Genomic DNA, 51,147 nt, shown 5'->3' with positions numbered 1-51,147 from the left:
CTGTATGCTGCTGTGCGGTTTTCCTGCGCTACATCTTCGCGCAGCGGACCGCGGGTGCGAGGTCAGCACCCGGCCTTCCCTGCGCCCTCTTGGACAAGAGGGTGGCAAGAAACTGAAGAGACGAAGCAAAACTCGGGCGAAGCAAGCAGCGAGAGCGCACAGGCGCGTCTGCCCTCTGAAGCCTTCGCCTGCACCTCCCCTGAACCGATCGCTGCAACCAGCACGAACCTCCTGAGCCGCGCCTCCTCGGTCGCGACTGCGTCGAGGCGCTCGATCGACGAATCCGCCAACGCCGCTTGCAATGTTTAGTAAATGGTGGTTCACTAAACAAATCGGGCCTGCCGGGCCTCTAGAATCCGGGTGGCGCGAGGAAACGCTAGTTTAGTTGTTCAGCTCGTCAAGGACTGTGTCGCTCTGCTCGAGGCATTCGGGCGGACAGGAAAGCCGCGCGCCATGTCGATGGCCGGCCCACTCGGAGGGAACGTGCAATGAAACGAACGATGAAGACGCTTGTTGTGGCATGCGGGGCTGTTGCCGCCGCATTCGGCGTCGGAGCGGGGACCACGCCCGCACAGGCGCAAGGCAAGACCATCACGCTGTGCTGGGCCGCATGGGATCCCGCCAACGCGCTGGTCGAACTGTCGAAGGACTTCACCGCCAAGTCGGGCATCGGCATGAAGTTCGAATTCGTGCCGTGGACCAATTACGCCGATCGATTCCTCAACGAACTCAATTCCCACGGCTCGCTATGCGATCTCATCATCGGCGATTCCCAATGGATCGGCGGCGCCGCGGAGAACGGCCAGTACGTCAAGCTCAACGATTTCTTCAAGAAGGAAGGAATCAGCATGGACGACTACATGCCGGCGACGGTGGTCGGCTATTCCGAGTGGCCGAAGAACACGCCGAACTACTGGGCGCTGCCAGCAATGGGCGATGCGGTGGGCTGGACCTATCGCAAGGACTGGTTCGCGCGGCCGGACGTGCAGAAGGACTTCAAGGCCAAATACGGCCGCGACATCGGCGTGCCGAAGACGCTCGATGAGCTGCGCGACGTCGCGCAATTCTTCCAGGGCCGCGAGATCGACGGCAAGAAGGTCTATGGCGCCTCGATCTATACCGAGCGTGGCTCGGAAGGCATCACCATGGGCGTCTCGAACTACCTCTACGACTACGGCCTTAAATACGACGATCCGAAGAAGCCCTATGCGATGGACGGGTTCGTGAATTCGCCCGGCGCGGTGAAGGGGCTCGAGGCCTACAAGGAGCTCTACAAGTGCTGCACGCCGCCCGGCGCCTCCAACTCCTACATGTCGGAGGGGCTTGACGCCTTCAAGTCCGGCCAGGTTGCGCTGCAGATGAACTTCTTCGCCTTCTTCCCGGGCCTGTACAAGGACCCGAATGTCGGCGGCGACAAGATCGGCTTCTTCGTCAATCCGGCCGGTCCTGCCGGGCAGGCGACGCAGCTCGGCGGCCAGGGCATCTCGGTGGTTTCCTACTCCAAGAACCAGGCCGAAGCGCTGCAATACATCAAGTGGTTCTCCGGCGGCGACGTCCAGAAGAAGTGGTGGGCGCTCGGCGGCTATTCCTGCGCCAAGTCCGTGCTGAACGATCCGAGCTTCCCGACCAGCGCGCCCTTCGCCAAGGAGTTCCTGCAGTCGATGGGCATGGTCGTCGACTTCTGGGCCGAACCTTCCTATGCCCAGCTGCTGCAGGCCGAGCAGAAGCGCGTGCATGACTATGTGGTGGCCGACAAGGGCACCGCGCAGGAAGCACTCGACGGTCTGGTGAAGGACTGGAAGGCGATCTTCAAGGAAGAAGGCAAGAAGTTCTGAGGCAAACGGCCCGGAGCGCGTGCGCTCGCGCTCCGGGTTTCCTTCGATGACCGGAACCGTCGCATCGTCGACGCCCGGTGCCAGGATCGGTCGATGCAATGAATGAATTGAGTGCCTCTTCGCGGATCACCTATCGGGCTGTCATGGTCCGGCCAGGCGTGGCGCGTCGTATCCGGGGCCTGTCGGACAGGACTCTCGCCTGGCTCTTCATCACGCCGACGATCGTGCTGCTGCTGGCGATCAACATCTTCCCGTTGCTCTGGACGATCTATCTGTCGTTCACGAACTACCGTGCCAATCGCGCCAACGTGCCGACGATCTGGCTGGGGGCCGACTGGTATCAGTCGATCCTGACCGATCCCGACATCTGGGCGGCGATGCAGGTGACGGCGCATTTCGTGATCTGGACGGTGGTGATCGAGACCGTCCTCGGATTTGGCCTGGCCTACCTCATCGACAAGAAGTTCCGCGGCCACGGGATGTGGACCACGATCATCCTGCTGCCGATGATGCTGTCGCCCGCCGTCGTCGGCAACTTCTGGACGTTCCTCTATCAACCCCAGATCGGATTGTTCAATTACGTGGTCGCCTTCTTCACCGGCCGCGCGGCCTCGTCATTCCAGATGCTGGGCGACGTCACGCTGAGCCCCTGGGCCATCGTCATCGTCGATGCCTGGATGTGGACGCCCTATGTGATGCTGATCTGTCTCGCAGGCCTGCGGTCGATCCCGGACTACATCTACGAGGCGGCCGAGGTCGATCGCGCGTCGAAATGGCGGCAGTTCTGGTCGATCACGCTGCCGATGGCGCTGCCGTTCATCATGCTGGCGGTGCTGTTCCGCGGCATCGAGAATTTCAAGATGTTCGACATGGTCAATCTGCTCACCGGCGGTGGACCAGGATCGACCACGGAAGTTGCCTCGATCACGCTCAAGCGTGCGGCGTTCGAGAGCTGGCGTACGGGCTATTCCTCGGCCTTCGCGATCATCCTGTTCGTGACGGTCTTCGGCCTCGCCAACATCTACGTGAAGGCGCTGAACAAGGTGAAGAGCCGATGACCTCAGCCACCACAGCCCATTCGGTCGTCGAGCCGTCGGCAACGACGCGGCGCTTTGCCGGCTCGCTCGTCGTGCTCTACGCCATCATCACGATGATCCCGCTGGTGTGGATCATGCTCACCGCCTTCAAATCGCCAGACGACGCGATCTCCTATCCGCCAAAGGTGATGTTCAAGCCGTCGCTCGAAGGCTTCTGCAATCTGTTCACGACGCGCTCGCGCCAGACGCCGGAGTTCATCCGTTCGCTGGGACCGCCGCAGGGGCTGTGCGACAGCATCGCGCGCAGCCGCAACATGGTGGTCGCCGGTCCCTCGAATTATGTGCCGCGCTTCGTCAATTCCTTGATCATTGCGTTCGGCTCGACGGTGCTCGCCGTCGCGCTCGGCACCTTGTCGGCCTATGGCTTCTCGCGCTTCCGCGTGCCGCTGAAGGACGACCTGCTGTTCTTCATCCTATCGACCCGGATGATGCCGCCGATCGCGGTCGCGATTCCGATCTATCTGATGTACCGCACCATCGGATTGTCGGATACGCGACTCGGAATGATCCTGCTCTACACTTCGGTCAACGTCTCGCTCGCAGTCTGGCTGCTCAAGGGTTTCATCGACGAAATCCCGCGCGAGTACGAGGAGGCGGCGATGATCGATGGATATACACGCTTCCAGGCGTTCGTGAAGGTGGTGCTGCCGCAGGCCACGACGGGGATCGCGGCAACCGCGATCTTCTGCCTGATCTTTGCCTGGAACGAATACGCCTTTGCGGTGCTTCTCACCTCGGGCAACGCGCAGACGGCGCCGCCCTTCATTCCGATCATCATCGGCGAAGGCGGGCAGGACTGGCCCGCAGTGGCCGCCGGAACCACGCTGTTCCTGGTGCCAATCGTGGTGTTCACGGTGCTTCTGCGCAAGCATCTGCTGCGCGGCATCACCTTTGGAGCCGTCCGCAAATGAGTGTCAATGCCACCCCATCCATCGTGCGTCGCGGTCTTGCCGACCGCGTTCTGCGCCGCGGCCCGCTCGAAGCTGCAGCGACCACGATCATCGCCGCCGGCGTCGTGATGCTGATGCAGCCATTCTCCCTGACACTGTATTCCTGGTCGTTGGCGACGACCCTGTTCGGCACGGTGATGTTCACCATCGTGTCCAAGGTCCGGGAGTAGGGCGCGATGGCACAGATCAAGGTCGAGGCGCTCGACAAATCCTTCGGGTCGTTCCATGCGGTCAAGGCTGCCAGCTTCACGGTGGAGGACGGCCAGTTCCTCTGCCTGCTCGGACCTTCCGGCTGCGGCAAGACCACGACGCTCCGCATGATCGCCGGTCTGGAGCTGCCGACATCGGGGACCATCCGGCTCGACGGAGAGGACGTGACGATGAATCGCGCATCGGCGCGCGACATCGCCTTCGTGTTCCAGCTCTTCGCGCTCTATCCGCACATGAATGTCCGGCGCAACATCGGCTTTCCCCTGAAATGCGAGGGCATCAGCGCGGCCGAGCGCGACCGGCGGGTCGTCGAGGCCGCGCGCATCCTGCGGATCTCCCATCTCCTCGATCGATCGGTATCGGGCCTCGCCGGCGGCGACCGGCAGCGCGTCGCGCTGGGGCGGGCGATCGTGCGCAAACCGAAGTGTTTTCTGATGGACGAGCCGCTTGGCGCGCTCGATACCGAGATGCGCGAGGCCATGATTCACGAACTGCGGGCCCTGCATGACCGCCTGGGAGCGACGACCGTCTATGTCACCCATGACCAGCTCGAGGCCATGGCGATGGCCGACCGGATCGCGGTGATGAACAATGGCGTTGTCGAGCAGGTCGCAAGCCCGCGCGACATCTATGACCGGCCGGCTTCGCTGTTCGTCGCAGACTTCATTGGCTCGCCGCCCATGAACTTTCTGCCGTTCCGTAGCGGCCTGCAGACCGGCGCAGAGGCGATCCGGCTCGGCGAGCGTGACGTTACAATTCCTGCCGCGCGCGAGGCGATGGCAGAGAGCGAGCTAGTGCTCGGCGTGCGGCCCGAGCATGTGCGGTTCACCGATCGCGGCATGGTGCGCGGCGAGGTCTATGGCACGGAATATCTGGGCACGACGCAGATCGTGACCGTGACGACGCACTATGGCGCACTCAAGGCTCGCTCACCCAGCAGCAGGTCCTTTCGGACTGGCGAGACTGTCGGGCTCGACTTCCGGCCCGATACGCTGTCGATCTTCGACAAGGCGTCGGGCCGGGCCATACGCACCGCGCTATACGAAGGAGGTGCGCATGGCTGAGGTCGAGATCAACGCCGTCTCCAAGGCATTCGGCAAGACGCAAGCGGTGAGTGATCTGTCTCTGACAATTGGCGACGGCGAGTTCGTTGCATTGCTCGGGCCGACCGGCGCCGGCAAGACCACGGCATTGCGTTTGATCGCCGGATTGGAGCGGCCGGACAGCGGCTCGATCCGGATCGACGGGTGCGACGTGACCAGCGATGCACCGGCAGACCGAGACGTCGCCTTTGTCTTCCAGCAATATTCGCTGTATCCGCACCTGACCGTGTTCGAGAACATGGCCTTCGCGTTGCGCGCGCCAACGCGCCGCGTGCCCGAAGCCGACATCCGCACGAAGGTGCAGGAAGTTGCGCGTCTTCTTCATATCGAATCCAAGCTTGACAACAAGGCGACGCAACTGTCGGGCGGACAGATGCAGCGCGTCGCGATCGGTCGCGCCCTCGTTCGCTCGCCCTCGATCTATCTCATGGACGAGCCGCTCTCCTCGCTGGATGCCAAGCTGCGCGGCGAGCTCCGCCTCGAGCTCAAGCGGATCCAGGTCGATCTCGGCGCGACGATTCTCTATGTCACCCACGATCAAACCGAGGCGATGACCATGGCGTCGCGCATCGGCGTGATCGAAGGCGGCCGACTGATGCAGATCGGCTCGCCGCGCGAAATCTACGAGAACCCGATCAACGCGCATGTCGCGGCGCGCCTGGGCCAGCCGACGATCAATTTGCTGCCGGCCGCCCTGTTCGGCGGCGCGCCAGCCGGCGCCGAGACGATCGGTGCGCGGACCGAGCACCTGACGATCGCGCGTGGCGGAGGCGACGTGTCGGCGACCGTCAAGCGGGTCGAACACCTCGGCGACCAGAGCCATCTCCATCTCGATCTCGCCGGCAGGCCGGTTGTGACCCTGGCGGATCCCGAGGCGGGCTTTGGCGCCGGGGATGTGGTGTCGCTGCGGCTGAACAGGCCGCTGTTTTTCGATGCGAAGGGCGGGAGAGTGGCGGCATGAGCCTTGATCGGGTAGCCAGGGAAAGACTGGTGCGAGCGCTGGCGGGGTCGGTGATCGAGCACGCCGACGAGTTGACGAGCCTCGACCAGGCGATTGGCGATGGAGATCATGGACTGAACATGAAGCGCGGTTTCGAAGCCGTGCTCGCGGCATTGCCGGGCCTGGCCGACAAGTCGCTCCCGGAGATGTTGAAGGCGATTGGAATGACCCTGGTGATGAAGGTCGGCGGCGCTTCAGGGCCGCTGGTCGGAACCTTCTTCATGGAACTGGGCAAGGCACTTCCGGAGCAGCCGAGCCGGGCTGATCTCGTCGCAGCGACAGAGAAGGCGATCGAGGCCGTCAAGGCGCGCGGCCGTTCGGAGGCAGGGCAAAAGACGCTGCTGGATGTCCTGGTGCCGGTGCACGCCTTACTTGCGGGCGGCGGCGATGCCAAGGCGATCGCGGCTGAGGCTGTGCAAGCGGCCGATCGCACCACGCCGATGCAGGCGCTTCGAGGCCGCGCGTCGTTTCTTGGCGAACGTTCCATCGGTCACATGGACCCCGGCTCGCGCTCGGCGTCCCTTCTGATCGGCGCAGCAGTTGAGACACTGGAGTTCGAGGTCAATACATGAGCAATGTCGGAATTGTCATCGTATCGCATTCGCCGAAGATAGCGGAAGGCGCGGCCGATATGGTGCGCCAGATGGTCGGAGACGCGGTGCCGCTGGCCTGGACCGGTGGCGATGTCGATGGCGGGCTCGGTACGAACGTTGCAGGGATACTCGAAGCGATCGAGACGGCCTGGTCACCGGCAGGCGTCGCGATCCTCGTCGATCTCGGCGGCGCCGAGACCAATTCGGAGATGGCGGTGGAGATGCTCCCTGAGGATCGGCGCGCGCGCGTCCTGGTTTGCAATGCCCCGGTGGTCGAGGGGGCCGTGATCGCTGCGACCGAGTCTTCGGGCGGCTCGCCACTCGCCGCCGTCAAGCGCAGCGCGGAGGAATTCTATGCATGATGCCAACGCCAACCGGGCGGCTCAGACGTTTGCGCTGCTGACCGCCTCCGCGGTCCTCGTCAATCCGGTCGGCCTGCACGCGCGGCCTTCGGTGAAGCTCACGCAATGCGCGAAAGGCTTTGCCGCAAAGATCGAAATTGCGCTTGCTGCCGACGGACCATGGACGGACGCCAAGAGCCCGGTGAAGGTGATGCGTGTGAAGGCGCCGCAGGGCGCAACGCTGCATTTTCGCATCGCTGGTCCTGATGGCGAGGCGGCACTCGCGGCCATGCTGGCGCTGGTGCATGACGGTTTCGGCGAGGCCTGAGATCGTGGGCGAGATCCATCTCACCGGCCATCCCGCCTCGCCAGGCCTCGCCATCGGCCCGGTCGCCGTGCTGACGCGTGCAGTGGTGAACAGAGCGGCGAAGGACGATCCCGCTCAGGAGGCCGCCGCACTGAAGGCGGCGATCGAGGGGGCAGCAGTGGAGCTCGCCGAACTGATTGCGACGGTTCACGGCGAGGCCGCGGAGATCCTGGAATTCCAGGTCGCGATGCTCGGTGACGATGCGCTTGCGGAGAGTGCGTACGAAGCCGTCGCGGCCGGTGCGACCGCCGATGACGCCTGGCGCGCGGCGCTCGACGCGGAGATCGCCGGCTATCGCGCGGCCGAGGAGGAATATTTCCGGGCTCGTGCCGCAGATCTGGTCGATATCCGCGACCGCGTGCTCGCCGGTCTGAACGGCGCCGCTCCGATCGCAAAGATCTCCGGCGATTCCGTCGTCATGGGTGATGACATTTCGCCGTCGACATTCCTCGCCGTCGACTGGACCCGGGGCGGCGCCATCGCGCTGGCCGCCGGATCGCCGTCGTCACATGTCGCGATGCTCGCGCGGGCGCGCGGCGCACCGATGGTGGTCGGACTGGGCCCGTTGCCATGGAACGGACAGCCGCCGTCAATAGCGCTGGTCGACGGTGACACCGGCACCGTGATCTTTGATCCCAAGCCCGAAACGCGCCGCCTGTTCGAGCACCGCATGGCAGTGGCGAACGCCGCGCAAATCGCTGCCGACGCAGGCCGCCTCAAACCGGCGGTGACGGCCGATGGCCGGCGCATCGCCGTTCTTCTTAACGTCGCCGCGCCCGAAGAGCTCGCGAGCCTCGATCCCGCAATCTGTGACGGCATCGGCCTCGTGCGAACGGAGTTTCTGTTCGAGGGATCGAGGGGGCTGCCGGGCGAGGATGCGCAATACGCCGTCTATCGGCGCATTCTCGACTGGTCCGCAGGACGGCCGGTGACGATCCGCACCCTCGATGCCGGCGGCGACAAGCCAATCGCCGGCTTGACGATCGATAGTGAACGCAATCCATTCCTGGGCCTGCGCGGGATCCGGCTCTCGCTTGCGCGGCCGGAGGTGTTTCGCGTGCAGTTGCGGGCGCTGTGCCGTGCGGCCGTTCATGGGACGCTGAAGGTGATGCTGCCGATGATCGCGATTCCCGCAGAGCTCGATCGTGCCAATGCCATGCTGGACGCGGAATTCGCGGCACTCAGCGCAGAGGGCATCGCCTGCGCCCGGCCGCTGCTCGGCATCATGGTCGAGGTGCCGGCGGCAGCGCTATGCGCGGAAGATTTCGGCGCGGCGTTCTATTCCATCGGGTCGAACGACCTGACCCAATACACAATGGCTGCGGCGCGCGATATCGGCGCTGTCGCCGACCTCAACGATGCCGGCCATCCGGCGGTGCAGGCGCTGATCGCGCGAACGGTCGAGGCCGGGCGCAAGCGCGGCGTCGAGGTCTCGCTCTGTGGCGATGCCGCGGCCGATACGCGCTTGACGAAAGCGCTGCTGGCGACGGGCCTGACGACCCTCTCGGTCTCGCCGATTGCGGTGGCACGGCTCAAGGCGACCATCGCCAGGGTGACCACATGAGCGACGATGCTGGCGAGGACACAAGCCGCCCGGGCGACAGCAATGTCGCGGATTACAAGCTCATTCTGCGGCGGGCCCTCGACAACCGGCCATCCGGGACGCGATTGAAGCTCGCTGCGGCGCTCGGCAAGAACCGCTCCTTCGTCAGCCAGATCACCAATCCGGCCTATCTGGTGCCGATCCCGGCGAAGCATGTCCCGATCATCTTCGAGGTCTGCCATCTCGCAGGTGCCGAGCGGGCGGCGTTCCTCGAGGCCTACGGGCGCGCACATCCGGGACGGCTGCGCGGAGCCCACCGCGAGGCGCGCACCCGCATTGTCACAGTGACGGTGCCCGATCTCGGCGACGACAAGAAGAATCGGGCGCTCGAGCAGCTCATCGTCGACTTTGCTGCCCAGCTCGCGCGCTACGCCGAAAGCATCGGCTGACGAATTCGGACCGCAGAAAAGATAACCGGGAGGACGCCATGAAGAAGCTGATCAACAGCGCCGATACGGTGCTCGAAGAGAGTCTCGACGGATTGGCGGCAGCCCATGCCGATATTCTGCTGCTCGGCGCCGAGCGGAAGTTCGTACGCCGCCGTACCCTGAAGCCGGGCAAGGTTGCGCTCATCTCGGGCGGCGGCTCGGGACATGAACCGCTCCACGCCGGCTTTGTCGGCGTCGGCATGCTCGATGCCGCGTGTCCGGGCCAGGTCTTCACGTCGCCGACGCCGGATCAGATGATCGAGGCGGCGGAGGCGGTCGACACCGGGGCAGGCGTGCTCTTCATCGTCAAGAATTACGAAGGCGATGTGATGAATTTCACCATGGCCGCCGAGATGGCCGGGCGCGAGATCGCAAGCGTAGTGACCAATGACGATGTCGCGGTCGAGAAATCGACCTACACGACCGGCCGTCGCGGCGTCGCAGGCACGCTGATCGTGGAAAAGATGGTCGGCGCTGCGGCTGAAAAGGGAATGCCGCTCGCCGCGCTCAAGGCGCTCGGCGATGACGTCAATCGGCGCACCCGCTCGATGGGCGTGGCACTGTTGCCGTGCACCGTTCCGGCGGCGGGCCGGCCGAATTTCACCCTGGCTGACAACGAAATGGAAATGGGCGTCGGCATTCATGGCGAGCCGGGGCGTCGCAGGGTGCCGTTGGCATCTGCCGATGCGATTGCCGCCGAGATGCTCAACGCGATCCTGGGCGATCTCGCACCGAGCAAGGGCAGCGAAGTCCTGCTTCTCATCAACGGGTTCGGCGCAACGCCGCTGATCGAACTCTATCTGATGGCCAACAGCGCCAAGCGGATTCTCGATGGGGCGGGGATTACCGCGACACGCTTCCTGACCGGGTCCTATGTGACGTCCCTCGACATGGCCGGTGCCTCCATCACCGTCTCCGTGCTGGACAGCCAGTCAAAGGAATTGTGGGACGCACCGGTGCATACCGCGGCGCTACGCTGGGGCATCTGATCGCCTCGGTTCACGTGCGGATCGCAAAGCCCTTGGCGAGGTGATCCCGCACGAAATAGATCATCGCGATTCCCGGCACGAGCGCGAGCACGGTCATGGCGATGACGAGACCGAAATCGGTTCTGAAGCCGAACAGCGCGTTGATGGCCATGGTGATCGCATCCTGACGACGACCGGCGGCAAGCCGCGATCATGTGTCGTCAGCGCGGGCCGCGTCCATCGTCCGGGCCGCTCTCAGGTTCGGGGATCAGCACCACGGGTGCTCAAGCGCCGGCCGTCAGCTCCGATACCAGCTCGCCAGATTCCACGTCGTGACGTCCCACCCCGAGATGTCGGTCATCAGGTTGTTGACGGCGCCGCCGACGATGTAGCGCGACAGCAGCGGCAGGAAGATGTTGGCCTCGCAGAAGATCTCGTTGACCTTGATCAGCAGCGCGGCGCGCTTGACCGGGTCGAGTTCCTGCTGCGCCGCCTTGTAGGCCTTGTCGGCTTCGGGATCGGACCAGCGCGAGACGTTGCGGCCGAGCCATTTGTTGTCCTTGTTGGCGATCTCCCAGGAGACGCACTGGTTCAGGAAGCGCTCCGGATCCGGCTGCGGCATCGTCGTGTTGTACATCTCCATGTCGCAGTAGAATTTGGAGTAGGTGTCGGGATTGCCGACGTCTGACGAGAAGAACACCGATGCAGTGACCGACTTGAGCTCGATCTCGATGCCGGCTTTCTGGCAGGCCTGCTTGATGATCGCCTGCGTCTTCTGGCGCGGCGAGTTGATCGAGGTCTGGAATACGTATTTGAGCTTGTTGCCGTCCTTCTCGCGGATGCCGTCCGCGCCCATCTTCCAGCCGGCCTCGTCGAGGATCTTGTTGGCCTTGTCGACATTGAACTCGTAGGTCAGCTTGCGCGACTTGAACTGCGGGGGCTGGTTGACGAAGCTCGCGGTTGCGACGGCGGCGCGGCCGTAGATGAATTTCTGGATCCCGTCGCGGTCGATCAGCAGGTTGAGCGCCCGGCGCACCGCCGGATCGGACAGCGTCGGATGTCTGGTCCTGGCGTTGGAGCGTTCGCCATCGACCTCGGTCCACGGGTTCGTGGTGTTGAGGATGATGAACTCGACGCCGCCGGAGGTCGTGAACTCGACCTTGCCTTTGCCGCCGGCTTCCATGCGCTTGAGTATCTCGTCCTCCACCAGCAGGTTCCAGGCATAGTCGTATTCGCCGGTCTGCAGCACGGCCCGCGCCGCGGAGACCGCGTCGCCGCCGCCCTTGATCTCGAACGTGTCGAAATAGGGCTGGTTCTTGACGTGATAGTCGGGGTTGCGTTCGGCCCGGACCAGATCGCCCGGCTTGAACTCGACGAACTTGTAGGGGCCGGTGCCGATCGGTTTGAGATTGCCCGGCGCATCACGCGATTTCGCGCCGGCATAGTCGCCGAAATGATGTTTCGGCAGGATCTGGCCAATCGCGCCGACGAAGGGGTCGGCCCAGAACGGCGTCGGGGCCTTGAAGGTCACCTTGACGGCGTGGTCGTCGATCTTCTCGACCGTGATGTTCTGATAGGACCCCGTGGTGTAGGCGGCGGTGGCGAGATCCGCGGCGTATTGCCAGGTGAAGACGACATCGTCGGCGGTGAACGGCTTGCCGTCATGCCACCTTACGCCCTGCTTCAGCTTCCAGATCACGCTGGTGCCGTCGGCGGAGAGGCCGCCATTCGCCTTGGTCGGGATCTCGGCGGCGAGGCAGGGGATGAGGTTGCCCTCCTTGTCCCAGCCGGCGAGCGGTTCGAAAAAAACACGCGAGGCGATCTGGTCCTTGGTGCCGAGCGCGAAATGCGGATTGAGCAGCGTCGGCGCCTGCCAGACCAGGATCTTGAGCGGACCGCCGCCACCGGCCTTGGTGGGCTTGTAGGCCAACGTGGCGTCCGCCATCGCCACGTCGTTCCAGAGCAGGATCTGGCTCGCGACTGGCGCCGTGATCCCGGCCGCGGCCATGGTCTGGATGAACGAGCGTCGCGAGAGCGTGCCTTGCTTCACCTCGGCCACCAAGCCTCGGATGTCGTTTTCGTCCATCAGATGACCTCCACCTGCCACAAGAACAGTCGTCACCGGCACCCCCATCATGTTGCATCGGGGGCGAGGCGGCAATGACGACGAGGCGGTTCCAGACATCGGTAATCCGTTGCCTTCCACGCGCGCGCCTCACTATATTGGCTCCGTAATTGCGACCGGAGCTGCCTGCGCGGCGCTTCCTGCGATGAGGGCCACGCGATGGACGATACGATCGGCTTCCCCGACCCCGGCCTGGATTTGTCGGACGGCTTCAAGCCGCACACCTCGCATTGGGGCGTGTTTTCCGCACGCAACAGCGCAGCCGGGCTGGAGGTGCGGGCCTATGCGGGCGATCCGGATCCGAATGGCATCATCGACAATTTTCCTGGCGCTCTGCGCCACCAGGCGCGGATCGCCCAGCCCGCCATCCGCCGCGGCTGGCTCGAGCGCGGGCCCGGTCCCGATAACAGGCGCGGCCGCGACGAATTCGTCTCCGTCAGCTGGGAGAAGGCGCTCGATCTGCTCGGCGACGAGCTCGCGCGCATCCGCGACACGCGCGGCCCCGGCGCGGTGTTCGGCGGCTCCTATGGCTGGTCGAGCGCGGGCCGGCTGCATCACGCGCAGAGCCAGGTGCATCGCTTCCTCAACATCGCGATGGGCGGCTATGTCCGCTCGGTGAATTCCTATTCCTCGGGCGCGTCCTCGGTGCTGCTGCCGCAGATCATGGCGGGTTACGAGGACATCACCAAGCGCAATGTCACCTGGGAGCAGATCGCGGCCGAAACCGAGATCGTGCTCGCGTTCGGCGGCATGGCGCTGAAGAACTCGATGGTGGCCGGCGGCTCGATCAGCAAGCATGTCGAGCGCGGTGCCATGGAAGCGGCACGCCGGCGCGGCTGCGAGTTCATCCTGATGAGCCCGTTGCGCGAGGATCTGCCAGTGGAAGCCGGCGCCGAATGGATGACATGCATTCCCGGCACCGACACCGCGCTGATGCTCGGCATCGTCCACACGCTGGTCAGCGAAGATCTGCACGATCAGGCCTTCCTCGATCGCTACACCGAAGGCTGGCCGGTCTTCCTGCGCTATCTCACCGGCGAGAGCGACGGGCACGCCAAGGACGCCGCATGGGCCGCCGCGATCTGCGGCGTCGATGCGGACACGATCCGGACGCTCGCGCGGCGCCTTGCCGGCAAACGCGCGCTGATCACCGTCTCGCATTCGCTCCAGCGCGCCGAACATGGCGAGCAGCCGGTGTGGATGGGCATGGTGCTGGCGGCAGCCCTCGGCCAGATCGGTCTTCCCGGCGGTGGCTATGCCTATTCGCTCGGCGCGATCGGTTATTACGGCCGTCGCGTGAACGACGTGCCGGGGCCGACGCTGGGGCAGGGCCGCAATGGCGTCCGCGATTTCATTCCGGTGGCGCGCATCGCCGACATGCTGCTCAATCCCGGCAGCACCTATCGCTACAATGGCGAGACGCGCACCTATCCGGACATCCGCCTGGTCTATTGGGCCGGCGGCAATCCCTTCCATCACCACCAGGACATCAACCGCCTGCGCAAGGCATTTGCGAAAGTCGATACGCTGGTCGTGCACGAGCTCGCCTGGACCGCGACCGCACGCCACGCCGACATTGTGCTGCCCTCGACCATGACGCTCGAGCGCGAGGACATCGGCTATTCCACCAACGATCCGCTGATGGTCGCGATGCACCGCATTGCCGAGCCGTTCGGGCTGGCGCGCGACGACTACGACATCTTTGCCGATCTCGCCGATCGTCTCGGCGCCCGCGAGCCCTTCACCGAAGGCCGCACCTCGCGGCAATGGCTGGAGCATCTCTACGAGCCGACGCGCGCCTCACTCGCCAAGCGCGGCTTAGAGGCCCCAAGCTTCGAGGAATTCTGGCAGCGCGGCAGCCTCGTCGTGCCGCAGCAGCCCGACGATGGCGGCAGGCTGCGCAGTTTTCGCGAGGACCCGGTCGCGCACCCGCTGCCGACGCCGAGCGGACGCATCGAGATTTACTCCGCGAAGATCGCCGGACATGGCGATGCGGATTGTCCGGGCCATCCGGTCTGGCTCGAGAAGAGCGACATGCCCAAGGCCGGGGCGCCGTGCTTCCTTGTCGCCAACCAGCCGGCGACACGGTTGCACAGCCAGCTCGATTTCGGCGGTCATTCGCTTGCCGCCAAACATCGCGGCCGCGAGGTCGCGCGCATGAATCCGCACGATGCGAGCACGCGCGGCATCGCGGATGGCGACATCATCCGCTTGTTCAACGAGCGCGGTGCGTGCCTTGCCGCCGTACACGTCACCGACAGCATCGCGCCCGGCGTCGTGCAGCTGCAGACCGGCGCCTGGTACGATCCGATGGACCCCGAGGACGACGCGCCGCTCTGCGTTCACGGCAATCCGAACGTACTCACCCGCGACATCGGCACCTCATCCTTCGCGCAGGGCTGCACCGGCCAGCTCACGACGGTGGAGGTGGAGAAGTTCACCGGCAATCTGCCGCCGATCCGGGCGTTTGATCCGGCATAGCAGATCCGCGCGCAAGCCTTATTGCATTATCACCGTAATAATATGACAGTCATAATGCAATGGCCGTCCGATGCGCGGCATCCTCCCGGGAACGACAGGACCAGAACGCATGTCAGTCGAGGACGTCGCCGCACCGCCCTTGCCTGCAACGGAGGCGCCGGCGCGCCCTGCGGCCCCGGCTCGCGCGGCGGCGACGGCCGGTCAGAGCGCGAGCCAGCAGCGCCGCGCCGCGCTCCTGACCGCCCCGATCCTGCCGACGCTGCTCAAGCTCGCGCTGCCGACGGTGACCGTCCTGGTGGCGCAGACCGCGGTCAATATCGCGGAAGCCTACTACGTTGGCTTTCTCGGCACCGATGCGCTGGCCGGTGCTGCGCTGGTATTCCCGATCTTCATGCTGATGACGATGATGTCGAATGGCGGGTTCGGCTCCGGCGTCGCCTCGTCGGTGGCGCGCGCGGTCGGCGCCGGCCGCCGCGACGATGCGGATGCGGCGCTGTTCCATGCGATCGTGCTTGCGATCATCGCGGGCGCGCTGTTCACGCTGGGTGCGCACTTCGGCGGTCCAGCGCTGTTCCGCGCCCTCGGTGGCCGCGGCGGCGCGCTCGACGCGGCCGTCACTTATTCCAGCTATCTCTTCGCGGGCGCCATTCCCGTCTGGATCGTCAATCTCCAGGCGGCCGCGCTGCGCGGCTCCGGCAACGTCAAGGTGCCGGCGCTGGTGACTTTGATCGGCGCGATCGTGACCATTCCGGTTTCGCCATTGCTAATCTTCGGCTTCGGACCCGTCCCAAGCCTCGGCATCGGCGGCGCCGGCATTGCCTTCGGCCTCTATTACGGCGCGGCGATGCTGTTCCTGCTGCGCTACATGTCGTCGGGCGCATCCGGCCTGAGGCTGCACATCGTGCCGCTGCGCGCAAGAATCTTCGGCGACATGCTCAAGGTCGGCATCCCCACCGCGTTCAACGCCGTGCTGACCAACCTCACCGTCATTCTCGTCACCGGCGCGGTCGGCCTGTTCGGCACCTCGGCGCTCGCCGGCTACGGCATCGCCTCGCGGCTCGACTACATCATGATCCCGCTGCTATTCGGCATCAGCACGGCGACGTTGACCATGGTCGGCGTCAACATGGGCGCGGGCCAGACCGCGCGGGCGCAGAGGATCGGCTGGGTCAGCAGCGCCGCCGGCATGATCATGACGGGGTCCATCGGCCTCCTGGTCGCGATCTTTCCGACGGCCTGGCTGCACCTCTTCAGCCACGACGCGGAAGTGGTGAACGAGGGCATGACTTACCTGCACATCGTGGCGCCGGCCTATGCGGCGCTGGGCTTCGGCTTCGTCACGTCGTTTGCCGCGCAAGGCACGGGCCGGGCGACGGGCCCGCTGCTGTCCGCGGTCGCGCGCATCCTGATCGCGGCCGGCGGCGGCTGGATTGCGGTTGCGTATTTCGGTGCGGGAATGACCGGGCTCGCCGCCATGGTCACGGTGTCGCTCTCCGCTTACGCCGTGATCTGTGTGCTGATCATGGTCTCGCCGTCGACCTGGCGCGCCGAGCTGCACGCCTAGGAAGGGCTTGCGCGCGGCTTGCCGCGGCCCCAATCTGCGTTCGTTTCCTATTTAGGGGCGAACGGAGAAGCGTTGCCCGCCGCAGACGGCAAATATGAATTTCCATTTCATTGATTTCGCCTGGCGGAGAAGCGAATACGGTTCCAGTCATTGCCGCTGAGTCATGGAGACCAAGATGTCGTTTCGCCCCGCCCTGATCCTCGCAACCGCGCTTGCCGCATGGTCGGCCGCAGCAAACGCTGAGACCATCAAGATCGGCGTGACGCCGGGTCCGCATGCGCAGATCTTCGAGGCCGTGAAGCCGGTCGCCGCCAGGCAAGGGCTCGACATCCAGCTCATCGAATTCTCCGACTATGTGGTGCCGAACGCGGCGCTCGATGCCGGCGACATCCAGGCCAATTCCTTCCAGAACCAGCCCTATCTCGATAACCAGAAAGCCGATCGCGGCTACAAGATCGAGTCGGTTGGCCTCACCGTGAATTTCCCGATCGGAGTCTATTCGAAGAAGCACAAAGCTTTCGCTGACATTCCCGACGGCGGCAAGGTCTCGATCCCCAACGACCCGACCAATGGCGGCCGCGTGCTGCTGCTCTTGCGCGACAAGGGCGTGATCAAGTTGAAGGACGGCACAGGCTTCAAGCCGACCGTGCTCGATGTCACCGAGAACCCGAAGAAGCTGAAATTCGTCGAGGTCGATGCGGCGCAGGCGCCGCGGGCGCTCGACGATGTCGACGCCGCCGCGATCAACACCAATTATGCAACCCAGGCGGGCCTCGATCCCGTCAAGGACCCGATCCTGCGCGAGGACCCCAAGGGCCCCTATGTCAACCTGATCGCGGTGCGCAGCGCCGACAAGGACAAGCCCTGGGTCAAGATCCTGGTCGACAGCTATCACACGGCGGAGGTGAAGGAGTTCATCCTCACCAAGTTCAAGGGCGCGGTATTGCCGAGCTGGTAGGCAGTCTGCCCAGCCGAAGCCCAGCGCGGGCCCGCGAACCTGGCGGGCAGCCTTGCGCATTGCCCGCTTGTCTCGGGCCGCGGCAACCGACATCATCGGGGGCCGTGGCCATCCTCGCCCGACAGGGGTCGTATGAAACGCTTTGCCAACCTGAAACGCCTGGGGTTCTTCACGCGGCTTCTGGATGAAGCCCCGCCGGCGGAGCGGTATCGCTTCGCCGCCGAGCAGATCGTGCGCGCCGAGCAGGCGGGTCTCGATTCCGCTTGGATCGCGCAGCACCATTTTCACGAGCGCGAGGGCGGCCTGCCGTCGCCTTTCACCTTCCTTGGCTACGTCGCGGCGCAGACCTCGCGCATTCGGCTTGGCACCGGCATCGTCACCTTGCCGCTGGAGAGCGCGGTCCGCGTGGCGGAGGACGCTGCGGTGCTCGATCTGCTCTGCAACGGCCGGTTCGAGCTTGGTGTCGGTACCGGTGGCAACCCGTCCGCCTTCACCGCCTTTGGTCTCGACTGCACCCAGCGCAACGAGATCTTTGCGCGCAATCTGGAAATCGTCCGCAAGGCGCTGACCGGCAAGCCGCTCGACGGCGGCGACACGCTCTATCCGCAGCGGCCGCAACTGGACAAGCGCATCTGGCAGGCGACGTTCTCGGTGGCGGGCGGCGCGCGCGCCGGCAAGGCCGGTGACGGCCTGCTGCTGTCGCGCACCCAGCCGCGGGCCAAGGACGCGCCAAAGGCCACGCTCGCCGAGATCCAGAACCCGATCATCGACGCCTATCTCGAAGCGCTGCCACAGGGCTGCGAGCCGCGCATCATGGCGTCGCGCAGCGTGTTCGTCGCCGACGATCATCGCGAGGCGCTGCGACTCGCCGATGCCGGGCTGCGCCGTGCGCTGCCGCAGTTCATGAAGGGTGGTCACCTGCCCCCGGGCGAGACGCTGGAGGAGATGATCACAGCGTTCGACACCCATGTCGGCGGCGCCGACGAGGTCATTGCCTCGCTGCGCACCGATGCGACGCTGGGGCGGGTGACCGATCTGGTCTTCCAGGTCCATTCGGTCGATGCGCCGCACCCCTACGTCCTGCGCTCGATCGAGCTGGTGGCGGACAAGATCGCGCCGGCGCTGGGCTGGACCCGGACCGCGCCCGACGTGGCGCTGGCGGGCTAGTCGCCATGAATGTGAATACGTTGCACGAGGCTGAATGATGGCTACGACGGATATCATCGACACGCTTGCCGGAATCAAACCGGGATCGGCACTGGATGGCATCCGCGCACGGCGCCTGCAGGCGCGCGAGAACGCGCAGAAGAGCTATCTTTCGCTGTTCGAACCAATCGACGCCGGCAATGTCTCGCTGCTCGAACGCGCCGCGGTCGCGGCTTTCGTGACCGGGCTCCATGGCGAATCCACTGTTGCGACGTTCTATCGCGAGAAGCTCGCAACGACCGCGGGTGGCGCGGCCCTGCTTGAGGCGATCGACGCCGAGATTGCACGGGGCAAGACCTTTGGTCCATACGGCTCCTTTCCTGCCGGTCCGCTGTCGGTCGAGAACACCGCTGGCCTGATTTATCGCGTGAGTGCGGCGAGTAAATCGAGCCTCGGCACCAGGCTCGTCGCGGCGCTCGAGCACGCGCATCTCCTGGTATTCCGGCCGCGCGATGCGGCGTCGGCCGACATGAAGGCGCTGCTTGCCGCCGGCTGGTCGAACACCGGCATCGTCACCTTCTCCCAACTCGTCGCGTTCCTGTCGTTCCAGGTGCGGGTCGTCAGCGGCTTGCGCACGCTCGCCGCGGCGAATGCATAAGAGGAGGCCGCATCATGAGCGCCACCGTCAATCCGCCCGTCGTCTTCACCCAGGATGAGCTCGGCTGGGTCTCCTGGATCGATCCGCTGCCCGAGGCCGAGCTGACCGAGCGTCATTTCGCCGGCCTTGTCGATCGCGCGCGCGCCAAGTCGGAGTACTTCCGTCTGCTGGTGCGCGATCCCGAGGTGCTGGAAGCCCGCACCAAGACCGACAAGGACATCTTCTACAACGTCGCCGACGGCCTGCCGCGCGCCGAGCGTGAGCTCGCGGCAGCTGCGACCTCGCGCTACAACGGCTGCATCTATTGCGCCTCGGTGCATGCGCGCTTCGCCAGCACCTACTCCAAGCGACGTGACGATGTGCAGAAGCTGCTCGACGAAGGCGTCAGCGCCGATCTCGGCGAGCGCTGGAACGCCGTGGTCAAGGCGTCGGTGGCGCTGGCCTCGACGCCGATCGCGTTCGGCCCTGACAATATCAGGGAGCTGCGCCAAGCGGGCCTCGACGACGCGGAGATCGTCGACGTCATCAACGGCGCCTCGTTCTTCAACTGGGCAAACCGGCTGATGCTGTCGCTCGGCGAGCCCTCGAAATAGCCAATCTCACCGGCACAAGAATTGCTGCTTGTCTGTAACGCCTGACTGGATGGAGCCTCGCATGAGCAACATCAATCGCCGAACCCTGGTCAAGGGCTCGCTGGCCGCCGCAATAACGGGAACAGCGCTCTCGCGTGCCGCGTTCGCTGACACCGCGGAGCCGATCCTGCTCGGCGTCAGCGGTCCCCTCACAGGACCGAACGCGCAATATGGCACGCAGTGGAAGCAGGGCTTTGATCTCGCGCTCGACGATATCCTGGCCAGTGGCGGCGTCAACGGCCGCAAGCTCGCCTATACCTTCGAGGACAGCCAGAGCGACCCGCGCCAGTCGGTGGCAATCGCCCAGAAATTCGTGTCCGATCCCCGCATCGTCCTGGAGCTCGGCGATTTCTCGAGTCCCGCCTCGATGGCGGCCTCGCCGATCTATCAGCGCGGCGGCCTCGTGCAGTTCGGCTTCACCAATTCGCACCCTGACTTCACCAAGGGCGGCGACTTCATGTGGAGCACGTCGGTCAGCCAGGCCGACGAGCAGCCGCTGCTGGCGGCCTATGCCGTGAAGAAGCTCGGCCTGAAGAAGCTAGCGGTGCTGCACCTCAACACCGATTGGGGCCGCACCAGCCGCGACTATTTCAACAACGCCGCCAAGGAATATGGCGCGGAGATCGTCGTCACCGAGGGCTATATCGCCGAGGAGCGCGACTTCCGCTCCACGCTGGTGCGCGTCCGCGACGCCAATCCGGACGGGCTGGTCCTGATCTCCTACTATTCCGACGGCGCGCTGATCGCGCGCCAGGCGCGGCAGGTCGGGCTCAAGCAGGTGATCTGCGCCGCGAGTTCGGTCTACTCGCCGAAATTCCTCGAACTCGGCGGCGACGCGGTCGAGGACGTCCATGTCGGCACGCGCTACTTCCCGGAAGATCCGCGGCCCGAGGTGCAGAAATTCATCGCCGGCTTCAAGAAGAAGTACAACGGGCTCGAGCCCGATGCATTCAACGCCTATGCCTATGATGCAATGAACATGGCGGCTGCCGTGGTGAAGATCGGCGGCACCGATCGCAAGGCGATTCGCGACGCCTTCACCAAGGTCAAAGACGTTCCGAGCGTCATCTTCGGCACCGCGACGTTCGACGTCGCGAGCCGCCGGGTCAAGGGCGCGATGAATGCCGAGCTCGTCGTTCGCAAAGGCCAGTTTGCGCTTTGGGACGGCAAGCCGACCTGACATGATGGCTGGAGCGCTCGCTCCAGCCGCTCTTCTCTGATTGGGACCATTGCGTGTCTTCCTGGCTCGACTACACCATCAACGGGCTGATCGTCGGTAATGTCTACGCCCTCGTTGCGGTCGGGCTCGCGCTGATCTTCGGCGTCAGCCGGCTGATCAACTTTGCGCAGGGATCGATCTATCTGGTCGGTGCCTATATCGGCTGGGTCGCGGTGGTGCAGCTGCATACGCCGCTGCCGCTTACGATTATCTTCGTCGCGGTGGTGGCCGCACTGGTCGGGCTGATCATCGAGCGGTTCGGCCTGCGTCCGCTGCAGAACTCGGTGCGCATCGCTCCGCTGCTGGCAACGATCGGCATCAGCTTCGTGCTCGATCAGCTGGTGATGCTGACCTTCTCGCCCAATCCGCGTGCGCTGCCGAGCCAATTGCCGGACGTGCGCTTCCAGGTCGGCGGCGGCACGATCGGGCCGCTTGATCTGCTGATCGCCGGCGTCGGCATCAGCAGCGCGCTGCTGCTGTTCGTGTTCTTGCGCTACAGCAAGCTCGGTTGGGCGGTGCGCGCGGCTTCGCAGGACCGCGACGCCGCGATGCAGATGGGCGTCGACGTCAATCGCGTCAATCAGGCCGTGTTCGGCATTGCGGCTGCGCTTGGCGGTGTCTCCGGCCTGCTGGTCGGCATGTACTACAACCAGATCGACACCGCGATGAGCTTGCAGGCGACGCTCAAGGGCGTCGTCGCCGAAGTGGTCGGTGGCGCCGGCAATGTACCCGGCGCTGTCGTCGGCAGCCTGCTGCTGGGGCTGGTCGAGAGCTACGGCGTCGCCGTGTTCGGCACCAGCTACCGCAATCTGTTCGCCTTCCTGCTGCTGGTCGTCGTTCTCGTGCTGCGGCCGAACGGCCTGTTCGCCAGCGCGCGGCAGGCGCCGCCTGAGCCGCTCACCGGCACGTTCATTGCGCCGAGCCGCCCCGTGCGCATTCCGCGCTGGGTCTTGCTGGTCGCGGTCGCCGCGTTCGCGGTTTTGCCGCTGCTGCCGGTGTCGTTCTACGTACTCCAGACCCTGATCAACGCCTGGCTGCTCGGCATGCTCGCGCTGAGCCTCACGCTGGTGGCCGGCACGATCGGACAGGTTTCGCTCGGGCACGCGGCGCTGCTTGCGATCGGCGCTTATACCTCCGCGCTGCTGTCGCTGACGCTCTCCGTTCCCGTCGGTCTCGCCATCATCGTCGGCGGCCTGATGAGCGCCGCGCTCGGCACCATCCTGATCTCGCCGTCGTTCCGCCTGCGCGGGCATTACGTCTCGATCGCGACGCTCGCGATCGGCGAGATCGTGTCGCTGGTGATTTTGAACTGGGAGAGCGTCACGCGCGGCCCGATCGGCATCTCCGGCATCCCGCCGCTGTCGCTGTTCGGCTACGATCTGATCAGCCCGACGTCTGTGTACTGGTTCAGCTTTGCCGTGATGGTCGTGCTTGCGCTGCTCCAGGCGCGCCTGCTCTCATCGCATCTCGGCCGCAGCTTTCGTGCCATCCGCGACGACGACATCGCCGCGCGCGCCTATGGAATCAGCCTGAATCGCTATAAATCGCTCGCCTTCATCTTCGGCGGGTTTGCAGCCGGCGTCAGCGGCGGCATCGCCGCGCATCTCTATTCCTACATCAACCACGAAACCTTCAACACGCAGCAGTCCATCCTGGCGCTGACCGTCGTGATCCTCGGCGGTCTCGGCAATGTCGTCGGCGCCATCGTCGGAGCGGTCGCGCTGGTCGGCCTGCCGGAGGTGTTCCGGATCGCCGCTGAATATCGCATCCTGATCTACGGCATCGTGCTGCTGCTGCTGGTGCGATTCAGGCCGCAGGGCCTGTTGGGGACGATCTGATGGCGGAGGCGCACGCTGCACCGCTGTTGTCCCTGCGCGGGCTGACCCGCCGCTTCGGCGGCCTCACGGCCGTGGACGGCATCGATCTCGATCTCGCCAAGGGCGGGCTTGTCAGCATCATCGGCCCGAACGGCGCCGGCAAGACGACGCTGTTCAATCTCGTGACCGGGCTCGACCGGCCGGATGCGGGCGAGGTTCGTTTCGAGGGACAGGACATCACCGGTCTCTCGCCGGAACGGCTGGCGGCGCAGGGCATCGCGCGCACCTTCCAGCTCGGCCGCGTCTTCGGCAATCTCAGCGTGATGGACAACGTCCTGATCGGCGCTCACACGCGGCTGCGTGCGGTGAAACCGGCCGTGCCGGTGATCGGCCCGCTGCTCGAGTTGGGCCTGGCGCTGTTGCGCCCTTCCAGCGTCAAAGCCGAGGAAGAGCGGCTGCGCGAAGAGGTGAAGATCATTCTCGCCCGCTTCGGCGAACGGCTGTTGCCACGGATCGATCAGCCTGCCTACAGCCTGTCCTACGCCAACCGCCGCCGCGTCGAAATTGCGCGAGCGCTTGCGCTGGAGCCGCGCCTGTTGCTGCTCGACGAGCCCACCGCCGGCATGAACCCGAGCGAGACCGCGGAGATGCAGGGGCTCGTCGCCGAGCTGAAGGCGGAGGGGCTGACCATCCTCCTGATCGAGCACAAGCTGGAGATGGTGATGCGGCTCTCCGACCGCGTCCTCGTCATGGACGAGGGCAAGAAGATCGCGGAAGGGCCGGGCGAAGAGGTGCGCAGCGATCCCAAGGTGATCGAGGCCTATCTCGGCCACGGCCTGTCGGGGACGGCAGAGCAGGAGAGCGCGGCATGACCACGAGCACGCCCGAACCGCTGCTGGCGCTGACGAACGTCAACACGTTCTACGGCCAGGCCCAGGTGCATTTCGACCTGTCCATCACCGTCGGCAGCGGCCACATCGTCTGCCTGCTCGGCGGCAATGCCAGCGGCAAGTCGACGACCATGAAGATCATTCTGGGCCTGGTAAAACCGCGCGCGGGCGAGGTGACGTTCGACGGCGCCTCGCTGATCGGGCTCACCACACCGCAGATCGTTCGCCGCGGCATCGCCTCGGTGCCGGAGGCGCGGCGGCTGTTCGCCGACATGAGCGTCCGCGAGAATATTTTGATGGGCGCCTTCGTGCGCAACGACCGCGAGGCGATCGCGCAAGACCTCGACAAGATGTTGACGCTGTTTCCGAAGCTCGGGCAACGACTGTCGCAGCGCGCCGGTTCGCTCTCCGGCGGCGAGCAGCAGATGGTCGCGATGGCGCGCGCGCTGATGAGCCGGCCGCGCTTGATCGTGATGGACGAGCCGACCATGGGCCTGTCGCCACTCTATGTCGACCGCGTGCTGGAGCTGATCCGCACCATCAACCAGGAGGGCGTTTCGGTCTTCATGGTCGAGCAGAACGCCAGCCTCGCGCTCGAGATCGCGCACGAGGCCTATGTGCTCCAGACCGGCAAGATCGTGCTGTCGGGCTCGGCGCGCACGCTGAAAGATGATCCCCGCGTGCGTGACGCGTATCTGGGTGGCTCCGAGGCGGCGTAGCTTGATCTCGGCCTGATGGTTCGAGACGCCCGCTTGCGCGGGCTCCTCACCATGAGGGTCTGGCATCTCGCCGCAAAACAAGTCCTCATCCTGAGGAGCCTGCGCAGCGGGGCGTCTCGAAGGATGGCTGCAAGCACTGCTGCAAAGCCGTGCCGCCCCTCCCGGATTGCACTGGTCAGTATGACCATCTTGTGAGAATATCATACCATTGGCGCAATGGGGCGTGCGGCGGAATGCGTGTCGTGACGCGATGGTCTGTGCGGGCGGCCGAGCCCGGAATGGTGCTGCTGTTCGGCGGGCTCATTGCCGCCAACATCGTCGCATGGGCCTGGGCTTTTGCGCTGTTCGGCGATCGTCCCGCGGTGATGGCGACCGCGCTGCTCGCCTGGGTGTTCGGCCTGCGTCATGCCGTCGATGCGGACCATATCGCCGCCATCGACAATGTCGTGCGCAAGCTGATGCAGGCAGGTGATACGCCGCGCAGCGTCGGCCTCTACTTCGCGCTCGGCCATTCCAGCGTGGTCGTGGTCGCAACGATGCTGCTGGCACTGGGTGTCGTCAGTCTCGGCGGCGACAGCCTGCTGAGGGATATCGGCGGCCTGATCGGCACCTCGGTATCGGCGCTGTTCCTGCTGGTGATCGCCGCCATCAATCTCGCCATCTTCGCCGGCCTGTGGCGGACGTTTCGCATGGCTCGCGAGCAGGGCGTTCACGACGCCTCCGGGCTCGACGCGTTGCTCGCCAATCGCGGATTTCTCGCGCGCCTGCTCGGCCCGATGTTCCGCCTGGTCACAAAACCATGGCACATGTTTCCGCTCGGCCTCTTGTTTGGGCTCGGCTTCGACACCGCGACCGAGATCGGCCTTCTCAGCATCTCGGCTGCGGAAGCCGCGCGCGGTGCTTCGCTCGCCGACATCCTGGTCTTCCCCGCGCTGTTCGCTTCAGGCATGGCGTTGGTCGACACGGCCGACTCCGCGCTGATGGTCAGCGCCTATCGCTGGGCCTTCGTCGATCCCATGCGCAAGCTCTGGTACAACCTCACGATCACCGGCGCCTCCGTCGCGGTTGCGCTGTTCATCGGCGGCATCGAAGCGCTTGGCCTGATCGCTGACAGGCTGGGTCTGTCCGGCGGCGTGTGGGCGCTGGTCGATAGCCTCAACGACTCGCTTGCGAATGTCGGCTTCGCCGTGATCGCGCTGTTCGTGATCGCCTGGCTGGTCTCGAGCGTGCTCTACCGCCGCATGTTTGCAGTCGGCCGCAGGAACGCTCCCAAAGGTCTGGAATTTCCTGATGCGACCGAGGCGGTGTGATTTTGGCTGGCGCTACGGTGCGCTGACGGCTCTCTCCGCTTGTGTCCTTCTCGCGGATAGCGGCAAAACCTTTGCGCAGAGTAGGGCTGGTGCCGCACAACAATTGCCGCCCGTCGAGGTCAGTGGTGGCGACGCGCCGCGGCACAAGAAGCCACCCACGCCGCGACGCGTCAGCAGACCGGCCGTGGCGGCGCGGTCGGTAGCGGCTGCGCCAGCGCCAAGTCCGGCCGCGGATGGCACGAGCGTTGCCTCCGGCGCAAAGGGCCCACCGAGCATGGCGAGCGAAATGACCTTCTCCGGCGAAGCGATCAATGCCCGCATCTTCACGCGGCCGGGCGAGGCGCTCGAAGCCGTGCCGGGGTTGATCGTCACCCAGCATTCCGGCGAGGGCAAAGCCAACCAGTATTTTCTGCGCGGCTATAATCTCGATCACGGCACCGATCTCGCGATCTATGTCGACGATGTCCCTGTCAACATGCGCACGCATGCACATGGCCAGGGCTATGCCGACCTGAACTGGCTGATCCCAGAGACCATCGGCGCGATGGACGTGCGCAAGGGGCCGTATTTCGCCGACGAGGGTGATTTCGCCTCGGTCGGCAGCATTCGTGTCGGCCTGATCGACCGCACCGAAAAAGGCCTCGCGCAAGTGACCGTCGGCAGCTTTGGCTATCTTCGTCTGCTCGGCATGAATTCTACCAAAGTGGGTGATGGGTCGTTGCTCGTTGCCAGCGAGATCGGCGCCCATAATGGTCCCTGGGACAATCCGGACAATATGCGCAAGCTCAACGGGCTCGTGCGTTACAGCCAGGGCACCGCGACCGACGGCGTCTCCGTCACCGGCATGGCCTACACGAACAAATGGAATTCGACTGATCAGGTGCCGCAACGCGCGATCACCAGCGGTTTTCTCGACCGCTTCGGCGCGGAGGATCCGACCGACGGCGGCAACACCAACCGCTTTGCGCTGTCGGGCCGCGTGGCGCAGAGCGACGATCTCGGCTCCTGGAAAGCGAATGCTTATGTAGTGAAGAGCCAGCTCGACCTCTTCAACAACTTCACCTACTTCCTCAGCGATTCCGTCTTCGGCGACCAGTTTCACCAGCACGACGACCGCCTGATGGCCGGCGCCAACATCTCGCGCACGCTAAACGGCTCGTTCGCTGGCCTGCCGATGCAGACGACATTTGGTTTGCAATCGCGCTACGATGCGATCGACCTCGCGCTCTCCAACACATCCCAGCGCGGTTTCCTGTCAAATATCCGCAGCGACAAGGTGGGCGAGGGCAGCGTCGGCGTTTATGCCGAGAACACCGTGCGCTGGACCGACTGGCTCCGGACCACGGTCGGCTGGCGCGGCGACTACTACGCCGCCGACGTCACCTCGCTGTTCAATTCGAACAACTCCGGCAGCGTCAACGCCTCGCTCGGCAGCCCGAAATTCAGGGTGGTACTCGGGCCCTTCAACCAGACCGAATTCTTCCTCGGCGCCGGCTATGGCATGCATTCGAATGATGCGCGCGGTGCGACCACGACGGAAGACCCGAGCGATCCCGGCACAAAACTCTCGCCGTCACCGCTGCTGGTGCGCACGCGCGGTGCAGAGGTTGGCGTTCGCACGAGAATCATCCCTGGGCTCGATAGCTCCTTCAGCGTCTTTATCCTCGACCAGGATTCCGAGATCCTGTTCTCGGGCGATGCCGGCGATACCGAGGCGACACGCGCCAGCCGCCGTTACGGGTTCGAGTGGACCAACCATTACCGCCCAAGATCCTGGATCGACATCGATGCCGACCTCGCGATGACGCATGTGCGCTTTCGCGGCACCGACAGCGACCAGGCGGAGGTCTATGCCTCGCTGGCCGGCTATCCCGAGGCGCAGATCGGCAATGCGCCCGGCAACTATATTCCGAACGCACCGCCGATGGTGGCGTCCGCCGGCATCACGCTCGGCGACAAGACCGGCTGGTTCGGCGGCGTGCGCTGGCGCTATCTGGCGGCGAGCCCGCTGACGGAAGACAATGCGTTCCGCTCATCAGCGATCAGCATCTTCAATGGCCGCCTCGGCTATCGCGCTGACAACGGCTGGCGCATCCAGCTCGACGTGCTCAATCTTTTCAACACGCAGGCAAACCAGATCACCTATGCCTATGGTTCGCTGCTCAAGACCGGCACCCTGTACAATCTCTGCATCGGCGGCGTCGCACCGATCGCGGTCTGCCGGAATGGCGTGATGGACTACGTGCTGCACCCGGTCGAGCCGCTGACGTTCCGCCTCACCGTAGCTGGGGCGTTCTATTGCCGCGGGGTTCGTAACCTCTCCCGCTTGCGGGAGAGGTCGCGCCGAAGGCGCGGGTGAGGGCTTTCTCGTCTTGGGGAGCCTCACTGTGGAGACACCCTCTCCCCAACCCTCTCCCGCAAGCGCAGGGCAATCGCATATGACTCGTTGCGGCGACCTGCGCGCACGCCTCGTCCTTCGAGACGGCGCTTACGCGCCTCCTCAGGATGAGGCTAACCAGCGCCAGTGCCCCTTTGAAACTGCTGCCGCATACTCCGCCCTCATCCTGAGGAGCCCGCCCAAAGCGGGCGTCTCGAAGGATGGCCGCAGGGACAAGTTTTCATATGCGATTGCCCTGCCCGCAAGCGGGAGAGGGAGCGCACCTTTTCTGTGGCAGCAGTCAGGTCGACGCCGCGCTCGGCATCGGCTCCGTCGGCAGATCGTCGCCATTGGGATCGCCCGGCGCAGTCGCCCAGGCCAATTCCACCAGCGTCACGAATCTGCGTCCGCCGCCGTCGAGCTGGACCACGATCAGGCCCTGCTCCTCCATGTAGCCGAGCAGCCGCTGAGCCCGGCGCAGCGAATGCGAGCCATAGGCGCGGGCGATCGCGGCATCGCCGGGGCAGGGCCAGCCTTCCTTGGCAGCACGCGCGATCATCATGAACACGCCCTGCATGTCGTCGGGCAGGATCGAAGCGCGCAGCATCACCTCCTGCCAGGAATCGTCCTCGGCGATCTCGGTGCCAAGCCCGGCGCGCGCGTGGGTCAGCATGCGGCGGAATTCGCCCAAATCAGGCACGGCCGCGCCGAGGCCCTCGATGCGGCAGCGGACCACGAATTCCTGGTAAAGCACGCCGATGGCGCGGAAGCCGGCATCGGGCGCGGCCAGCACGGCGCGCAGCGTACGATCCACGCGCTCGCGCCGTTCCGCGAGCTCTTCGGCACTGACGGGGACCTCGACCATTTCGGGGCTGATCTCGGGAGCTGCCGCCTTTGCCGCGCGGAGCTGCTCGAGCAGGTCCGGCGCCGGCCGGCGCTGCGGCCGGCTGGCATCCGGCGGCGGCGCGGCCAGGATCACGGCGCGCGCGTCCTCCAGCGCCGCTTCCGGCATCGGCATCAGCCGTGGCGTCGAATTGCGCGGGCTGGTGTCGGTGGGGCCGATGTTCAGACGCAGCGGACGGCGCGACAGCGCGGGTCCGAGCGCCATGAACTGCCCGCGTTCGAGATCGCGAAAGGCTTCCGCCTGCCGCCGCTCCATGCCGAGCAGATCGGCGGCGCGCGCCATGTCGATGTCGAGGAAGGTCCGGCCCATCAAAAAATTCGAGGCTTCCGCAGCGACATTCTTGGCGAGCTTCGCCAGTCGCTGGGTCGCGATGATGCCGGCGAGCCCGCGTTTGCGGCCGCGGCACATCAGATTGGTCATGGCGCTGAGCGAGAGTTTGCGCGCCTCGTCCGACACTTCGCCCGCGACTGCCGGCGCAAACAGCTGCGCTTCGTCGACGACCACCAGCATCGGGTACCAATGGTCGCGCTCGACATCAAACAGGCCGCCGAGGAACGCGGCTGCGCGCCGCATCTGATTCTCGGCATCCAGTCCTTCGAGATTGAGCACGGTAGAGACCCGATGAAGCCGGGCGCGTTCGCCCGCGACCTGAAGGCCGCGCTCGGTGTGATCCTCGGCCTCGATCACGAGATGGCCGAAGCGGTCGGCCAGCGTGACGAAATCGCCTTCGGGGTCGATGATGGCCTGCTGCACCCAGGGCGCGCTCTGCTCCAGCAGGCGCCGTAGCAGATGCGACTTGCCGGAGCCGGAATTGCCCTGGACCAGGAGCCGGGTCGCCAGCAGCTCCTCGAGGTCCATGGCCGCCCCGGCGCCCGCCGTGGTCAGCCCCATCTCGATCGCAACCGTCATGTCCCGACTCAAGTCCCCGTCATTCGCGGTCGGGGCTTAACAACCCGATCGCGATGCGTCGAGCGAAACAGGACGAATCACGCCCCGTTGCCCACGGCGGATTTCAGCCGGGATTCGAAAGCCGTAGAAGTGCGGCTGGTAGGGGCTTGCGGATCGTCGTCCTGGTTCCCGGGGAAACGCGCAGGGGCCGAATTCCCACCTGATCCGTTCGATCTCGGCGATGCGCAGGGGACGACGGGCCGACCACGATCGCGAGAGCACGCTCGTTGCCGCTGGATTGTGAGGCATGCAGCCCGACTCTGCATCGAGGCGCCGCACCCGTTCGCGGCGGCCTGCGCGCCGGTTTGATTTCTGGCCGGGCTTGCGCAGCGTCAATGTCGCAGATGCGTGCACGCGGCATCCTTGTGGCAGAGGTGTCGACTTTCATGGTCACCCGACGAAGATTCATGGCGGGAGTTGCCTGCGCGGCCGCGATGCGGCCGCAGCCGTCGCACGCGGCCGCGGCCATGACGTACGAGGAGGCGGTGCGCGCCACGTGGGCGCCGTTGCGCGCCGAAGGCGGCCCCGGCGAAATCGTCCGTTATGCGACGCTGGCCGCCAACAGCCACAACACCCAGCCCTGGCGCTTCACCGTGGGGCCGCGAAGCATCGCCATCGCGCCGGATGTCTCGCGTCGCTGTCCTGCGGTCGACCCGAACGATCATCATGTCTTCGTCAGCCTTGGTTGTGCGGCCGAGAACCTGACGCATGCGGCCCTGGCACTGGGGCTGCGGCCGGCGCTGCGCTTCGAAGCCAACGCGATCACGGCCGATTTCGAGAACGCTTCGGCGGAGCGATCGCCGCTGCTGGCCGCGATCCCGCACCGGCAGTCGACGCGCGCGGTCTACGACGGCAAGCCGGTCTCGACCGATCTGCTGCGCGAGCTCGAGCAGGCCAGCCGCGGTGAAGGCGTCGCAATCCTCCTCATCACCGATCGCAAGCAGATGGCGGCGGTCACGGATTACGTGGTCGAGGGCAATACGACGCAGATGCGTGACATCAGGTTCATGGACGAGCTCAAGGCCTGGATGCGCTTCAGCGAGCGGGAGGCGGTAGCGACCATGGACGGCCTGTTCTCGCGCGCGTCGGGCAATCCAGCCCTGCCGCGATGGCTGGTGCGGCCGCTGTTGCCTTTCGTGTTCACCGAGCGGGGCGAGAACGACAAGTATCGCGCCTGCATCGAAAGCTCCGCGGGTCTTGCGGTGTTCGTCGCCGAGCATGACGATGCGGCGCATTGGGTCGAGGTGGGCCGCGGCTGCCAGCGCTTTGCGTTGCAGGCGACGGCACTCGGACTGAAATATGCCTTCGTCAATCAGCCGGTCGAAGTGCCGCGCCTTCGCCGCCAGCTTGCTGCCTATCTCAATCTCGGTTCGCGCCTGCCCGATCTCGTGGTGCGTTTCGGCACCGGGCCGGAGTTGCCGAAGTCCTTGCGCCGGCCCGTCAGTCAGGTGATCGCATGAGCCGCAGTGTTGCCGCGCCGAACCCCGTCACTGCCCGCCCGATCCGCCCTGCACGATCTTCTCGTTCAACTTCTGGTCGACGGTCTCGACCGTGCGGTCGATCTCGGCATTCGGCGCGCCGATCTGATGCGAGATCAGCTTCACCAGAAGGTCGACGCGCTCGATGAAGGGCGCGCCGCTGGCCACGGCCCGCGCCGCCGACGACGGCTTCAGCAGGCTTTCGGCAGCCTTGGCGTATTTCGCAAACGGTACCTGGTCCGCAGGATCGGCGCCGAGGCGGCGGGCGATGGCGTCGACATGGTCGTAGATCGTCTGTGAGCGCGCGAGGTCGCCGTGCACGGCGTCACGGATCGATTGCGGCTCGTGCGGCGTGATGCAGCGGTAATTGCCGGTGAGCAGCATCGACCATTTCGCCAGCGGCACGAACAGCGAGTCGAACACTTTCAGCTTCACCGGCACGTCGTGGCCGTCGAGCGTCACCGCGTCGATGTCGGCTTCGAGCTCCCGCAGCACCTTGTTGTGCTTCTCGTCGGCGAAGGCCGATGCCTTGAAGTTCGTGGGCAGGCCGACATGCAGCACGTTCGCGGCCTCTTCCGGCGGACGGAAGGCTTGCGGATCGGGCGAGCACAGCGTCACCAACCCCGGCTCGAATCGCTCCCACACCTGCGCATTGGTGTAGGCCTCCTCGAGATCCATGTCGGCGAGTGCCGGGATGCGCTTGAGATAGGGCAGCGGCGGCATGTTCATGATCGAGAGGCATGGCAGCTTCGCCGCGGCGATCTTGATCATCAGCACACGGACCGTGTGGTTGGTGTATTGCGGCTCCTGCATCGCCAGACCGACCATGTCGTAGCGCGAGACGTCGACCTCGGCGGGGGTCACCGCGTCCAGCTTGCCGGGCAGGTCGCGCGAGAAGATCGCGCGGTGCACCGTCTCGTCGCGCAGCTTGATGCGTACCTCGGTACCATCGCGGTTGATTAGCTCCGCGGTCTTGGCGCGGCAGACCAGGGTCACGTTGTGCCCGGCCATCAGCAGCTTGGTGCCCAGCAGGGAACCGTAGGAAGCCCCGAGAATCAATATGTTACGCGCCATGCTTCGTCCCCCGGAAGTGTCATGTGATTTTTGCGCCCCGGCCGTGGCTCGAGGGCGGGCTGGGCATGTAAAGCGAACTGCCCGGCCATGGCAACTGGGATAATGCATACAAGGGAGTGCCGGCATTTCCCGGAGCGCGGATGGACGAAGCGTAAACCGGGGCCGCTGGTGCTTGTGGCAAAACGCCGGATTTCGCTTCGATCCACCCGGCTACGGGGCGGGCGCCTGTGTCGCCCGCCTGTCAACCCCGCCGCATAAAAATATTACACTTTACCGAAATTCGGAAATGGCGTATGTGTTGCCCATCCCGGCTCATCCTTGAGGGGCGATCGTACGTCGTCACGAATTGCGAGCCGGGTTTGCGATGGACGCGGCAGCGTCGGCACGAAATGGTGCGGGCAGGGCGGGTAGTCCCTGTGAGCCCGAAACCGCGTGTGGATGAGCGGCGCTGTTCAGTTCGTCTCGCCAACATTTCGATGGCTACGTGCACGATGCCATCGAACCCTGTGGCATCAGGCGATGCGCGCGTACGGCAAAACCGTGTGGTCCTGACCGTCGTTGCTACGGCCAAGCCTGTCGCGGAGGTGTGGAGCGCCCAACCGGGTCAACCGCATCGTCAATTCGCGNGGCGAGGGAGGCCAGAAGGAATTCGGCTCCCGGGAGAGCACGGCATAAGCCGTCAACCCATCGCGCAGGGAAGGCCGAGTGATTGGCACCACCTGTATGCTGCTGTGCGGTTTTCCTGCGCTACACTTTCGCGCAGCGGACCGCGGGTGCGAGGTCAGCACCCGGCCTTCCCTGCGCCCTCTCGGATAAGAGGGTGGAGAGATCAAGCAGAGCTCGGGCGAATTGCGCCGCGAGGCTGCCAAGGTGTGTCTGCGATACAAATGCGAACGGAAGAGCGAAGCCGTTATCTCATACTCCGTCATTGCGAGCGCAGCGAAGCAATCCAGAATCCCTCCGCGGAAAGACTCTGGATTGCTTCGCTGCGCTCGCAATGACGATGTAGAGGCAGTCATGCGTCACAGCAGCGTGGCTGCCTCAACTCTGGCTTGCCACGCGCGCGCGATCGAGATGCTCCTCGATCTTCGGGCGGTCACGGGTTCGCTCGAAGCTGGTGCAGAGCAGCTCCGTCTCATCGAGCGAGACGGGCGCACGATACAGTCGGCACATGAACTCGGCGGTGGCGCGTCCCTTGCCATTGCCGGGGCTGCGCTCGGCCAGGAACATGCAATCGCGGCAGATGCTGGCATCGAGCCGCTGATGGGCCGCATCGAGATGGTTGAGGACCTCGCGGAGCGAGTCGCGCAGCCTGATGCATTCCTCGGTGCCGAGCGAATTGACGGCATTCACCACGTGATTGATCGGATCGTGCTGGTTCAGGCATTTCTCACCCTGTGGGGTGACGTGCAGCACGACAGAGCGTTTGTCTTCCTGCGACGGTTTTCGCACCAGGAAGGACTTGCTCTCCAGCGTTTTCACGATCTGCGATGCGGTCGCTCGCGTCGCGCCGATGAAGCCGGCGAGCGCGGATGGTGTGCGCGAGAAGCGATTGGCGCGGCCGAGAAAGCGCAGCGCCATCCATTCCCGATCGCGCAACCCGTGTTGATTACCCTCGAAATACCAGGCTCTAGCCGCCTGAACCAGCAGCTCGACGGCTTCGCGTGCCAACGGCATAAATTCCTACCTCGCCCCGGGGAACGCGTGTGCTGCGCCCCGAAGCCGCTTTTCATCATGGCGCACGAATGTCTCACGAGAGTCCTGATGCCCGCCAATGTCCGATGCGTGCGTCGCGGTCGGCTTCAGCGCGAAGGCCTGGACTGCACGGCACATGACTTCACGGCACATGACTTCACCGCACATGACTTGGACTGATGAGCGTCGCAGGATACTGCGCGAGAAACGCTGCTGCCGATGGCATGCCAACCGCAGAGTCGTCGAACGCAAGTCCGAGCTGCCGTCACTGCCGGACGATGGATCGGAGTAGTACAACCGAAGCCCCTGAGTTCAAGTCACACGCAGACGTTTCTTATGTGCCGCGCAAACGATGAATGAGCTTCTCAACAAAAGCAAGTAGAGACACTCGTCGAGAACGGATGTCGCTGCAGACGAATGTAACGTTCAAGTCAATCTCGCTGTTCAGGACACATGATGGTGAACGCAATACGCAGTCTAACCGGCTAGATGCACGTAGTTCTACGCCCGTTTGATTGCACGGATATTGCTGTCCATCGTTGATGCATGATGATCGAAGCTTGTGCACGACAGTCGCTGTGCGCCAAGAAAATCATCCACAACTTCCGCGATCTGCTCCCTGAATCGCCGAGACGGCGTCAGGGGAACTTGGTCGGATTGCACGTGGCGGTTGTTGTGCGGTTATACCGGGAGCATCATCCGCGTGTCATTTTCCACGACCATGCTGATCGTCTCATCCAATTGGTTGAGATTCGTGCCGGGAACATTGCGGGCGAACAAACGCCCATGCAGTTTGTGCCACGACACGCGCGCATCGAGGGCAAGATGCGCGGGCGCGGGTCGCGCGCCCGGCTAGCAGTCTGTGTGCCGCTAGTCGCCCTTGAGCATGTCCCTGAGCTCGCGGAACGGATCGGCGCTCGGCGGGGCAGAGGCGTCTTGCCGCATGGCGCTGTAGATCCGCGGGACCATGTCGACCGCCTGGTCGAGCCCCGAATCACGTCCCGACTGGTATCCGCCCATCAGGCGGAGGTCGCGGGTGTCCTCGTATTTGGCGATCAGGGTGCGCAATTTGCTCACCAATTCGCGCTCCTCGGGGTCCCAGACGTTGTGGGCGAGGCGGGAGACCGAGCCCAGCACGTCGACGGCGGGATAGCGCGCCTGGTCGGCAATGTGCCTGGAGAGCACGATGTGCCCATCCAGCGTGCTGCGGATGGTGTCGGCGATCGGCTCGTTGTGGTCGTCGCCGTCGACCAGCACGGAGAAGATGCCGGTGATGGTTCCGGAGCCCTCCTCGCCGGGCCCGGCGCGCTCCAGCAGGCGCGGCAGGTCGGTGAAGACCGTCGGGGCATAGCCGCGGGCCACCGCGGGCTCGCCGGCCGCAAGCGCCACCTCGCGGGAAGCATGGGCGAATCGGGTGATCGAATCGACCACGAGCAGCACCGATTCGCCGCGGTCGCGAAAATATTCGGCCACGGCCATCGCCGTCTTCGGCGCCAGCCGCCGCATCATCGGGCTTTCATCACCGGTCGATACGATGGTGACGGAGCGGTTGCGATCGTTGCCGAGCACGTCTTCGATGAATTCGCGCACCTCGCGGCCGCGCTCGCCGACCAGCGCCAGCACGACGGTGTCAAAACCCTGGCTGCGGGCGAGCATCGCGAGCAGCGTCGATTTGCCGACGCCGGAACCGGCAAAGACGCCGACGCGCTGGCCGGCACAGATCGGCGCGAACAGGTCGATGACGCGGACGCCGGTGCGCAGCGGCTTGTGGACGCGGGCCCGCTTCATCGCCGGCGGCGCTTCCGTCTCCGCCGAGACCGCGCGCGATCCCGGGGTGAGGGGGCCCATTCCGTCCAGCGGCGCGCCGAGCGCGTTGATGACGCGGCCCTTCCAGCTCGGATCGGGCGCGAACGACAATGCCGGCATGCGGTAGGCGACCGAGCCGAGCCCGCCCGAGAAATGCCGGTCGAACGGCTTGGCGACGATGCCCTCGCTGTCGATTCGCACCACCTCGCCGATCTGGGGCTTGCCCCCGGAATTGACACCGATCAGCTCGCCGAGCTTGACGGCGCGCGACAGGCCGGAGACGCGGAAATGCGTCGGCGCGATCTCGGAGATCGCACCGCTGATGCTTGCCAGCGGCGTACTCTGCTGGAGCTCGAGCAGCGCCCACTCAAGTTGACGAAGAGCGTTCAAGGAAACCGTCCACCCAAATTACGCGCGACGCGCAGTCTACTTGCTGGGATCGCCCAGCGTCTGAATTGCGTTCCGGAGCGTGCTCTCGGTGCCCTCGATCAGCGAGTTGGTGCTGTCGAAGGCGCGCGAGGCCGACATCAGCTTCGTCAATTCCATCATCGGGTTGGCACTGGAGCCCTCGACATAGCCCTGCTTGAAGCCGTCCCGGCTGAAATCGCCGATGGCGGTCGCGGGCCGGTCGGGCGTGACGCCGGAATTGCCGTAGCGGTCGAGATCGGCATTGGCTGGAATATTGAACAGGCCGATGGTGCCGATCTCATTGTTGTCCTGGGTGATCGCGCCACTGCGCGAGATCGAGACCGGCCCGCCGTTCGGGTCGAGCGAGATCTGCGCACCGCCGGAATCGATGACGGGGAAACCCGACACCGTCTGAAGGTCGCCGTTGGCGGCGATCTGGAGCCGGCCGTCGCGGGTATAGACCGTGCCGTTGGGGCCGGCGAAGGCGATCCAGCCTTGTCCGACCACGGCGACGTCGAGCGGGTTGCCGGTCTCGGTAATGCTGCCTTGCTCGCGCGAGATGATGTTCTCGCCGGGCGAGGAGAACGCGACCGGGTTCGCGGCGGCCTTGGAGAGGACCGTCTCGAATTTCACGACGTCGGTGCGAAAGCCGGACGTGTTGACGTTGGCGACGTTGTTGGCGATCGTCTGGAGGCGCTTTTCGAGCGCAACCTGGGCCGACAATCCCACATAGAGAGCCGATTGCATGGCTTACCTGTTGAACTTGATGTTCTGAAGTGTCGTGAGCATGTTGGTATCCAGGCCGGCCGACGACGTCGAGGCGCCGGTGATCAGCGCCAGCGCCGGGTTGGTCGAGCTGTCGCTCTGGGCCTGGGTCGCATCATACATCGCCGCGAAACGCTGCACGAATTTGGTGACCTTGGTCGGGTCCTGGAAATCGGTGAGATTGATATTCTTCGTGATCATGCTGGCCTGAGCGTCGATGTCGCCCGAGCTGACGGTTGGCGACCAGCCGAGCGCGGTCTGGACCACCTGGGTCAGGGCCTTGTCGGCGAGGACCTGGTAGGCGTTGGTGATCGTGGAGGCCTTGCGCGTGAAATAGAGCGCGAGCCGCAGGCCCTCGTTCTGGTCGCCCGCCTGCTCCTCCATCGTCTGCGTGACGTATTGGGTGGCCGTGCCGGTGGTGGCCGCGGTGGTCGAGGTCGCGTTGGCGCCGTTGGCGGCGAAATTGAACGCCGTGGCGAAGTCCCGGTAGCGGCTGTCGCTCAGCTTGTTGGCGAAGGCGTCCTTGTCTGTGACACCTTCGGTCAACACCTTCCGCATGAACGCCTTGGCGTAGGTCATGTCGCTGAGGCCGTAGGCCTTCATCGCATAGGAATAGAGCCGGTAGTCCCCCAGGAAATCGTCGATCGTCTTCACATTGCCGATATGGCTCAGGAAGTAATCGGTGTCGCGGCTGACATCCGGCTCCGTCGCGACCTGGGTCATCGACTTGCCCATGTTGCTCGTTATTCTGGTGTAATCCGCGATGGTGGATAGCATGGCACGCGCCCCTTTGGCCGCTATTGCGACATCGTCTCAAGCTGCCGCGAGTTGCTTGCGCGGGGCTGGCGATACCCAAACCAGCTTCGCGCAAGCGTCGCCGACTAGATATTCCCGATGGGATCGGCGATGGAGTGGCGCGTTGCTCAGTTTCGTGGGGATTTTCATCACGGTGGCAGCACTGCTCGGCGGATTTGCCGCCATGGGCGGCCATCTGGCCGTGCTGATGCAGCCGTGGGAATTCGTGATCATCATCGGCACCGCGGTCGGCACCTTCATCGTGGCCAATCCGTGGAAAACTGTGGTGGACACCGGGGTAGCCTGCATGCAGGCGATCACCGGCGCGGTGCCGGGTGAGCGCTATTATCTCGATCTGCTCGGGGCGCTCCATGCCCTGATGCGCGAGCTGCGCGGCAAGGGCCGTAACGAGGTCGAGGCACATATCGATGATCCCTCGTCCTCGGAGATATTCAAGGCGTTCCCGAGCGTGCTCGGCGACCCGTCCCTGCTCCAGTTCATCTGCGACTATGTCCGCCTGATCATCATGGGCAATGCGCGCACGCATGAGATCGAGGCGCTGATGGACGAGGAGATCCACACCATCGTGAAGAGCAAGCTGACACCCTACCACGCGCTGGTGGTGGTGTCGGAGGCGCTTCCGGCGCTCGGCATCGTCGCCGCGGTGCTCGGCGTCATCAAGGCCATGGGGGCGCTAGACCAGTCACCGAAGTTGCTCGGCGGCTTCATCGGTGCGGCGCTGGTCGGCACCTTCGCCGGCATCTTCCTGTCCTACGGCATCATTTCGCCCTTCGCGCTGAAGATCAAGATGACGCGCGAGAAGAAGTGCCGGCCCTACATCATCGTCAAGCAGACGCTGCTGGCGTTCATGAACGGTGCCATGCCGCAGATCGCCGTCGAGCACGGCCGCAAGATGATCGCGAGCAGCGAGCGGCCGTCGATCGACGTCGTCGAGAATGAGACGATCGCAGGTCCCAAGGCCGTCGTGACCGACGCTGAACCCAAGGCTGCACGCGCATGACGATGGAAGACGTCGAGATCGACCAGCGGAAGCAGTTGCCAAACTACCTGCTGGACGCGGCCGGCATCTCGATCGAACGCATGCCGATGCTCAATGTGATCTTCGATCGCATGGCGGCATCGTGCACGGACAGCCTGCAGCCGATAGCCGGAACACCCTGCTACTTCTCGGTCAACGGCATCGTCAACGATCGCGTCGGCGACATCATCAAGGACTACGAGGGCAACGCGGTCGCCGCCGTGCTCTACGCCGAGCAGTGGGATTCCCGCGTTATCATCGTGCTCGACCGCGATTTCGTGTTCACGATGGTCGAGGCGATGTTCGGCTCCGACGGCGCCGAACCGCCGCTCGATGTTGAGCGTTCGTTCTCGAATATCGAAATTCGCCTGGTCCAGGCGCTGTTCGAGCGGTTCGCCAAGGCGCTGCAAACCGCTTTCGCCGGCACCTCCAACGTCACCTTCCGCGTCGAGCGGGTCGAGACCGCGATGGCGTCGCTGGCCATTGGCCGAAGCGGCAACATGTCGATCTGCGCGAACATCATGTTGCAGGCGCTCTACCGCGGCGGCCAGATGTTCCTGATCGTTCCGCACTCCGCGCTCAACCCGCTGCGGCAGAAGCTCGCCCACGTCGTCGTCAGCGACGGTCGCGCGGCCGACCCGCGCTGGCGCGAGCAGATGGAGAGCGAGGTTCACCGCACCGAGGTGACGCTGAGCGCGGTGCTCGACGAGAAGATGATATCCCTCGAGGACGTCGTGAAATTCAAGGTCGGACAGGTGCTCGAGCTCGAAGCCACGCCGCGCACGCTGGCGCGGCTCGAGAGCAACAACCAGGTGCTGTTCTGGTGCCAGATCGGCCAGCTTGATGGCTACTACGCCATGCAGGTGGCAGATCCCGTCGATCAGAAGCGGGAGTTCGTCGATGATATCCTATCTCGTTGATGCCGTGCTGCTGATTGCGCTGGCCTTCACCAGCATGCGGGTGACCCGGATGCATCGCGAGCTGGCGCGGCTGCGCAACTATCAGGGCGAGTTCTCGACCATCGTCCACGAGACCGCGGGCGCCTTCGATACGGTGATCACCGCGGCGCATGATTCCACGGCAAATCTCGGCCGGCTCGCCAATGTGCTGAGCACGAAGATCGACCAGGCTCACGAGGCGATTGCGGCCCTCGATGCGCGGACCGGGCTCCAGCCCGCGGCGACCGCGAACGGCTCCGAGGTCAACAAGCATTAGGGCCGGGACCGGCTGAACGGATAGATCGGAACGTCGCGGCGCTCCGGGAGCGGAAATACCAAGAGGCGATACCAAATGGCGCAATCCTTCGACTACGAGTCAGCAACCGCATCCGATGATGCCGAGACGTCTCCGCTGGAGCGGCTTGCGGAGATCGCCGCGCGTACCGCGGAGGAGACCGGCAAGTTCGCCAATGTCGATGCCATCCTGCGCATTCCCGTCACCATGCAGGTGGTGCTGGGATCGGCGACCATCCCGGTGGCGAACCTGATGAAGCTCGGCCGCGGCGCCGTGGTTCCGCTGGATCACCGCGTCGGGGAGCCCGTCGACGTCGTGGTCAACGGCCGCGTCGTCGCCCGCGGCGAGGTGGTCGTCGTCGAAGAGGACAATTCCCGCTTCGGTGTCTCGCTGACCGAGATCGTCGGACCGCTGGGGCAGGGTGATTCCTGACCATGGCTGCACAGGTCGGCATCGCTCCCATCAAGCAGCGAGGCGTTGCCACGCTGGGCGGAACGGAAAAGGTCGCGGCGCTCCTGCTGGCCATGGGCCGGCAGGCGGCTGCGAGCGTGCTCGCGCAGTTCGAGCCGCAGGACATCCGCATCGTCACCAAGGCCGCGGCTGAGCTGCGGCCGATCACGGCGCAGGAACTCGAGTCGATCGTCGAGGAGTTCGCCCAGCAGTTCTCGATGGGCGCGAACATTCTCGGCACCCTCGGCGGTCTCGAAGCCGTGCTCGGCGATGTGCTTCCCGCGGACCAGGTCTCGGCGATCATGTCGGACCTGCTCGGCAATTCGAGCCGGTCGGTGTGGGACCGCGTCTCGTCGGTGTCGGAGAACTCGCTGGCGACTTACCTGTCCAAGGAGCATCCGCAGACCGCGGCGCTGATCCTGTCCAAGGTCAAGCCGTCCTGCGCCGCCAAGGTGATGAGCCAGTTGCCGTCCAGTCTGCGCAACGAGCTGATGCGGCGCGTGCTCAGCCTCAAGCCGATCGTCGACGACGCGATGAAGGTCCTCGAGAAGACGCTGCACGAAGATCTGACGCTCAATTTCGCCCGCAACCTCGGCGCCGACACCTACGCCCGCGTCGCCGACATTATCAACAAGATGGAGCGCGGCCATATCGAGGATATGCTGAAGAGCCTGTCGGAGAAGCGGCCGAAGTCCGCCGAAGTGCTGAAGGAGCTGCTGTTCACCTTCGACGACGTCATCAACCTGGCGCCGAAAGCGCGCACCATGATCTTCGACCAGGTGCCGACCGATCGTATCGTCGTCGCGTTGAAGGGCACCGACAAGCACTTCCGCGAACTGATCCTGTCCGCGGTCGCCTCGCGCGTGCGCCGCGTCGTCGAGCACGAACTCGCCATCGGCGAGCCGTCGAACCAGCGCGACGTGCTGGAGGCGCGCCGCGTCATCACCGACCTCGCCCTCGACCTCGCCGAGAAGGGTGAAATCGAGCTCAATCCCGACCAGGAGGATGAGCTGGTCTTCCGCTGACCGCTGAGCAGGCATGGCAGAGTCATCCGACCAGGAGAGCAAAACAGAAGAGCCGACCGAGAAGAAAGTCCGCGATGCGCTCGAACAGGGCAATATTCCGGTCTCTCGGGAGGCGTCCATGTTCGCGACCATGGCGGCGCTGATGGTGATTCAGGCGTTCCTGATCGGCCAGGGCGTGCAGCAACTGACGCCGACCTTGAGGAGCTTTATCGACGAACCCGAGGGCTTCCCGATCAGCACCGCGGCGGACGCGCTGAATCTTCTCACCGTGGTGGGCCTCGAGGCGCTGCGATTCCTGGTGCCGCTGGTCGTGACCATTGCGGTGTTCGGGCTCGCCGCCTCGTTGCTGCAAAACGCGCCGCGGCTGGTGCTGCAGCGTATTCTGCCCGACTTCTCCCGAGTCTCCCCGGTCAGCGGCTGGAGCCGCATTTTCGGAACGCAGGGCCTGGTGGAGTTCGCCAAGTCGATGTTCAAGCTCGCCTCGGTGACCGCCGTGGTCTGCTTCGTGCTGCGATCGTCGGAGGCGAGGGCGTTCGAGGCGATGTACACCGATCCTGTCGCGTTGCCGGAGATGATCCTCACCATCGCGATGCGGATCGTGTCGGCGATCTGCATTGCGACGATCGTGCTGGTCGCGATCGATCTCGCCTGGGCGCGCTTCCGCTGGCGGCGTGAGCTGCGGATGACCAAGCAGGAGATCAAGGACGAGCACAAGCAGTCCGAGGGCGATCCGCTGATCAAGGCGCGCCTGCGTTCGCTCGCGCGCGACCGCTCGCGCCAACGCATGATCGCCTCCGTGCCGCGCGCGACGCTGGTGATCGCAAACCCGACGCACTTCGCGATCGCATTGCGCTACAATCGCGACGAAAACCCGGCGCCGCTCGTGGTCGCCAAGGGCATGGACGTGATCGCGCTGAAGATCCGCGAAGTCGCCGAGCAGAACAGGATCCCGGTGATCGAGAACAAGGCTCTCGCGCGCGCGCTCTACGAAGCGGTGCAGGTTGATCAGGTCATCCCCGCCGAATTCTTCCGTCCGGTTGCCGAGATCATCTACTTCCTGCAGTCGAAGCAAACGCCGCGGCCCGAGAAGGTTCAGTAGATTTACGAGGATGGTGCTTCGCCCAACAGCTTGACGAAAGCTTAACGCCCTAGGGTTCTCTCCAATGAATCACAATGGGGCTGTCGTGGGACCGCTTTATCTCTTCGAACTCGCATCGTCGCAGGCGCGCTGGCTCGAGCTTCGTCAGTCGACCATCGCTACCAATGTCGCCAACGCCAATACGCCGGGTTTCAAGGCGCGCGACGTCGAGCCGTTCAACAAGGTGCTCGACGGAATGCCGGTCAGGCTTGCGACGACATCGCCCACGCATATGCAGCTTTCTCCGGCCGAAACCGATACGCGGGCAACCGCGAAGAAGGATAGCTGGGATGTCGTCCACTCCGGCAACTCGGTCAGCCTCGAGCAGGAAATGATCAAGGGTAGCGACGTCAATCGCGACTATTCGATGAACTCGGCGATCGTGCGCTCGTTCAATCGCATGATCCTGACCAGCGCGAAGACCTGAGGTGAACTGAAATGCTGGACGCTCTACAGGCTTCATTGACGGTCGCAAGCTCCGGGCTCGAAGCGCAGTCGACGCGCATGCGGGTCGTCTCGGAAAATCTCGCGAATGCGAGCTCGACCGGGCGCACCGCCGGCGCCGATCCGTATCAGCGCAAGACGATCACTTTCGATGCCGCGATGGATCGTGCCTCGGGCTCGCAGCTGGCGAAGGTCAAGGAGATCGGGGTCGACACCACGCCCTATCGCGTCGAGTACGATCCGGGACATCCCGCCGCCGACAAGGCCGGCTACGTCAAGATGCCCAACGTCAACATGATGATCGAGATGGCGGACATGCGGGAAGTCAACCGGTCCTATGAAGCCAATCTCCAGGTCGTGAAGCAGGTGAGATCGATGCTCGGCATGACCATCGATCTTCTGAGGAGCTGAAAATGCTAGAGGCGATTTCATCCACCGCGATCACCGCAGGACAGGCGGCGTCCCGCATCACCGAGACGCAGACGATCGCGCCCAGCGCGACGTCCCCGGTCCAGGCCGGCGACGACATTGGCTTCGATTCCGTGATGAAGCAGGTGACCACGGACGCGATCGGCACGCTGAAGGCCGGTGAGAGCGCGTCGATCTCGGCGATGCAGGGCAAGGAATCGACGCGGAAAGTCGTCGAGGCGCTGATGTCGGCCGAGCAGGCCTTGCAGACCGCGGTCGCGGTCCGCGACAAGGTCGTGCAGGCCTACCAAGAAGTCGTTCGTATGTCGATTTGATCTGAAGGAATGACGCTGTGAAATCGCTCGCCATCGCGGCCACGGGCATGAATGCCCAGCAGACCAATATCGAAGTCATCGCGAACAACATCGCCAACATCAACACCACGTCGTTCAAGCGTGCGCGTGCGGAATTCACCGATCTGTTCTACCAGATGGACCGCATGCAGGGTGTCGCGAACGTCAGCGGCGCCTCGCCGATCCCGGAAGGCGCCAATCTCGGCCTCGGCGTCAAGTCGGCCGCGATCCGCAAGCTGCACATCCAGGGCGCGCTTACGCAGACCGGCAATCCTTACGACCTCGCGATCAACGGTCGCGGCTGGTTTCAGGTGCTCGGCCCGAACAACGAGGTGCAGTACACCCGCGCGGGCTCGTTCAACACCAATGCCACCGGCCAGCTGGTGACGATGGACGGCTACCTGCTGGATCCCAACATCACGGTGCCGCAGGGAACGGTGCAGGTCACCGTCAACCAGACCGGGCAGGTGTTCGCGAAGCTGGACACGGAAGTCAATCCGCGGCAGATCGGCCAGCTCAACCTTGCCAATTTCGCCAACGAGGCGGGCCTCGAGCCGCTGGGCAGCAATCTCTATCGCGAGACCACGGCGTCGGGCGCGCCGGTCGTTGGTCTCCCCGGCGATGCCGGCTACGGCAAGATCAACCAGCAATATCTCGAAGCCTCGAACGTCGATCCCGTCAAGGAAATCACCGAGTTGATCTCGGCGCAGCGCGCTTATGAGATGAATGCCAAGGTCATCCAGGCGTCGGATGAGATGGCGCAGACGGTGTCGAAGAATCTCAGTCGCTAGTTCCGGTGTGTCGATGTTGAACAGGGTGGGCCTGATCGCGCGCGGGTTGGCCGCCGCGCTGCTGGTTCTCGTCTCCGCGCGGCTCGCCGTCGCAGACGAGCGGCGGCTTCCGGTGCCGGCGGTAGCGATCCGCGCCGGCGAGCTGATCAGGGACGACATGATCACCGAGCGCATCTTTGCGCCGAACGTGCTCGGTGTCGCCATGTTCATCGAAGGGCGTCAGGTCCTTGTCGGCCGCATGGCGCGGCGGGCGCTGCTGCCGGGACAGCCAATCCCGACCAATTCGGTCGAAGACCCCTTCACCATCGCCCGCGGTGCCATGGTCAAGGTCGTGGTCGAAGACTCCGGCCTGTCGATCGTGGCCTACGGCGCGGCCATGCAATCGGGTGCGCCGGGCTCGCTCATTACCGTGCGGAACACCGACACCGGCGTGATGATCAGGGCCATCGTCCAGCCGGACGGCACCGTCAAGGTCGCGGACGGGTCATGACCAGATTCCTGATCGCGCTTCTCCTCATCGTTTCCGCCGCCAGCGCCCAGGCCGCCGTCCGCATCAAGGACATCGCGGACATCAAGGGGCTGCGCGAGAACCAGATCGTGGGCTACGGCCTCGTCATCGGCCTCAACGGCACCGGTGACACCCTTCGCAACGCGCCGTTCACAGAACAGTCGCTGCAGTCGATGCTCGAAAACATGGGCATCAATGTCAGGAACGAGACGACCAGTACGAACAACTCGTCGCGGCCGACGACGCTGCGCACACGCAACGTCGCCGCCGTGATGGTGACCGCGGACTTGCAGCCGTCGATCGGACCCGGTGAGCGGATGGACGTGACGGTGTCGTCGCTCGGAGATGCGACGTCGCTGCTTGGCGGCACGCTGGTGATGACGTCGCTGCGCGCGGCCGACGGTGCGGTCTACGCGGTGGCGCAAGGGGCGGTCACGGTCGCCGGTTACAGCGTCGGAGGCCAGGCTCAGAACGTCAGCCAAGGCACGCCGACGGCGGGCCGCATTCCGAACGGCGCGCTGGTCGAGCGCGAGGTCCAGGGCAGCCTCCACGAGATGGAATACCTGGTGCTCGAGCTGAAAAACCCCGACTTCGTCACCGCGACGCGAATCCTTGACGCCGTCAATCGCTATGCCGGCGGCCGCTATCGCGCCCAGATCGCCTTCGAGCGCGACTACCGGACGATCGTGCTGTCCAAGCCGCGCTACGTTGGCCCGGTTCGCTTTCTCGCCGAGATCGGCGAGCTCACCGTCGAGCCTGACACGCCTGCGCGGGTGGTGATCAACGAACGCACCGGCACGGTGGTGATCGGACGCGACGTGCGAATCTCGACCGTCGCCGTCACCCACGGCAATCTGACGGTCCGTGTCACCGAGCTGCCCGTGGTGTCGCAGCCGGCGCCGTTCTCGCAAGGCCAGACCGTCGTGGTGCCGCAGACCATAGTCGAGGCCAACGAGGCCGGATCGCAGGTTGCGATCCTGAGCGGTGTCGACCTCCAGCGCCTCGTGCGCGGGCTGAACCAGATCGGACTGAAGCCGTCCGGCATCATCGCGATCCTCCAGGCGATCAAGACGGCCGGCGCGCTGCAGGCTGAAGTCATCGTGCAATGATGCATAAGCGTCGTGCAAGCTTGGTCGCTCAATGCTCTGATCTCGACCGAGAATCGCACGCGAGCCGATGCTGAAGCTGGATCACATAGCGCAACTCCTTCTCCTCGCCGCGATGCTCGCGCTCGCAGGCGCCTCGCCCGCGCTGGCGCTGGACGAGCCGAAGCCGTCGAAGCCGCTCAATCTGCTCTCCTTCGCGCGCGCTCGCGCGCCCGGGCCGCAGAAGCCGCACGAGCCGGCTCCGGGCGATAATTCACGGGCAACAGCCTGGGCGGCCGAAGATTCGGGGGCCGCGATCACGGGAGCGGTTCCGACGGAGGCTCCTCCGCCGGCGCCGGCGCCCGCACCCGTGCCGGCGCGTCCGAAGTCCGGCAGCGGCACGGCGCCGCCGAAGCCGGCGCCGGCTCAAGCTGCCGCGCCAGGGGACAACGAAGTTGCGCTGTTCTGCAGCAACGTAGCCGATCCCGCCGTCGACGCCAGGCTGGCCTGGCAGCTGAAAGAGCTGGAGAAGGCCGAGAGCCTGCTGCGGGAGCGGATCGCCGAAGTCGAGGCCAAGCGCGCCGAATACGAGAAGTGGATGGCTCTGCGCGACGACTTCCTGAAGAAGGCGGAGGCGAGCGTCGTCGAGATCTATTCGCGCATGAAGCCGGACGCTGCCGCCACCCAGATCGCCGGCATGGCGGACGAGACCGCCGCCGCGGTGCTCGCAAAGCTCAGCCCGAGGAGTTCGAGCGCAATTTTCAACGAGATGGAGACCGGGCGCGCAGCACATCTCGCCGACCTGCTCGGTGGAATGCGTCGCGTGGATGACGGGAAGACCAAGTAAATGAAGACGCTGATCCTCATCCTGTCGCTCGTGCTTCTTGGCGGATGCTCCCATGATCCGGCAGAACTTCTGACTGGCCCGAAACTGTCGCCCGTTGGCAGCGGCCTGAGGGCGCCGGCCGAACCGATCCCGGTGACGCCCCGCATGCGCACGCCCGTCAGCTATCGCTCGACCTGGGATGACGGCACTGATCTCTACCGCGATCCCCGCGCCCGGCGCATCGGCGACGTCGTGACGGTGATCATCTCGATGCAGGACAAGGCCAAGCTCGACAACAAGACCGACCGCTCGCGCGATTCGCAGATCAAGTTCGGGCTGAACTGGCTGATGGACGTCGCAGGATGGCAGGACAAGGGCCAGACCAACGCCAACCTCAACACCAACACCCAGATCAAGGGCAACGGCCAGATCGACCGCTCCGAGGACATCAAGCTTTCGATTGCGGCCGTCGTCACCGACGTGTTGCCGAACGGAAATATGATGATCAGCGGGTCGCAGGAATTCGGTATCAACACGGAGATGCGCGTGCTCAATGTCGGCGGTATCGTGCGTCCGCGCGATATTTCGCGAACCAACACCATCTCCTACGAGAAGATCGCCGAGGCGCGCGTGTCCTATGGCGGTCGCGGAAATCTGTCTGACGTGCAGCAACCTGGATGGGGGCACCGGATCTATGACGCCGTGGCACCGTTCTAAGGCTCGCGCGTCGTGGGAGCAGGGGGCGTCATGCGCCTGATCGCCGCGATCGTCGTGCTGACCCTGGTCGCGATCGGCGCGGGCGCGCTTGCGGGCTTGCACCTGTTCGCCACCGCCGAACGCGTCGCCGACGCAAAGAAGGGCGCCACCCCGCCGCCGATCGCGTCGAGCTATGCCGGCAGTGCGCGGCTCAGGAAGCTGTCTCCGATCGTCACCAACCTCGCGGCGCCCGCCAACAACTGGGCCCGCGTCGAGGCCTCCATGGTGACCGACAGCATGAGCGACGAGGATGCCGGCATCCTGGCCGCCCATATCAGCGAGGACATCGTCACTTACTTGCGGTCCGCCTCGGTCACGCAGTTCGAAGGCACGCGCGGGCTCCAGCATCTGCGCGACGACCTGTCCGAACGCGCCAGCATCCGCTCGTCCGGCAAAGTCCGCGAATTGATCATTGAGACGTTGGTGATCCAGTGAAATTGAGAGTCCTGCTTCTAGCGTTGCTGCTGGTCGTGCTGCCCGAGGTAGCGTTCGCCCAGATCCCGGACCTCAACTCGCTGCTGCCACCAGGCAACGGCTCGACCAGCGGCCGCATCATCCAGCTCATGGCGCTGCTGACGGTGCTGTCCGTCGCACCGGGGCTGCTCATCATGGTGACGAGCTTCACGCGCTTCGCCGTCGCGCTCTCGTTTCTGCGAGCCGGCCTCGGCCTTCAGACGACGCCTCCGAATCTCGTGCTGATCAGCCTCGCCATGTTCATGACCTTCTACGTCATGGCGCCGACCTTCGATCGCGCCTGGGAAACCGGCGTGCAGCCGCTGATGAAGAACGAGATCTCGGAGGAGGAGGCCTATCTGAAGATCAGCGACCCGTTCCGCGAATTCATGCTGGCACATGTCCGCGACAAGGACCTGCAGACATTCGAGTCGCTCGCCGCGGAAAGCTTCCGCAGGAAGTTCGACGACAAGCGTATCGACATGCGCGTCATCATCCCGGCGTTCATGATCTCTGAACTCAGGCGTTCGTTCGAGATCGGCTTCCTCATCATCCTGCCATTCCTCGTCATCGACATGATCGTGGCGACGCTGACGATGTCGATGGGCATGATGATGATGCCGCCATCGATCCTCGCGCTGCCGTTCAAGGTGCTGTTCTTCGTGCTGATCGACGGCTGGAACCTGCTCGCCTCCGGACTGGTGCGATCGTTCTCGTAAGAGCGATCATCGACCTAACGGTTGGTTAAGGTTAGCAAAGAGTGATGTTAACCATATGATTTTACAGCGAAATTCAAGCCGATCTTAATCTCGGCGCAAGATTCGACGTGCTAGCAATGCGGCACGGCGGGTTGGACCCCACCCATATCAGTCCAAAGGCATGATGCCGCCCCTCCGTACCGGTGAAAGCCCGGTATGTCCCCTCGTGAAAATGTAACGCGTACATCAAAGGGACATTCGCAATGTCAAGCCTGCTTACGAACTCGACCGCCATGACCGCCCTCCAGACCCTGCGGTCTGTGAGCTCCCAGCTCTCCACCACGCAGACCCGCATCTCAACCGGCCAGCGCGTCTCGACCGCTTCGGACAACGCCGCCTACTGGTCGATCGCAACCTCGATGCGCGCCGACAACGCCGCGCTCTCCGCCGTCTCCGACTCGCTCGGTCTGTCGGCCGCGACCGTCGACACCGAATACACGGCTCTGAACACGGTTATCGGCGACAAGAACTCCGGCCTGATCAAGCTCCAGTCGCTGCTGGTCGAAGCCAAGACCGCCGGTATCGACCGCACCAAGATCCAGGCCGACATCACCCAGATCCAGCAGCAGTTGAAGGGCACCGCTGATGCGGCGACCTTCAACGGCGTGAACTGGCTGAGTGCGACCTCCTCGACGCCGGCGACGGTCAACCTCGTGTCGTCGTTCTCCCGCGTCGGCAGCACGCCGACCACCGGCTCCATCAGCCTGACCACGTCCACCTATGCGCTCTACAGCGCCTCGGGCACGAGCGGCATTCTGGACGCGCAGGCGAGCGGCGTCTCGGTCGACAACATGTCGATTTCCTCGCTGACCGATGCAGCGTCTGACCAGACCACGCTCGATGGCTACATCGCGCAGGTCACTGCTGCGATCAACTCGGTGGCTTCGGCCGCCGCCGACCTCGGCGCCGTCAAGAACCGTATCGCGACCAACACGGACTTCGTGAAGTCGCTGATGGACTCGGTTGATCGCGGTATCGGCCAGCTCGTCGACGCCGACATGAACCAGGAGTCCACCCGCTTGTCGGCTCTCCAGGTCCAGCAGCAGCTCGGCGTTCAGGCACTCTCGATCGCCAACAGCAGCAGCCAGAGCATCCTCTCGCTGTTCCGCTAAGCCTGAAAACCATCTGGGGGAGGGCCGCGCTTCTCGCGAAGCGCGGCCCTTTCGTTTGAAATGACGTCCCGCGGACGCCGCAATTTCGGCTGCCCTGTTGCGGCCAGGACACAGAGCCACAAGCCCCGCACAAGCTTCGAGCACTACGGTCGCCGTACGACAGGTTGGGCCCTAACCGCTCTTGCGCCGCCCAAAGGCATGACGCCGCCCTGTCGTACCGGTGCAAGCCCGGTATGTCCCCAAACTCAATTCAATCCAAAGGGACATCAAAATGGGTTCTAGCCTTCTCACCAACTCCGCAGCAATGACCGCGCTGCAGACCCTCCGTAACGTCAGCTCCAACCTCCAGATGACGGAAAACCGGATCTCGACCGGTCAGCGCGTCTCGACCGCCTCGGACAACGCCGCNTACTGGTCGATCGCGACCTCGATGCGCGCCGACAACGCCGCGCTCTCCGCCGTCTCCGACTCGCTCGGTCTGTCGGCTGCGACCGTCGACACCGA

At 64.6% G+C, this 51,147-nt stretch carries 50 protein-coding genes and 1 pseudogene; 43 read left to right on the top strand and 8 right to left on the bottom strand.

Features of this window, described 5'->3' with window-relative positions:
* Nucleotides 1–500 precede the first annotated feature (500 nt).
* The 12 genes from YUA_RS0142055 to dhaK all read left to right on the top strand — a co-directional run bounded on the left by YUA_RS0142055 (nt 501) and on the right by dhaK (nt 10,516).
* Nucleotides 501–1,835, top strand: coding sequence for an ABC transporter substrate-binding protein (locus tag YUA_RS0142055; protein ID WP_371259954.1), 1,335 nt, complete (start codon nt 501–503; stop codon nt 1,833–1,835).
* A 98-nt stretch (nt 1,836–1,933) separates the two neighbouring features.
* Nucleotides 1,934–2,893, top strand: coding sequence for a carbohydrate ABC transporter permease (locus tag YUA_RS0142050; protein ID WP_027536014.1), 960 nt, complete (start codon nt 1,934–1,936; stop codon nt 2,891–2,893).
* On the top strand, nt 2,890–3,843 hold the full coding sequence (locus YUA_RS0142045; protein ID WP_027536013.1) for a carbohydrate ABC transporter permease: 954 nt from the start codon (nt 2,890–2,892) through the stop codon (nt 3,841–3,843). Before YUA_RS0142050 ends, YUA_RS0142045 begins: the two co-directional genes overlap by 4 nt.
* Nucleotides 3,840–4,052 (top strand): hypothetical protein, encoded by a 213-nt coding sequence (locus tag YUA_RS0142040; protein ID WP_027536012.1) that lies wholly within the window; start codon nt 3,840–3,842, stop codon nt 4,050–4,052. The genes YUA_RS0142045 and YUA_RS0142040 overlap by 4 nt, the downstream gene beginning before the upstream one ends.
* 6 nt (nt 4,053–4,058) lie before the next feature.
* The gene (locus YUA_RS0142035; protein WP_027536011.1) at nt 4,059–5,156 is read left to right on the top strand and encodes an ABC transporter ATP-binding protein; all 1,098 of its coding nucleotides are present in this window, start codon (nt 4,059–4,061) and stop codon (nt 5,154–5,156) included.
* Nucleotides 5,149–6,156, top strand: coding sequence for an ABC transporter ATP-binding protein (locus YUA_RS0142030; protein WP_027536010.1), 1,008 nt, complete (start codon nt 5,149–5,151; stop codon nt 6,154–6,156). Before YUA_RS0142035 ends, YUA_RS0142030 begins: the two co-directional genes overlap by 8 nt.
* Entirely contained in the window at nt 6,153–6,767 is a 615-nt protein-coding gene (dhaL, locus tag YUA_RS0142025; protein ID WP_027536009.1) for a dihydroxyacetone kinase subunit DhaL, read from the top strand. Before YUA_RS0142030 ends, dhaL begins: the two co-directional genes overlap by 4 nt.
* Nucleotides 6,764–7,150: a dihydroxyacetone kinase phosphoryl donor subunit DhaM gene (dhaM, locus tag YUA_RS0142020; RefSeq protein ID WP_027536008.1), complete on the top strand. Its 387-nt coding sequence runs from the start codon at nt 6,764–6,766 to the stop codon at nt 7,148–7,150. Before dhaL ends, dhaM begins: the two co-directional genes overlap by 4 nt.
* The gene (locus tag YUA_RS0142015) at nt 7,143–7,457 is read left to right on the top strand and encodes an HPr family phosphocarrier protein (RefSeq protein WP_051383656.1); all 315 of its coding nucleotides are present in this window, start codon (nt 7,143–7,145) and stop codon (nt 7,455–7,457) included. The genes dhaM and YUA_RS0142015 overlap by 8 nt, the downstream gene beginning before the upstream one ends.
* Entirely contained in the window at nt 7,435–9,060 is a 1,626-nt protein-coding gene (gene ptsP / locus YUA_RS0142010; RefSeq protein WP_051383655.1) for a phosphoenolpyruvate--protein phosphotransferase, read from the top strand. Before YUA_RS0142015 ends, ptsP begins: the two co-directional genes overlap by 23 nt.
* Nucleotides 9,057–9,488 carry a hypothetical protein gene (locus tag YUA_RS0142005; protein ID WP_027536005.1) on the top strand — a complete coding sequence of 144 codons (432 nt, stop codon included), beginning with the start codon at nt 9,057–9,059 and terminating at the stop codon, nt 9,486–9,488. The genes ptsP and YUA_RS0142005 overlap by 4 nt, the downstream gene beginning before the upstream one ends.
* A 38-nt stretch (nt 9,489–9,526) precedes the next feature.
* On the top strand, nt 9,527–10,516 hold the full coding sequence (gene dhaK, locus YUA_RS0142000; RefSeq protein WP_027536004.1) for a dihydroxyacetone kinase subunit DhaK: 990 nt from the start codon (nt 9,527–9,529) through the stop codon (nt 10,514–10,516).
* A gap of 10 nt (nt 10,517–10,526) precedes the next feature.
* Here the strand turns inward: dhaK and YUA_RS49625 are convergent, their stop codons facing one another.
* Nucleotides 10,527–10,667, bottom strand: coding sequence for a hypothetical protein (locus tag YUA_RS49625; RefSeq protein WP_198029600.1), 141 nt, complete (start codon nt 10,665–10,667; stop codon nt 10,527–10,529).
* Between the two features lie 126 nt (nt 10,668–10,793).
* Nucleotides 10,794–12,581, bottom strand: a complete 1,788-nt coding sequence (locus YUA_RS0141990; protein WP_027536003.1) for a peptide ABC transporter substrate-binding protein — start codon at nt 12,579–12,581, stop codon at nt 10,794–10,796.
* A 198-nt stretch (nt 12,582–12,779) separates the two neighbouring features.
* Here YUA_RS0141990 and YUA_RS0141985 point away from each other — a divergent pair, with 198 nt between their 5' ends.
* From YUA_RS0141985 to YUA_RS46710, 12 genes are all read left to right on the top strand, one after another.
* The gene (locus tag YUA_RS0141985; RefSeq protein WP_027536002.1) at nt 12,780–15,101 is read left to right on the top strand and encodes a molybdopterin guanine dinucleotide-containing S/N-oxide reductase; all 2,322 of its coding nucleotides are present in this window, start codon (nt 12,780–12,782) and stop codon (nt 15,099–15,101) included.
* 109 nt (nt 15,102–15,210) lie between these two features.
* The gene (locus tag YUA_RS0141980; RefSeq protein WP_027536001.1) at nt 15,211–16,665 is read left to right on the top strand and encodes an MATE family efflux transporter; all 1,455 of its coding nucleotides are present in this window, start codon (nt 15,211–15,213) and stop codon (nt 16,663–16,665) included.
* A 163-nt stretch (nt 16,666–16,828) separates the two neighbouring features.
* The gene (locus tag YUA_RS0141975; RefSeq protein WP_027536000.1) at nt 16,829–17,623 is read left to right on the top strand and encodes a MetQ/NlpA family ABC transporter substrate-binding protein; all 795 of its coding nucleotides are present in this window, start codon (nt 16,829–16,831) and stop codon (nt 17,621–17,623) included.
* A gap of 132 nt (nt 17,624–17,755) precedes the next feature.
* The gene (locus tag YUA_RS0141970) at nt 17,756–18,790 is read left to right on the top strand and encodes a putative FMN-dependent luciferase-like monooxygenase (protein ID WP_027535999.1); all 1,035 of its coding nucleotides are present in this window, start codon (nt 17,756–17,758) and stop codon (nt 18,788–18,790) included.
* A 37-nt stretch (nt 18,791–18,827) separates the two neighbouring features.
* Nucleotides 18,828–19,427 (top strand): CMD domain protein, encoded by a 600-nt coding sequence (locus tag YUA_RS0141965; RefSeq protein ID WP_035973135.1) that lies wholly within the window; start codon nt 18,828–18,830, stop codon nt 19,425–19,427.
* 14 nt (nt 19,428–19,441) lie between these two features.
* Nucleotides 19,442–20,020, top strand: coding sequence for an alkylhydroperoxidase domain protein (locus YUA_RS0141960; protein WP_027535997.1), 579 nt, complete (start codon nt 19,442–19,444; stop codon nt 20,018–20,020).
* A 61-nt stretch (nt 20,021–20,081) separates the two neighbouring features.
* Entirely contained in the window at nt 20,082–21,239 is a 1,158-nt protein-coding gene (locus YUA_RS0141955; protein ID WP_035973133.1) for an ABC transporter substrate-binding protein, read from the top strand.
* Nucleotides 21,240–21,292: 53 nt separating this feature from the next.
* Complete coding sequence (locus YUA_RS0141950) at nt 21,293–23,116, top strand: ABC transporter permease (protein ID WP_027535995.1); 1,824 nt, start codon at nt 21,293–21,295, stop codon at nt 23,114–23,116.
* Nucleotides 23,116–23,967 (top strand): ABC transporter ATP-binding protein, encoded by an 852-nt coding sequence (locus tag YUA_RS0141945; protein ID WP_027535994.1) that lies wholly within the window; start codon nt 23,116–23,118, stop codon nt 23,965–23,967. Before YUA_RS0141950 ends, YUA_RS0141945 begins: the two co-directional genes overlap by 1 nt.
* Complete coding sequence (locus YUA_RS0141940; RefSeq protein WP_027535993.1) at nt 23,964–24,704, top strand: ABC transporter ATP-binding protein; 741 nt, start codon at nt 23,964–23,966, stop codon at nt 24,702–24,704. The genes YUA_RS0141945 and YUA_RS0141940 overlap by 4 nt, the downstream gene beginning before the upstream one ends.
* Nucleotides 24,705–24,937: 233 nt before the next feature.
* Entirely contained in the window at nt 24,938–26,014 is a 1,077-nt protein-coding gene (locus YUA_RS0141935) for a HoxN/HupN/NixA family nickel/cobalt transporter (RefSeq protein ID WP_084293236.1), read from the top strand.
* Complete coding sequence (locus YUA_RS46710; protein WP_084293234.1) at nt 25,995–28,373, top strand: TonB-dependent receptor; 2,379 nt, start codon at nt 25,995–25,997, stop codon at nt 28,371–28,373. The genes YUA_RS0141935 and YUA_RS46710 overlap by 20 nt, the downstream gene beginning before the upstream one ends.
* A gap of 319 nt (nt 28,374–28,692) precedes the next feature.
* Here the strand turns inward: YUA_RS46710 and YUA_RS0141925 are convergent, their stop codons facing one another.
* Nucleotides 28,693–30,204 carry an ATP-binding protein gene (locus tag YUA_RS0141925; RefSeq protein WP_027535991.1) on the bottom strand — a complete coding sequence of 504 codons (1,512 nt, stop codon included), beginning with the start codon at nt 30,202–30,204 and terminating at the stop codon, nt 28,693–28,695.
* A gap of 446 nt (nt 30,205–30,650) precedes the next feature.
* Here YUA_RS0141925 and YUA_RS0141920 point away from each other — a divergent pair, with 446 nt between their 5' ends.
* A complete protein-coding gene (locus YUA_RS0141920) occupies nt 30,651–31,703 on the top strand; it encodes a Tat pathway signal protein (protein WP_084293262.1) in 1,053 nt (350 codons plus the stop codon).
* Between the two features lie 27 nt (nt 31,704–31,730).
* Here the strand turns inward: YUA_RS0141920 and YUA_RS0141915 are convergent, their stop codons facing one another.
* The 5 genes from YUA_RS0141915 to YUA_RS0141890 all read right to left on the bottom strand — a co-directional run bounded on the left by YUA_RS0141915 (nt 31,731) and on the right by YUA_RS0141890 (nt 38,246).
* Nucleotides 31,731–32,795: a ketopantoate reductase family protein gene (locus tag YUA_RS0141915; RefSeq protein WP_027535989.1), complete on the bottom strand. Its 1,065-nt coding sequence runs from the start codon at nt 32,793–32,795 to the stop codon at nt 31,731–31,733.
* 1,041 nt (nt 32,796–33,836) lie between these two features.
* Complete coding sequence (locus tag YUA_RS0141910; RefSeq protein ID WP_027535988.1) at nt 33,837–34,472, bottom strand: MarR family winged helix-turn-helix transcriptional regulator; 636 nt, start codon at nt 34,470–34,472, stop codon at nt 33,837–33,839.
* An 888-nt stretch (nt 34,473–35,360) separates the two neighbouring features.
* On the bottom strand, nt 35,361–36,686 hold the full coding sequence (fliI, locus tag YUA_RS0141900; protein WP_027535987.1) for a flagellar protein export ATPase FliI: 1,326 nt from the start codon (nt 36,684–36,686) through the stop codon (nt 35,361–35,363).
* A gap of 36 nt (nt 36,687–36,722) precedes the next feature.
* Nucleotides 36,723–37,451, bottom strand: coding sequence for a flagellar basal-body rod protein FlgF (gene flgF, locus YUA_RS0141895; protein WP_027535986.1), 729 nt, complete (start codon nt 37,449–37,451; stop codon nt 36,723–36,725).
* 3 nt (nt 37,452–37,454) lie between these two features.
* On the bottom strand, nt 37,455–38,246 hold the full coding sequence (locus YUA_RS0141890) for a DUF1217 domain-containing protein (protein WP_027535985.1): 792 nt from the start codon (nt 38,244–38,246) through the stop codon (nt 37,455–37,457).
* Nucleotides 38,247–38,388: 142 nt separating this feature from the next.
* Between YUA_RS0141890 and motA the strand changes: the two genes are divergently transcribed.
* The 18 genes and pseudogenes from motA to YUA_RS46705 all read left to right on the top strand — a co-directional run.
* Nucleotides 38,389–39,285: a flagellar motor stator protein MotA gene (gene motA / locus YUA_RS0141885; RefSeq protein ID WP_027535984.1), complete on the top strand. Its 897-nt coding sequence runs from the start codon at nt 38,389–38,391 to the stop codon at nt 39,283–39,285.
* Nucleotides 39,282–40,223 (top strand): flagellar motor switch protein FliM, encoded by a 942-nt coding sequence (locus YUA_RS0141880; RefSeq protein WP_027535983.1) that lies wholly within the window; start codon nt 39,282–39,284, stop codon nt 40,221–40,223. The genes motA and YUA_RS0141880 overlap by 4 nt, the downstream gene beginning before the upstream one ends.
* Complete coding sequence (locus tag YUA_RS0141875; RefSeq protein ID WP_027535982.1) at nt 40,204–40,518, top strand: hypothetical protein; 315 nt, start codon at nt 40,204–40,206, stop codon at nt 40,516–40,518. The genes YUA_RS0141880 and YUA_RS0141875 overlap by 20 nt, the downstream gene beginning before the upstream one ends.
* A gap of 75 nt (nt 40,519–40,593) precedes the next feature.
* On the top strand, nt 40,594–40,968 hold the full coding sequence (gene fliN, locus YUA_RS0141870) for a flagellar motor switch protein FliN (RefSeq protein ID WP_027535981.1): 375 nt from the start codon (nt 40,594–40,596) through the stop codon (nt 40,966–40,968).
* 2 nt (nt 40,969–40,970) lie between these two features.
* Complete coding sequence (locus YUA_RS0141865; RefSeq protein WP_027535980.1) at nt 40,971–42,011, top strand: flagellar motor switch protein FliG; 1,041 nt, start codon at nt 40,971–40,973, stop codon at nt 42,009–42,011.
* Between the two features lie 13 nt (nt 42,012–42,024).
* The gene (flhB, locus tag YUA_RS0141860) at nt 42,025–43,110 is read left to right on the top strand and encodes a flagellar biosynthesis protein FlhB (protein WP_027535979.1); all 1,086 of its coding nucleotides are present in this window, start codon (nt 42,025–42,027) and stop codon (nt 43,108–43,110) included.
* A 64-nt stretch (nt 43,111–43,174) separates the two neighbouring features.
* Nucleotides 43,175–43,576 (top strand): flagellar basal body rod protein FlgB, encoded by a 402-nt coding sequence (flgB, locus tag YUA_RS0141855; protein WP_035973106.1) that lies wholly within the window; start codon nt 43,175–43,177, stop codon nt 43,574–43,576.
* A gap of 11 nt (nt 43,577–43,587) precedes the next feature.
* Nucleotides 43,588–44,004: a flagellar basal body rod protein FlgC gene (flgC, locus tag YUA_RS0141850; RefSeq protein ID WP_027535977.1), complete on the top strand. Its 417-nt coding sequence runs from the start codon at nt 43,588–43,590 to the stop codon at nt 44,002–44,004.
* A gap of 2 nt (nt 44,005–44,006) precedes the next feature.
* Entirely contained in the window at nt 44,007–44,336 is a 330-nt protein-coding gene (locus YUA_RS0141845) for a flagellar hook-basal body complex protein FliE (RefSeq protein ID WP_027535976.1), read from the top strand.
* Between the two features lie 17 nt (nt 44,337–44,353).
* Nucleotides 44,354–45,145, top strand: a complete 792-nt coding sequence (gene flgG / locus YUA_RS0141840; RefSeq protein ID WP_027535975.1) for a flagellar basal-body rod protein FlgG — start codon at nt 44,354–44,356, stop codon at nt 45,143–45,145.
* Between the two features lie 13 nt (nt 45,146–45,158).
* The gene (flgA, locus tag YUA_RS0141835) at nt 45,159–45,635 is read left to right on the top strand and encodes a flagellar basal body P-ring formation chaperone FlgA (RefSeq protein WP_035973104.1); all 477 of its coding nucleotides are present in this window, start codon (nt 45,159–45,161) and stop codon (nt 45,633–45,635) included.
* Nucleotides 45,632–46,762 (top strand): flagellar basal body P-ring protein FlgI, encoded by a 1,131-nt coding sequence (gene flgI / locus YUA_RS0141830; RefSeq protein WP_027535973.1) that lies wholly within the window; start codon nt 45,632–45,634, stop codon nt 46,760–46,762. Before flgA ends, flgI begins: the two co-directional genes overlap by 4 nt.
* 67 nt (nt 46,763–46,829) lie before the next feature.
* Nucleotides 46,830–47,585, top strand: a complete 756-nt coding sequence (locus tag YUA_RS0141825; RefSeq protein ID WP_027535972.1) for a MotE family protein — start codon at nt 46,830–46,832, stop codon at nt 47,583–47,585.
* The gene (gene flgH / locus YUA_RS0141820) at nt 47,586–48,281 is read left to right on the top strand and encodes a flagellar basal body L-ring protein FlgH (RefSeq protein ID WP_027535971.1); all 696 of its coding nucleotides are present in this window, start codon (nt 47,586–47,588) and stop codon (nt 48,279–48,281) included.
* Between the two features lie 30 nt (nt 48,282–48,311).
* Nucleotides 48,312–48,755 (top strand): flagellar basal body-associated FliL family protein, encoded by a 444-nt coding sequence (locus tag YUA_RS0141815; protein ID WP_027535970.1) that lies wholly within the window; start codon nt 48,312–48,314, stop codon nt 48,753–48,755.
* Nucleotides 48,752–49,492 (top strand): flagellar type III secretion system pore protein FliP, encoded by a 741-nt coding sequence (fliP, locus tag YUA_RS0141810; RefSeq protein WP_027535969.1) that lies wholly within the window; start codon nt 48,752–48,754, stop codon nt 49,490–49,492. The genes YUA_RS0141815 and fliP overlap by 4 nt, the downstream gene beginning before the upstream one ends.
* A 242-nt stretch (nt 49,493–49,734) precedes the next feature.
* The gene (locus tag YUA_RS0141805; RefSeq protein WP_027535968.1) at nt 49,735–50,643 is read left to right on the top strand and encodes a flagellin; all 909 of its coding nucleotides are present in this window, start codon (nt 49,735–49,737) and stop codon (nt 50,641–50,643) included.
* A gap of 271 nt (nt 50,644–50,914) precedes the next feature.
* A pseudogene (locus YUA_RS46705) lies at nt 50,915–51,147 on the top strand (flagellin); the annotation flags it as partial.

Origin of the sequence: Bradyrhizobium sp. WSM3983 (assembly GCF_000473045.1) — a bacterium.
Lineage (GTDB): Bacteria > Pseudomonadota > Alphaproteobacteria > Rhizobiales > Xanthobacteraceae > Bradyrhizobium.
This window is presented reverse-complemented; position numbering and strand designations above follow the sequence as displayed.

Coding starts and splice junctions, on each gene's coding strand:
- YUA_RS46710 (WP_084293234.1), top strand. CDS start 25,995: ATGCGACCGAGGCGGTGTGATTTTGGCTGGCGCTACGGTGCGCTGACG.
- YUA_RS0142030 (WP_027536010.1), top strand. CDS start 5,149: ATGGCTGAGGTCGAGATCAACGCCGTCTCCAAGGCATTCGGCAAGACG.
- YUA_RS0141955 (WP_035973133.1), top strand. CDS start 20,082: ATGAGCAACATCAATCGCCGAACCCTGGTCAAGGGCTCGCTGGCCGCC.
- YUA_RS0141845 (WP_027535976.1), top strand. CDS start 44,007: ATGCTAGAGGCGATTTCATCCACCGCGATCACCGCAGGACAGGCGGCG.
- YUA_RS0142005 (WP_027536005.1), top strand. CDS start 9,057: ATGAGCGACGATGCTGGCGAGGACACAAGCCGCCCGGGCGACAGCAAT.
- YUA_RS0141815 (WP_027535970.1), top strand. CDS start 48,312: ATGCGCCTGATCGCCGCGATCGTCGTGCTGACCCTGGTCGCGATCGGC.
- YUA_RS0141920 (WP_084293262.1), top strand. CDS start 30,651: ATGGCGGGAGTTGCCTGCGCGGCCGCGATGCGGCCGCAGCCGTCGCAC.
- YUA_RS0141875 (WP_027535982.1), top strand. CDS start 40,204: ATGATATCCTATCTCGTTGATGCCGTGCTGCTGATTGCGCTGGCCTTC.
- YUA_RS0141865 (WP_027535980.1), top strand. CDS start 40,971: ATGGCTGCACAGGTCGGCATCGCTCCCATCAAGCAGCGAGGCGTTGCC.
- dhaL (WP_027536009.1), top strand. CDS start 6,153: ATGAGCCTTGATCGGGTAGCCAGGGAAAGACTGGTGCGAGCGCTGGCG.
- dhaM (WP_027536008.1), top strand. CDS start 6,764: ATGAGCAATGTCGGAATTGTCATCGTATCGCATTCGCCGAAGATAGCG.
- YUA_RS0142040 (WP_027536012.1), top strand. CDS start 3,840: ATGAGTGTCAATGCCACCCCATCCATCGTGCGTCGCGGTCTTGCCGAC.
- YUA_RS0142015 (WP_051383656.1), top strand. CDS start 7,143: ATGCATGATGCCAACGCCAACCGGGCGGCTCAGACGTTTGCGCTGCTG.
- flgI (WP_027535973.1), top strand. CDS start 45,632: ATGACCAGATTCCTGATCGCGCTTCTCCTCATCGTTTCCGCCGCCAGC.
- flgH (WP_027535971.1), top strand. CDS start 47,586: ATGAAGACGCTGATCCTCATCCTGTCGCTCGTGCTTCTTGGCGGATGC.
- flgB (WP_035973106.1), top strand. CDS start 43,175: ATGAATCACAATGGGGCTGTCGTGGGACCGCTTTATCTCTTCGAACTC.
- YUA_RS0141965 (WP_035973135.1), top strand. CDS start 18,828: ATGGCTACGACGGATATCATCGACACGCTTGCCGGAATCAAACCGGGA.
- fliN (WP_027535981.1), top strand. CDS start 40,594: ATGGCGCAATCCTTCGACTACGAGTCAGCAACCGCATCCGATGATGCC.
- YUA_RS0141975 (WP_027536000.1), top strand. CDS start 16,829: ATGGAGACCAAGATGTCGTTTCGCCCCGCCCTGATCCTCGCAACCGCG.
- YUA_RS0141940 (WP_027535993.1), top strand. CDS start 23,964: ATGACCACGAGCACGCCCGAACCGCTGCTGGCGCTGACGAACGTCAAC.
- YUA_RS0141910 (WP_027535988.1), bottom strand. CDS start 34,472: ATGCCGTTGGCACGCGAAGCCGTCGAGCTGCTGGTTCAGGCGGCTAGA.
- YUA_RS0141935 (WP_084293236.1), top strand. CDS start 24,938: ATGCGTGTCGTGACGCGATGGTCTGTGCGGGCGGCCGAGCCCGGAATG.
- YUA_RS0141880 (WP_027535983.1), top strand. CDS start 39,282: ATGACGATGGAAGACGTCGAGATCGACCAGCGGAAGCAGTTGCCAAAC.
- YUA_RS0142050 (WP_027536014.1), top strand. CDS start 1,934: ATGAATGAATTGAGTGCCTCTTCGCGGATCACCTATCGGGCTGTCATG.
- YUA_RS0141915 (WP_027535989.1), bottom strand. CDS start 32,795: ATGGCGCGTAACATATTGATTCTCGGGGCTTCCTACGGTTCCCTGCTG.
- dhaK (WP_027536004.1), top strand. CDS start 9,527: ATGAAGAAGCTGATCAACAGCGCCGATACGGTGCTCGAAGAGAGTCTC.
- YUA_RS0142035 (WP_027536011.1), top strand. CDS start 4,059: ATGGCACAGATCAAGGTCGAGGCGCTCGACAAATCCTTCGGGTCGTTC.
- YUA_RS0141985 (WP_027536002.1), top strand. CDS start 12,780: ATGGACGATACGATCGGCTTCCCCGACCCCGGCCTGGATTTGTCGGAC.
- YUA_RS49625 (WP_198029600.1), bottom strand. CDS start 10,667: ATGGCCATCAACGCGCTGTTCGGCTTCAGAACCGATTTCGGTCTCGTC.
- flgF (WP_027535986.1), bottom strand. CDS start 37,451: ATGCAATCGGCTCTCTATGTGGGATTGTCGGCCCAGGTTGCGCTCGAA.
- YUA_RS0141945 (WP_027535994.1), top strand. CDS start 23,116: ATGGCGGAGGCGCACGCTGCACCGCTGTTGTCCCTGCGCGGGCTGACC.
- YUA_RS0141980 (WP_027536001.1), top strand. CDS start 15,211: ATGTCAGTCGAGGACGTCGCCGCACCGCCCTTGCCTGCAACGGAGGCG.
- ptsP (WP_051383655.1), top strand. CDS start 7,435: ATGACGGTTTCGGCGAGGCCTGAGATCGTGGGCGAGATCCATCTCACC.
- YUA_RS0141925 (WP_027535991.1), bottom strand. CDS start 30,204: ATGACGGTTGCGATCGAGATGGGGCTGACCACGGCGGGCGCCGGGGCG.
- YUA_RS0141970 (WP_027535999.1), top strand. CDS start 17,756: ATGAAACGCTTTGCCAACCTGAAACGCCTGGGGTTCTTCACGCGGCTT.
- YUA_RS0141890 (WP_027535985.1), bottom strand. CDS start 38,246: ATGCTATCCACCATCGCGGATTACACCAGAATAACGAGCAACATGGGC.
- YUA_RS0141960 (WP_027535997.1), top strand. CDS start 19,442: ATGAGCGCCACCGTCAATCCGCCCGTCGTCTTCACCCAGGATGAGCTC.
- flgA (WP_035973104.1), top strand. CDS start 45,159: ATGTTGAACAGGGTGGGCCTGATCGCGCGCGGGTTGGCCGCCGCGCTG.
- YUA_RS0141805 (WP_027535968.1), top strand. CDS start 49,735: ATGTCAAGCCTGCTTACGAACTCGACCGCCATGACCGCCCTCCAGACC.
- YUA_RS0141825 (WP_027535972.1), top strand. CDS start 46,830: ATGCTGAAGCTGGATCACATAGCGCAACTCCTTCTCCTCGCCGCGATG.
- YUA_RS0142045 (WP_027536013.1), top strand. CDS start 2,890: ATGACCTCAGCCACCACAGCCCATTCGGTCGTCGAGCCGTCGGCAACG.
- YUA_RS0141990 (WP_027536003.1), bottom strand. CDS start 12,581: ATGGACGAAAACGACATCCGAGGCTTGGTGGCCGAGGTGAAGCAAGGC.
- flgC (WP_027535977.1), top strand. CDS start 43,588: ATGCTGGACGCTCTACAGGCTTCATTGACGGTCGCAAGCTCCGGGCTC.
- YUA_RS0142055 (WP_371259954.1), top strand. CDS start 501: ATGAAGACGCTTGTTGTGGCATGCGGGGCTGTTGCCGCCGCATTCGGC.
- flhB (WP_027535979.1), top strand. CDS start 42,025: ATGGCAGAGTCATCCGACCAGGAGAGCAAAACAGAAGAGCCGACCGAG.